Below are 57671 nucleotides of genomic sequence, written 5' to 3'. Positions count from 1 at the left end.
TCTGAAGTATTCATACTTGATTCTTTCCTGTGCAGCATGTTGGTCAACTATATAAAGACCATCCCGACCTTGGGCAAAAAGGTAGGTACCGTGCATCTGACCAAAGTAGTCAAGTTCAGGGAATGTAGATTCTTCTTCGTTAACTAGTTTATCTGAAATTGTACCAAACTCTTTTAATGATTTTTTATCTGAAAACTTAAAGTCTGGATGTTCGATATCATCTTCAGATTCATCAATCCTAGTAGCAAACTTAATTGCTGGTGAACTAATATCTTCCTTAACTTCTAGCTCTTCTTCAACAACGGACACTTCTTGAGTCTGAGGACTTGAAAAGTCTTTTTCTTTCTCAAAGGGTGTTCTTTCTTGACGATTACTTGTAAATGATTTTGGAACATCTTCCTTTACATCATCTTTTACAAAGAAATCATGGCGTTCCTTATCATAATAGAGGTTTGAACTAGTAAGTGGTAAGGTAGTTTGTTCTGGTTTAATCCTTTTTTCTCTTGATTTTTGGAGGTTATCAAGTGCATCTGGAATTAATACTTCTGGTTGTAGAGCTTCTGAAATTGCTTTTTTTACAAGGTCCATCAACTCTTTTTCTTTGGATAAGCGTACCTCTTGCTTGGTTGGATGGACGTTTACATCGGCTAAAAATGGGTCAAGTCTAATATCAAGGACAGACACTGGAAAACGACCGACCATCAGTTTACTTCCGTATCCGTCAACGATGGCGCGATTTATAAGGAAATTTTTGATATATCGTCCATTTATTAGAACGGTAATATAGTTTCGATTAGCGCGTGTAAGTTCTGGTAATGAAACGTATCCTTTGAGCTCAAAGTCTAAATCACTAGCAGAAATTTCCACCATCTTTTTAGCAGTAGCAACTCCGTAAACCCCAGCTATCGCAGTCTTTAAGTCGCCATTACCTGCTGTCTTCATCATTTGCTTACCATCATTTATTAAAGTAAATGATATTTCAGGATGGGCTAAGCTTTGTCGATTTATAACATCAGTAATGTGAGAAAGCTCTGCCTGCATACTCTTCATGTACTTCAAACGAGCTGGAGTATTAAAGAAGAGATTCTCAACAGTAATCTTTGTACCAGCCCTTTTAACAGCAGGTTTAAAGGTTTCGATATTACCACCTTTTGAATATAAATAGCTCCCTGCTTCTTCTGTTCCTACGCTTGTTTCGATAGTCATCTCACTTACACTGGCAATAGATGGCATGGCTTCACCTCGGAATCCAAGTGTTCTAATCCTGAAAAGATCGTCTGCTGTTTTTATTTTACTAGTTGCATGACGTTTAAGGGCAAGTTTAACATCATCAGCACTAATTCCCTCACCATTATCTGTCACACTAATAGATTTGAGACCACTCTCTTCAACGGCAACAGTAATCTGACTACTACCTGCATCTATGGCATTTTCTACTAATTCTTTTACTACGCTCGCTGGTCGTTCAACAACCTCACCAGCAGCAATTTTATCGGCTAAATTTGCATCTAATTCTATAATTTTTGCCATAATTCACTTCCTTGTCTAAATACTTACTTCATTATATCAAAATTCAGCAATTACCACTTTAATTTCATTTTAAATAAAAAGTATTAGCTATCTTACTTAAGAAACTAATACTTGTAAATATTATCAATTTGTATTTATCACTAGACAAAGCCCATAAATAAAATCATAAACATAATTATCCAAATCCACCATAAAATGAATGCTAAAAATATACAGAGGATTGAAGTTAATATCTTAAATTTGTATTTACCTTTAAAGACTATAACAGCAAGATTGATGAAAGAAATGAGAATTGGTAAATATAAGATTAATGACATGATATAAACTAATCTATTAAAACTTTCTACATTGTAGCCAATTTGATTTCCTAAATATTTATAATTATAAATAAGTAAAAAAGCTACCAGCATAATGGCGAAGGAATAAAAGAAATAATTTCCTTTTGGCAAACTTCGACATATAGAATATAGTGTTATAAGGTAAATTATTCCAAAAACTATACTGACCCCAATTGATGATAGAGCTAACGGCATCGTACATCCCCCATGATATAAATTATACTAATCCCAAAAATACACCAGTGAAAACAACCATCCACAATAAAAATAACAAGATATTGAAAGCTATAAATATAAGAGTAGTTAAAATTTTATATTCAGCTCCTAATTTAAATATTTTAATTAACCAATTAATGCCAGATGTTGCAAAAGGTATAAAAAGAATTATCCCTACAATTTCCGTAGGAGTTTTGATTTTATTGTAGTTTTCATTTGAAACCTGGCTTAAGTAACTACTATAATAATAAATATTAAACAAAATAATTATAAATACAAAAACCAATAAAAAATATTTTTCATAAGGCACTTTACGGTTAGTAAAGTATATCATTAGAATATAGAGAAGCGAAAAAACAATCGCTACCACTGAAAGTGAATTAAGTGTAAAAGTCATATTTTTCCCCCAAAAAAATAAATCCTTTAATTATACAAACCCAATAAATATACCATCGAACATCACTATCCATAACCACCACAATAAAACAAGAAGCAGTAGAGATACAATAATAATTGGTATTTTCTGAGTAGCATCCCCTTTTAATAATTTAAAAATTGAATAAGCATAAGCCGCTACATAAGGAATGAAAGTGATATTACCTATTATATAGGTCAACATACTTAAAGTATCATAGTTATTAGGAGTAATCTTGCCTAAATATACATAGTTGTAGATTCCTACAAAAATAATTATTAGAGAAATGAAAATAAAAAGATAGTACTGCGCATTCGGTACCTTACGATTAGTGAAATAAATTGTAACTATGTAAATAACTGTAAAAATAATACTAATCCATATAGATGATTGAGCAATTGCCATAATAGACTCCTTATCGTACATTTTTATATCCAGAAATCCTTTTCTTGTTAAATTTATTATAAAACAAAACATAGCAATAAACAACTTATATTAGAACACTCTAAAAACGAAATTAAAAAAGCGGTTTCCCACTTTTTTAATTTACATATTTATTATTTAGCATCTGACTCTTTTGCTTCATTTGCCTCAGCTACTGCATTATTTAAGTCATCTTCTGTCCAGTTTTTAGCTTTCAATGCACGCTTCTTACAAGCTGAACAAAGAGCATCTTCGCCTGTACCGATCTTATGATTTTTTGCATGAAGGTCTTCAACACTTCCTTCAAATAATTCTTTTACATTATCACTCTTTAAGTATTGGCAATCTGCATATAAATGATATTTTTCACCAGATTTTGTACCATATACTAAATCTTGATCAGTTAAAGTTTTTACTACTTGTGCTTGTGCTGCATATTTTTCTTGTGAAGGTGGATTAAAATCTGCACCTGCCACTCCAACTAAAATCATAGCAATAACAGCTACACCACCAATAATACCCTTTTGTTTGCCATCCATATCTTTATTAAAGAATACAAATACTACTAAAGGTAGAAATGCAACGATAGCAACAATCATACCAAGTTGACTTTGCATGAAGAACAGGAATTTATTTTTTTCACTTGGTGGATCCATCTGGTTAGAACGTTTCCATAAGAAACCTCCAAGAACCGCAAATGCTGCATCAACTGCAATGATTAATAATGGGATCCAAAGCTTGATATCGCCACCATTTTGTCTTATGTAAACAATATTTGCTACTTGCGCTCCAATAGCTGCAAGCCATGATAGAGCTGCAAAAATTCTATACTGAGTAGCTTTTCCTTTATTCTCTTTAGAAGGTTTCCATACAGGTTCTTCTTTTTCTTTACCTGCTTTTTTAACTTCTTCTTTTGGTGCTTCTGTTTTTTCAATAGTTTCTTGACTATCTGATTTAGCTGTACCAGACTTTGCTCTTACAGGTTTATCTTCTGAAGCTGTAGGTTTTACTACCTTATCTTTATCAGCTTCACCTTTAACGCTAGTGATTTTCTTCTCAGCCATTATACTCCCCTTTTTCTCCTAATTTTTGTTTCATAATAGCATAAATTCGAACTACTCACAAGGCACTCACACCTAATGGTAGGCTAAATTTCATATCATTTTTTTAAGCTCCCATATTATATTCATGGCATCCATTGGAGTTAGGTTCATAACATCAATAGCACTGAGCTTTTTGACCAATTTCGAATCTGCTCCAAAGTCTCCAAATAAATCCAATTGAGCACTTTCTTCTTTAACAACTTCTGCAACTTCTATATTTCTTTGAGATAAATCTTCTAGACCATCCTTATTTTGTAGACTAGGTGCTTGATTTTCAAGCTTATCAAGAATTTCTTGTGAACGAGCTAATAACTCTTTAGGGAGTCCTGCGATTTTAGCTACATGAATCCCATATGATTTATCAGCAGGACCATTTTCAATTTTATGGAGAAAAGTCACGTCACCATCTTGTTCAAGCGTTGCTACATGGACATTTTCTAAACTATTTAATTCATCGTCAAGTTCTGTCAACTCATGGTAATGGGTTGCAAATAGTGTTTTAGCATGGATATTATTGTGGATATATTCAATAATTCCTTGAGCAAGAGCCATACCATCATATGTAGCCGTTCCACGTCCAAGCTCATCAAAGAGAATAAGACTATTTTTAGAAGCTAGTCGAAGGGCATTATTGGCTTCCATCATTTCCACCATAAATGTTGATTGTCCTGACGTTAAGTCATCACTTGCTCCAATACGTGTAAATATGGCATCAAATATTGGCAAGGTTGCTGACTCAGCTGGAACATAAGATCCTAATTGAGCCATAATTGCAGTTAAAGCCAGTTGACGCATATAAGTTGATTTACCACTCATATTGGGACCTGTAATTAATTGAATCTCGACATCTTTAGATAGATTAATATTATTAGGAACGTATTCCTGACGACCAAGAACCTTCTCAACAACAGCATGACGGCCATCAACAATGTTTATAGTAGCCCCATTCACTTGGAGATTTGGTCGCACATATTGGTAAGTTTCAGCCACGACTGCTAGAGCTTGTAAACAGTCAAGACCTGCAATAGTCTTAGCCAAAGCTTGAACCTGTGATATATATGCTTCTACTCTATCACGAATGGCCATAAAAAGATCATATTCATAAATTGAAGATTTTTCTCTAGCTTCAATCATCTTGCCTTCAATCTTTGCAAGTTCCTCTGTACCATAGCGCTCAGAATTTTTCAAAGTAGCTTTACGGAAAAAGTAATCTGGGACTTGATCTAGATTCGAATTAGTCACATGGAAGTAGTATCCATCCTTTCGATTATAATCAATTCTTAGCCCATTGATACCTGAGTTTTGACGTTCACGCGCCTCAAGTTCAGCAATCCAAGCTGTCCCTTCACGAAGTGTTTGTCTATATTCGTCAAGTTTCTCATCATAGCCATCCTTGATTACCCCACCTTCTGTCAAAAGTCTTGGAGCATCTTCAGCAATACTTTCTTCTAAAAGACTTCTAAGTTCTGGAATATCATTTAAATGTTGGATTATATTATCCAAAGCTGGATCTGCAATAGCCTCTAAGATTGCTTTAATTTGTGGAACTTGAGACAAGGTATTTCTTAGCTGTAAAAAGTCAGGTGCTGTAGCCTTACCAAATGAAATACGACTTGATAAACGCTCAATATCATACACACCTTTAAGTGATTCAACTAAGTCAACTCGTTCAAAAAAGTTATCCAGAAATACCTGAACTACCTTTTGACGATTTTCAATTCTTTCTTTTTTAATCAGAGGTCGATCAATCCACGATTTCATCATTCTTGTTCCCATGGCCGTTTTAGTTTCATCTAAAAGCCACAGTAAAGTACCTTGTTTTTTACCAGTTTTAAAGTTACTAGTAAGTTCCAATGATTTTTTTGTCGCATAATCCATCTTTAAGAAGTCGGTTACTTCATAAACTTTTACTTCCTGAATATGGCTGAGATTTCTCTTTTGTGTTTCTTTAATATAAGTTAAAAGTTTAAGAGAAACATTTTTTTCCACTAATGGTAGGATGCTGGGAATTAATCTAGCTTCCTCCATATTGTCCATAATTGTTTTCTGGTTGCTAACTAAGACATTAAGTCTTGCAGTTAGTTCAGCAAGTTGTCCTTCGGTTGCTTCATAACCAAATAATATTTCCTTAGTCTGAAGGCTTGCTGCCTCACTTATAACATCAGCAAACTCAGTTAATTGCGTTACATAAAACTCACCAGTCGTTAAATCAATATACGAGAATCCATAGACAGAACCATCAAAATCAACTGCCGTAAGGTAGTTGTTTTCTTTATCTGCATCAAGGGCATCTACTGCTGTACCTGGAGTTATTACTTGAACTACTTCACGTTTTACGACCCCTTTAGCTTGCTTGGGATCTTCCATCTGCTCAGCAATTGCTACCTTATGACCGAGGTCAACCAAGTTATCAATATATTGCTGTACACTGTGATAAGGAACCCCTGCCATTGGAATTGGATTATCAGCGTTTTTATTACGGCTCGTTAATGTAAGCTCAAGAATTTGAGCAGCATTCACTGCATCATCATAGAATAATTCATAGAAATCACCCATTCTAAATAGAAGAAAAGCATCGGGGTAGTCAGCCTTAATTTCTAAATATTGCTGCATCCCTGGTGATAATTTTTCAGTTGCCATTACCTTCTTCCTCCTCATCTATAAACTGTAAGCTACTGTTAATTCTGTCTTCTAGCTCACCAGTAATATATTGCAAAAGGTCGCTTACGTCTTCAAGCTTAGAACGGTATTGTCTTATTAATGGATTAGCATTAAGTTCTTCTTCTATCGCACGTGCCTCTCCTATTGTTGCTTCATATGCTTGGTGCTTATCAATTTTTTGAAAAAGAATTCCCTCTTTTTGCAAATCTTTCATCTTTTCTTCCTGAGCCCAAATTTCCTTATCAGACTTAATCATTTCTTCTAACCTTTGAAACTCTTGGACATAGTCAATATCACTAACCTTATTACGTAATTGTTCTAAAGCTAGCTCATAATCTTCCTTACTCATTATCAATTGCCTTACTTATTTCATTATGTAGTTTTTGAGCTTCTTCAATGCTTGCACAGGTTATCAAAAGAGTATCTGCTCCTGCGAGAGTACCTAAAATACCTGGGTTTTCACTGTCATCTAAAATATTAGCAAGAATATCTGCTTCTGATAAACGTGTGTGTACAACTACCATAAACATCACACTTGATACTGTGAGGACATGGTTACGATACGATTGTGCTATGTCCTCAACATTATTAGACTGCTCATCTAATAATACGTAAAAAGAACCTTCAGCTGTTCTGCTTTTTATAATACCCAGCTCTCTAATGTCCCTAGATAGAGTAGCTTGAGTTGTTACAGCCCCATTTTCAGCTAATTGACGGCTCAATCCTTCTTGAGTTTCAATTCTATTTTCTCTTATTAATTGCTTAATAAGTTCATGTCTTTCAATTTTTTTCATACTTATAATTATACTAAATTTTATACATTTTATAAACATCATAAAAAGTCCAATATCAATTTTGGACTTTTTTTATATATCTTCTCGAAAAAGTGGCATACTCATACAACGAGGTCCTCCACGCCCTCGCACCAGCTCACTACCAGGTATATAATTTAGTTTTATGCCAGCTTTTTTCAAATGTTCATTTGTTACAGGATTTCGATCGTATACAATAACTTCACCAGGAGCAATTGCTAAAGTATTAGATGCATCATTCCATTGTTCCCTTGCGGCAGTAACATCACATCCTGCTCCACAACGCAGTAAAATCACCTCTTCTAAATTAAGAAATTTACATAATATATTTTCAAGACTATCTAACTCTTCACTGGTTTCAAGCACTCCATCATTATCTATAATTGAATAAACCTTTAGCTCATCTTCAATTTCAGGATGGACAGTAAATTTATTGTAGTCTACCATAGTAAAGACAGTATCTAAATGCATAAATTTGCGATGTTCTCCGATATCAAATGCCAATATTTTCTTAAATCCCATATCTTCTCTAAAAATATTTTGTGCAAAATCCTTAACCGACTGAAGCATTGTCCTTTCAGAGACTCCAACAGCAATTACTTCTTTAGAAAGAATTAATTGATCTCCTCCTTCAATACTTGTTTTTGCTCTCCTATCATATAATCTAGGGATGTCTTTCTTGGAGAAACGTGGATGAAAATCAAATATATATTGCCCATAAATTGTTTCCCGATTCCTAGTCTCGGAATTCATTTTATTCAAGGAAATCCCTTTACCTATCGAAGAAAAATTATCTCTTGTAAAGTATAGGTTTGGCATGGGAGCGACAAAAAATAAATTGTCTCTTTCTTTTTTGTCAGAGAAAGAATCTTCCTCAAAATCCAAATCACTCTTTGAAATCCCAGCCATTGTTAAGTCAATTAGCTTTTGCATATCAGAAATATTAAGAAAAAAATCTTTTAAAAGTTTCCTATTATGATCATCTTTAATTTTTGCTTCATACAAGAATTGATCAATAAACTGTTCCTTTACTTCCTCATTAATAAGAGACTCTGCTGCTAAATTTTCTAAATATAGGACTTCTATACCTTTTGATCTTAAAAGATTTGCAAAATTATCATGCTCTACTTGTGCTTGTTTTAAGTATGGAATATCATCAAATAACAGCTCATCCAAATAATCAGGTGTTAAATTTTCAAGTTCTCTACCAGGTCGATGAAGTAAGACCGTTTTTAGCTTACCGATTTCCGAATATACATTTATCTCATTCATATAATTCCAAATCCTCTCCTTACAATTGAACACATTAACATCTTTGTTAAAAAGTATTATATATTATTGTTCCAAATATTTAAAATATTTTATAAATTATTTAATATCTTTGGAGTATGTATTTTATAAGAACTTTTCGAATAATTAAACATAAGTGAAGGTAAAGAATCTTAAAATCAAAAGTCTTTTGTGCTATAATGTTTCTAGCTAAGCAAAAATTAGGAGATATATAATGAACGACAAAAAATTAATTGCTGAGAAAATTTATACAGCTCTTGATGGCGAACTTTCGCTTGATGATATATTAAATTTACTAGAAAAACCAAAAAATTCAGATATGGGTGATATTGCTTTTCCTGCTTTTACCCTAGCAAAAACGAGGCATATGGCTCCACAGGCTATAGCCAGTGATCTTGCTGAAAAGATTAATACTGATGGTTTGGAAAAAGTTGTTGCTACTGGACCATATGTTAACTTCTTCTTAGATAAGAATAGTGTGTCTACTAAGGTTGTTGACCAAGTAGTTGGGGAAAAAGAACACTACGGTGACCAAAATATTGGCCACGGAGCTAAAGTGACTATTGATATGTCTAGCCCTAACATTGCTAAACCATTCTCTATTGGGCACTTACGTTCAACTGTTATTGGTGACGCTCTTGCTAACATTTACCAAAAAATTGGTTATACTCCTGTCCGTATCAACCATTTAGGTGACTGGGGTAAACAATTTGGTATGCTGATTGTAGCCTACAAAAAATATGGTAATGAAGAAGCTGTACGCGAAAATCCAATTGATGAGCTTTTGAAATTATATGTTCGTATCAATGAAGAAGCTGAGACTAATCCTGAGATTGATGAAGAAGCGCGTGCTTGGTTCAGAAAACTTGAAGATGGTGATGAAGAAGCTTTATCTCTATGGAAATGGTTCCGTGATGAATCATTAGAAGAATTCAATCGCCTATATAATAAGATGGACGTTGATTTTGATTCATACAATGGTGAAGCATTTTACAATGATAAAATGGATGCCGTTGTGCAAATTTTAGAAGATAAAGGATTACTTGAAGAATCTCAAGGTGCTACTATTGTAGATCTTGACGACGAGGGACTGAATCCTGCTCTTATCAAAAAATCAGATGGTGCAACTTTATACATTACTCGTGATATAGCAGCTGCCAAATATCGTAAAGATAACTACGACTTTGCTAAGTCTTTATATGTTGTAGGTGGTGAACAAACTGGTCACTTCAAACAACTTAAAGCAGTACTTAAGAAAATGGGCTATGATTGGGCCGATGACATCGAACATGTATCATTTGGTCTAGTAACTCGTGATGGTAAAAAACTTTCAACTCGTAAAGGTAACATCATCCGCTTAGAACCTACAATGGACGAAGCAATTGAACGTGCTCTTGCTCAAATCAATGCTAAAAATCCTGATCTACCTAATAAAGAACGTGTAGCTCACCAGGTTGGTGTAGGAGCTATTAAGTTCTATGATCTTAAAAATGAGCGTACAAATGGTTATGACTTCAACCTTGAAGAAATGTTAAGCTTTGAAGGCGAAACAGGACCATATGTACAATATACTTATGCCCGTATTCAATCAATCTTAAGAAAAGCAGATTACAAGGCTCAATCAGATGTTGAGATTGATTTTAACGACTCAGACTCTTGGGAAATTGTTAAATTACTCCAAGACTTCCCTAATGTCATTAAACGTGCTGCTGACAAGTACGAACCTTCTGTAATTTCTAAATATGTAATTAACCTGGCTCAAGCATTTAATAAATACTATGCCCACGTTAGAATATTAGAAGAAAACGAAGGATTGCAAGCACGTCTTGCCTTAGCAGACTCAACAGCAACAGTAATAAAAGAATCACTAAGACTCCTTGGAGTAGAAGCACCAGAAGAGATGTAAAAAGAAGTGACGAAACGACTGGTCAGATTTTGAAAACAAGCTAGCTTGCAGTTTATTTACTTAAAACGAAGTTTTAAGCTGTGAGCGTACTTGTGAGAAAAATCTAGGAGTTAAGGCACGACAATTAAGAAGTGATTGAGCCTACCGGTTAAATTTTGAAATAGAGTCAAGCAAATGGTTCATTCACTTTGACGAAAGTCAAAGCCGTTTGCGAAGCTCTATGGAAAATTTGGTAGCAAAATCACGACAATAAGAAGTGACGAGACGACTGGTCAGGTCTTGAAACAGCTCGCATAATATTATATAGAAAGGCAGTTGGGAAAATTTCCCAACTACCTTATTTTTTTCCTGTAATTTGTTTTAATTTGCCTTTTGTTGCTTCTATAGTCTCTTTAAATTCTTTTTGATTTTTACTTATATATTGTTCAGCTTCTTTTTTCTTAGATGAAGATATGTCTTTTTCTATTATCTTTAAGTCATTATCAACTATTACTGAGTAGGAATTATTTCCATCTGAAGGATTAATAATAACCTCGGTACAATTATCCCTAACGTCAACAACCTGTTCTCTATTATTTCTGTGTGTAATGATAGACACCTTCATTTCTTCCAGCGGAACACCTATAATCCCTACTGGGAGTATATAAGTCCAATATTCATATTGGCCATCTCTTAAAATATATGCGTTATCGTCTGTATACAAATCTGTCTTCACTAATTGCCAATGGTTTTCAACCAAATTAGTTCTATATCGCTGCTCATCACTTCTTAGCTTATAATTCATACCTATGTACGACACTATAATTAGCAATAATATAATTGTCGTCCACTTGAAAAATTTTCTGAGTTTAGTCTTCTTCCTTGCATCTTTAACCACTTCGGTGTCCTCCTTGATTAATTTATCAAGAGAAATATCAAAATAATTGCTAATTTCTACAAGAGTATCAAGATCAGGATAATTACGACCCACCTCCCAGTTTGAAACAGCTGTCCTTGATACATTCAATATTTTTGACAGCTCTTCTTGGGTTAAATTACTTTTTAATCTTTCCTCTTTTATCTTATTACCAATTGCCATGATGTTTCCTCTCCAAAATGATTATATGTTTAGTATATCCTATTAGCTAGACAAGTAAACTAACATTATAAAAATTAGCCATCCACAATATGTGGCACCTTATAAATAGAGGATTTATGTGGTGTAAACTTGTTGTAAATATAAAATAAAAAAGGCATCCAATGGATACCTTTTAAAATCATCAAGAAATTTCAATGATTAGAATTTTTTACGTTTACGAGCTGCTTCTGATTTACGTTTACGTTTAACAGAAGGTTTTTCGTAGTGCTCACGTTTGCGAGCTTCTTGAAGTGTTCCAGCTTTTGTTACAGAACGTTTGAAACGACGAAGAGCATCATCAAGAGATTCATTTTTACGAACTACAGTTTTTGACATATTTTTCACCCCATTCCCGTTTCTAATTTCTGCGTCTGAAACGCACAAACATTATATTAACAGAATTAATAGTGGCTGTCAATCTCCAAAGCTCTTTAAATTAACTTTTTTACCTTCTTCCTGTAAATGAATTACATGATTTTCACCCCACGAGCACAACTGATCAAGTATATGCGATAAAGTTAGACCATATTCACTTAAAGAATACTCAACTTTTGGCGGAACTACATTATAGATTTTCCTCTCTATCATATGATCTTGTTCCAACTCCCTTAACTGTTGGGTTAACATTTTTTGGCTAATATTTGGTATTTGTCTCATCAAATCACTTGGTCGCATAGCTCCGTGTCTCAAATTACATAAAATAATTGGCTTCCATTTACCACCAATTACATCCATAGTAGCTTCTACACCTATATTATAAAATTTATTTTCCATATAGCTCCTTTGTTCATACAAAACTTACTTTTTAGTACCTACATTACTTTAAAGTCGGTACTTCCATAATATATAGTCAGAGTATATAATAAATTTTCTTGAATTACTACTATTTTTTGGAGGTCTTATGGATAAGAAAATTTCATCTAATTTAACGCTCTTAGCACTTGCTATCAATGCTTTTGCTATTGGCTCTACGGAATTTATAAGTGTCGGTTTATTACCAATGATTGTTGATAGCTTTAAAGTTTCTCTTGATCAAGCTGGTCTGACTGTTTCTCTCTATGCTTTGGGTGTAACTATTGGTGCCCCACTTTTAACAATTTTAACAGGTAAGTGGAATCGTAAAGTTCTCATGCTTGCTATTATGATTACCTTCATTTTAGGTAATCTAATTGCAGCATTTGCACCAACATTCTCAATTCTTTTAATAGGAAGAATAGTTTCATCACTTGCTCATGGCATTTTTATGTCAGTATCTACCGTAATTGCCGCTGACGTTGTTGACGAATCAAGACGTGCTAGCGCCATTGCAATAATGTTTACTGGTTTGACTGTTGCCACTGTAACTGGTGTGCCACTAGGAACATATATTGGTCAACAAACTAGTTGGAATATGTCATTTATTTTTATTGCTGTCATTGGATTTATCGGACTTTTAGCAAGCTTGTTTTTAGTACCGACTAATCTTCCAATTCCAGGAAAGGTTGATTTACTGGGAATTAAGCGTATTTTCACTAATAAACCTTTAGTAATTTCATTTTTAATTACTGCACTTGGATATGGTGGTACTTTTGCGGTTTACACTTACATCTCTCCAATACTTGAAAGATATTTTGGTTATTCGGACTCTGCAATCGTCATAATTCTAGTTGTCTACGGAATCATGGTAGCCATTGGCAATACAATAGGTGGCAAACTTGCCAACAAAAACACCCTAAATGTTCTTTTCAAAATGTTTATTGCCCTTGCTATCAGCCTTTGCTTTATGTATTTTGCCATATTATCAACCAATATGATAATTGGAACAGTTTCAGTTCTCTTATTAGGACTTTTCGCTTTCATGAATGTACCTGGTTTACAACTTTACGTAGTTCAACTGGCTGAACAATTTGTTCCTAAAGATATTACACTTGCTTCAGCTTTCAATATAGCAGCCTTTAATATAGGGATTAGTCTTGGTTCGACAGTTGGAGCTAAGACTACATCAACTTTTGGACTTCAGTTCACTCCATTGATGGGAATGGTTTTAGTGATTATTGCTATAATTCTTGTATCATTTGCGAAAAAGAAAAATCATTAAATAAATATCAAAGTATAAAAAATTTTTCTTGAAATTTATACTCTAAAGTATGGAGTATCTTTTAATTTTCAAGTAACTGCAATCATCTATAAATAACAGGCCAAATATTTGAAAACGATTGCACCAAGTGCTAAAGTATACCTGTAAGGTTTATCGGACCTATAAATTAAAATATAGTATAAAACTATAAAAGGAGCTCATTAGTATGACTAACACAGATACTGAAATTTCAAAAACTGTCCCAGCTAGCGTTGCTATGCTTAGAGTTATCGAATCATGGGGTGTAAACCACATTTATGGATACCCAGGTGGTTCATTCAACTCAACTATGCATGCCTTAGATTTGGAAAAAGATAATATAGATTATATCCAAATTCGTCATGAACAAGTTGGAGCATTAGCTGCCGCTGCAGATGCTAAACTTACTGGCAAAATTGCTGTATGTTTTGGTTCAGCTGGACCTGGAGCTACTAACCTTTTAACAGGACTATACGATGCTAAAGAAGATCATGCACCAGTACTAGCTTTAATCGGTCAAGTTCCAAGTACAAATATGAATTACAATTATTTCCAAGAATTCGTTGAAAATCCAATGTTCGCAGACGTTGCAGTCTATAATCGTTTGGTAATGACACCAGAAAGTCTTCCATATGTAATTGATAAAGCAATTCGTGAAGCTTATAAGCACAATGGCGTTGCTGTTGTTGTCATCCCTAACGACTTTGGTTATGTCCAAATTCCTGATGTACCTTATACTTCTCATTCAAATACTGATAATAAAGTTGTTGCTGGTCCTCTAGCTACTGATGAAGAAGTAGATCAATTTTTAGCAATGGTTAAAGAAGCAAAACGACCTGTATTCCACGTAGGACGTGGTATTAAAAATGGTGGTGACAAACTTGTCGAACTTTCTAAGAAATTACAAATTCCGATTGTTATGACAGGTCTTGCTAAAGGATTAATTCCAGATAGCTATGAAGGTAATCTTGGAACTGCTAACCGTGCAGCTTCTAAAGCTGCTGATGAAATTATGGCTGTCAGCGATTTAATAATCACAATCGGCGCAGACTTCCCATTTGCAAACCTTGTATATCGTACTCATGAATTCAAATTTATTCAAATTGATAACAATCGTGCTCAATTTGGACGTCATCACTTCTTAGATTTAGGTATTTGGTCTGATGCTACAGCTTTTGTAGAAAAAGCAATTGAACGCAGCGAAAAAGTTGAAGAAAGTCCTTATTTCAAGGCTGCTGCTGCTGATATGGCAAACTGGAAAGAATATCTTGATTACTTGACAAATCGTAATGCTGAACCATTAGAATTTGAAGCTGTTTATAAAGAAATCAATCGTATTGCTGAACCGAATGCAGTATTCTCAATTGACGTTGGTGATAACATCATTAACAGTTTCCGTCATTTAAATATAACACCTAAAAATAAGTGGGTTATTTCAGCTTTATTTGCTTCTATGGGATCAGGAGTTCCAGGAGCTATTGCTGGACAATTAAGCTATCCAGATCGTCAAGTGTTCAATATTTCAGGTGATGGTGCATTCTCAATGGTTATGCAAGACTTAATCACTGAAAAGAAATACAAACTTCCAATTATCAATGTTGTAACATCTAATGCTTCTCTTAACTTTATTAAGAGTGAACAAGATGATATTCCAATGGATTACTCAGGTATCTATATTGAAGATCAAGACTTCGCCATGATTGCTCAAGCAATGGGTGTTGAATCAGTCACTGTTCGTTCTCCAAAAGAACTTCCAGCAGCTTTCGATAAAGCACTTGAAGTCACAAAAGCAGGTCGTCCATTCTTGATTGATGCTAAAATCACTGATAAACGTAGTATCCCGGTAGAAGATTTACTTCTTAAGATTGAAGATGGTAAGTTAGTTGAAACAGTCAGCAAAAACTACGATGCTTCTCCTTCTACTCAAACAGCAGCTGGGTATAAAGAATATACAGTAAGAGAATTCTTAGATAGATATGATGGTCAAAATTTAAAACCACTTCCAGAATTATTTGAAGAATATGGTGTTGAATTATAATAAGAAATAAATAATTACATTGTAAAAGCATAATAGTTGGAAGACTATTATGCTTTTTCGTTGTTAATTACTCTAATAAATATTAAATTATATAAAAATCTTGCTTAAATTTTAGGCAAGATTTCTTTATTATTAATTGTAAATTGCTTTAATTGGATCCATCCTTGAAGCACTAATGGCAGGTATGATACCAAATATTATACCTGTTAATATTGAAACAGATGTTGAAATCAAGAAAATCTTAGGTGTAATTACTGGCACAATACTCAATGCTGGTCCAATCATACGAGCAATTCCGTAACCAAGACCAACACCAATTAATCCACCAAGTAGAGTAATAAATGCTGCTTCAAGTAAAAATTGGAGTAATATTACTCTTGGTTTTGCACCGATAGCACGGCGAATACCAATTTCTCGTTTTCTTTCAGTGACTGACACGTACATAATATTCATAACTCCAATACCACCAACTAAAAGTGATATGGCAGTTACTGCAAGTAAGAACATTGTTATACTACCTATACTATCTTCCATTTGCTTTTGTGCTTGACGATCTTGATCATCTTCTCTAAACACACCCTTAACATCTGGATGATTCGTGGTCATAATCTCAATTGCCTTACTAATCACAGCATCTCTATCTGCACCTTCTTTTAGTTTAAAATTAATTCCAGAGATTGATTTAGTCTCAGCTAATTTATTATAGTCACTTCTTGAAACAAAGGAGCTCATCATAGTTGTCCAATCCATTGACATTGCATCTGAAGCACTCATATTCTCATAATTTACTTTTTCTAAAATACCAATTATCTTAAACATATAGCCATTGATAGAAACAGCCTTATTAATCATATCAGCAGGATTATCAACCTTTAATTGATATTCAAAAATTTCAGGATTCAGTACAATCACATTTTTCCCACTATCGGCATCCGAAAAATCACGTCCATATTGAATTTTATTATTACCTCGGTTTGAAGTAACCATAATACTTGTTTGATCTCCAAAGTAATCCATGGAAAGACTCAAATTATCTCCCATACCTCCATCACCATATTGCGGATATACTGTTTTAACTCCTGGTATTGATTGCACCTTTTTCATATCAATTCGTGAAAATGAAAAATCAGATTCTCCAGAGTCCCCTTTACTTTTTCCATCATCACTTGAGGTGTATTTGAGTTTCACAACATCAGCATTCATAGCACTGGTAGCGGATAAAACTTGTTTTTTCATACCTTCACCAAGTGAAGAAATCGTAACAACCGAAGTAATACCAATAATTATTCCAATCATTGTGAGTAAAACTCTTAACTTATGAGCACGTAAACTTAGAAAAGTACTAACTAATAGATTCCAAATCATTCAGTTACCTCCTCTTTATAAAAGCGACCATCTTTCATATGAATTACCCTGCTAGCATATTTAGTCATATCAGCATCATGAGTAACCATGACGATAGTTTTTCCTTGCTTATTAAGTTCCGTCAAAAGGTTCATTATCTCAGTACCTGTTTCACTATCAAGTGCTCCTGTTGGTTCATCAGCCATAATCAATACGGGATCATTAACTAGTGCACGTGCAATTGCAACACGTTGTTGTTGACCTCCAGAAAGTTCTGTAACCTTTGATTTTGCCTTACTTTCAAGTCCAACTAGTCCGAGATACTTTTCAGCAATCTCTTTTTTTTCTGATCCGGATTTTTTTCCTTCATAGACACAGGGTAATTGAACATTTTGACTTACATTTAAAGAACCAATTAAGAAAAACTGTTGAAATATGAATCCTAAAAATTCATTTCTAAATTCAGATTTTTTATTTTCAGATAGTTTCGAAACATCAGTACCATTAAAATAATACTCCCCTTCGGTTAGTCTATCCAAAAATCCAATAATATTCATCAAAGTAGTTTTACCACTACCTGACTTACCCATTATCATTATAAACTCACCAGGATAGATATCTAAATCCAAATCTTTGAGAACAAGTAATTGCTCTTTACCAACAGGAAACCTTTTTTCTATATGCCGTAACTTAATAAGAGGTTGTTTTTCAACTTGTTCCATTTATACCTCCTTATTTACTTTCAGTTTTTTCTTCAGATGCCTTCTCTTGTTTCTCCGAGTCTGATGTTTCACCTTCTACAGCAGCGTTTGCAGGACCTTGGCCAGCGTCGCCTCCACCAATAATATCACCTTCTTTTACTGGCTTTTCTGATGAAACAATTACTCGATCAGCGGACTCTAAACCTGATTTTATTGTTACTTTCCCATCTTTTTCTTCACCAACTTGAACATCACGTCGAACAACATTACCAAAGTCATTAACTAGTACGTACTTCTTATCCCCACTATCACGAACAGCTTCTTTAGGAAGTTGCACAGCTTCTTTTTTACCTACATCAACTGTGGCTTGAATATGATAGCCATTCTTTATACCTTCTAAAGTATCAAGAGTTATCTTAACATCATAACTTGAAAGTGAAGAGTTATTACCATATTGATTTTGTTCCGTTTTATTTTCTGGTGGATTATCATCTATATATGAAATCTTGCCTGTTACTACCGTCCCATTTGATATCGATGTAAGGGTTGCTTGTTGTCCAACTTTAATTTTTGGTAAATCTTTTTCACTAACTTTACCTGCAACATACAATTCCTCTGATGTAAGTCTAAGAATTGGTGAGTTTGCATCCTTAACTTCAGGAATTGATACACGCCCTTTAAATTTAGCACTTGTAGATATATATTGTTTAGTTTGTAGGTCTGCCTCAGCATCATTTGCAAAACCAATTTCTTCATCAATACCATCAATTTCTGATTGATACTGTTCGTTTATACCAGTTGATGTTTGAGCCCCACTAATACCTTCTTTATCCTCAGTTTTAGAGGAAGCATTTGCACCGTTAGCATTTGCTAAAGCTCTATTCCATTTTGCAATCGTATTCTCACGCTTTGTTTGCAATTTATTAACGGTATTTTTTTGATTTTCTATTTCCTTAGTAATATCTTTATCTTCATAAGTAAAAAGAACTGTTCCTTCGTCAACAACTTGACCATTAGTTACCTTTATATCTGGTTCACTTGTATTTTTATCATTTTTTGGGAATGATTGCATTTGATTCGGTTGAACTATACCATTTATGAATACTTGATCAACGTCTGGTACTTCAAAATACTTAATTCCATAACTATCACCCGTATTAGCTATCTGTGCAGCCTTATTATTTTTCTGACCAAATGTTTTTACACCGATAAAGGCAACTACAATCAAAGCCAATATACTTCCTAAAATGATCATTAGCTTTTTATTTTGCCAAATTTTCATATTATCCTCCATTCTTTTCACTAAACTTCCAAAGAAACATTTTTCTATAATAACCATTATATACTAAAATATAATGTAAAAGCTTACAAATTTGTAAGATTTATAAAAAAATATTTTAATTCAATTTTTAACTTTTCTTTCTTACATTTCTATTATTGTACAAACTATATATTTTATGAAAATTATTTTAAAGCAATGATGGCAAACATATAAAAAATACTCGCAACAAGATGTTGCGAGTACATAGCCAAACGTTTTTTCAGCATAATATCAATAACTTTCAAATGATATTTATTCATCATATTTCTACAATATATATTTTAACCACAATTTTCAATTGAGCCAACATACTCTCTTAAGACCATCAACATATTCAATGTTTTTTTAATATTTATTTTTTTTAGACAAATAATTAGTTTAAATTTTACCAATGCTATTTATTATAATAAAATATTAGTATCTAATAAAAATCAATGAGCTATCTATACAATCTCATTTTCGTATATCCTCCCCCCCAAGGAACTAACTCTATTGATTTAGGTAATTTATTTATAAGAATCTTCTTGATTCCGTTTTATTCCATCATAACGTTACAATTGTCACTTGTCTCTAAATTTATTTTACATTACTTATTGTTTAGTGAATTTCATAGATTACTTGTGATTTAAACTAGTTACACTTATACTTTTAGATTCTCTTTTTAATAAATTTTCATATACAAAAATATGAATGTTATCTTATTATCAATTTATTTGAATCTAAAAATTTAATAATAATTTTATTACTCGTCTATTCGTGTCATACTAGTATCAACAAATTACATACGTAACGTCCAAGAATACTAACTATAAAATAATAATTTAACTAATTTAAGTTTGATATTTTATAGATTTTTCGCAATCGCTTGCAATGAATTGGTTGTAATTTCAAAAGCTTGTGGGCAATGGTTTTATATCGCTTACATAAAAACACATAAAAACACTTGACTTTCAGTGAAAACGATTGCATAATAAGTCTTAGAAAGACATGTCAAAAATGATGTGTCAAAAAAAACTAACTTTAATACACATTAGGAGGGTATTATTAAATGAAAAATTGGAAAAAGCTTGCTCTTGCAGGGGCTACTGCGCTAGCTGCTACTACTCTATTAGTAGGTTGTGGTGGGAAATCAGAAAAAAAATCTGAGTCATCTGGTAGTTCAGATAAAAAAGTCTCATTAAAAGTTTGGGTTCCAACAGACTCAAAAAAATTCTATGAGGCAAATGTTAAGGACTTCGAATCTGAAAATCCAAATGTTAAACTAGAAATCATTGAGAGTGATGCTTCAAAAGCTCAAGAAAATATCAAAAAAGATCCAAGCAAAGCTGCTGATGTTTTCGCCGCTCCTCATGATCATATTGGTCAACTAGTTGAATCAGGTGTACTTCAAAAAATTCCTGAACAGTTTTCAAAAAAAATCAATGATGAACAAATTGACAGTGCTGTTCAAGCCGTAACTTATAAGGGTGAAGAATATGCCTTTCCATTTGGTGTAGAATCGTTAGTTTACTACTACAATAAAACAAAATTATCAGCTGACGATGTTAAAACATATGAAGGTATTATAAGCAAAGCTAAATTTGGTGGATCATCACTTGAAGAAGTGAATGCTTACTACTGGGCTCCTTTATTTATGTCAATGGGACTTGACTTATTTGGACCAAATGGTGAAGATCCAAACGGAACTAACTGGAACAATGATAAAGGTGTATCAGTCCTTCAATGGGTTGCTGACCAAAAGAACAATAAAAACTTTGTAAACGTTAAAGAAGATGGGCTAGCTAAATTTAAATCTGGTGACATTGCAGCATTCCAATCAGGTCCATGGGATTTAAGCAAAGCTGAAGAAGCTGTTGGTAAAGAAAATCTTGGTATAGCAGTATATCCGAAAATTAATATTGGTGGGCAAGAAGTTCAACAAAAAGCATTCTTAGGTGTACAAGTATTTGCAGTTAACCAAGCACCAGCAAACGGGGATACAGAAAGAATTTCTAAAGCTTATAAATTAGCTGAATACTTCTCTTCTGAAAAATTCCAAGATGCTCAATTTAAAGAACCTACTCGTAGTACTGTTCCTACAAATAAAAAACTTCAAGAGTCTGACGCAGTTAAAAACAGTGAAATTGCTAGTGCTGTTGCAACAATGTCTGGTAAAGAATACTCTGTAATCATGCCTAAGATTCCTGAAATGACTAATTTCTGGTCTTCTACTGGAGCTACTATGTCTGGTGCATATACTGGTAAAATCAAACCTGATCAATACAAATCTTCACTTGATCAACTTATGAAAGATATCTCTGGTCAAAAATAATCATACAATTTTTAGGGGGCGCAAGGCAAATACGTGCCTGCCCCTTATTTTTATAGAAAGGATTTATTATGGATACATCTACTAACCATAGTTTAGTACCTATGAAAACCGTATTCAAAGAAGGTGATTTGATCACTAAGTTATCTTTCATTATTTCTGGTTTAAACAACCTTCGTAATAAACAAATAATCAAAGGACTTGCATATTTATTAGCAGAAATTTTTTTCCTAATCTCATTCGTACTACAAGTAATCCCCGCTTTATATGGATTAATTACACTAGGTACCCATACTCAAGGTGTTGAAACAAAAGTTGTTGACGGTATTGAGATGCAGGTTACTGTTGACGGTGATAACTCAATGTTGCTCATGATTTTTGGGTTAGCTGCAATTATATTCTGCTTGGTCTATGCATATATCTTCTGGTGCGGTCTTAAAAGTAATCGAAAACTATTCGTTCTTCATAAAGCTGGTATCAAAGCTCCATCATTTAAAGAAGATTTTGAAACACTTGCTAATGGACGATTCCACATGACGTTAATGGCAATTCCTCTAATCGGAATTGTAATTTTCACAGTTTTACCATTAGTGTATATGATTTTAATAGCCTTTACTAGCTATGATCATTTGCATCTACCTCCAAAACATTTATTCTCATGGGTTGGATTATCTAACTTTGCTAATGTATTTACTGGACGTATGGCAAACACATTCTTACCATTGTTATCTTGGACTTTAATTTGGGCAGTATTTGCTACGGCTACTACTTTCTTCTTCGGTATTTTACTTGCATTAGTAATAAATACTAAAGGTTTGAAAGGTAAAAAGGTTTGGAGAACATTATTCGTTATTACAATGGCAGTTCCTCAATTCGTATCTCTATTAACAATGAAAAATCTTTTAAGTTCATGGGGACCAGTTAATACATTGTTACAAAAATGGGGATTAATCAGTGCACCGATTCCTTTCCTCACTAACGGTTTAATGGCAAAAATTACTATTATATTTGTTAATATGTGGGTTGGTATCCCAGTAACAATGCTTGTAGCAACAGGTATTATTATGAATCTACCTTCTGAACAATTAGAAGCCGCTGAAATTGATGGGGCTAACAAATTCCAAATATTTAGATCTATTACTTTCCCACAGATTTTATTGATTATGACACCAACTTTGATTCAACAATTTATTGGAAACATAAACAACTTCAATGTTATCTATCTGCTTACAGGTGGTACACCATCTAATCCAAAATACTATCAAGCTGGTGAAACTGACCTCTTGGTTACTTGGTTGTACAAACTTACTGTTGAGGCCGCCGACTACAATCTAGCTTCAGTTGTCGGAATATTTATCTTTACACTAAGTGCTGTATTTAGCTTACTAGCTTATACTAGAACCAATTCATATAAGGAGGGGCTATAACATGAATAAAACTAAAACTAAAAATTTAGCATTTACTTATATATTACTATTTGTTTTGGCTATTGTCTGGTTATTCCCTATCTTCTGGATAGTTATGACTAGCTTCCGTGGCGAAGGAGGAATGGCTGTTCAGTACATAATTCCTAAGACATTTACACTTAAAAATTACTCAAATCTATTTACAAATCCATCATTTCCTTTTGGAAAATGGTTTATAAATACATTAATAGTTGCTATCTTCACTTGTATAATATCAACATTCATAATAGTAGCAATGTCATATTCTTTAAGTCGTATTCGTTTCAAATATCGTAATCGCTTTTTGAAACTTGCACTTGTACTTAACATGTTCCCTGGTTTTATGAGTATGATTGCAATTTACTACATATTGAAGGCAATGGGGCTTGACCAAACTCTTACTGCTTTGGTTATTGTATATTCAGCAGGAGCTGGACTTGGATTTTATATAGCAAAAGGTTTCTTTGATACGATCCCATATTCACTCGATGAATCAGCAATGATTGACGGTGCTACAAGGGCTGATATTTTCTTCAAGATAACTCTTCCACTATCTAAACCAATTATCGTTTATACTGCCCTCATGAGCTTTATGGCTCCTTGGATGGACTTTATCTTTGCTAAAGTAATTTTAGGAGACAAAGTTGAAAAATATACCGTTGCTATTGGTCTATTTTCTATGGTAACTCAAGATAAAATTAATAATTGGTTTACAACCTTTACTGCTGGATGTGTAATCATAGCAGTGCCAATTACCCTCCTATTTATATTCATGCAAAAATATTACGTTGAAGGTATCACATCAGGTGGTGTTAAAGGTTAAAATATCTTACAAAAAAAGAAAATCGAAGCTTCGATTTTCTTTTTTTAATTCCTTTATGATAAATCATTAAAAATGTAAAACTAGAGAAAGATTCCTCTCATTTTTTTTACTATTTTATTAATATCTCTCGTTTTTCACCATTAATAGTTAACGTAAACTTCAAAGACTTAATTTCTTTGGGCAAATTATTATGTGTTATCACTTCACCATTATTAATATTTAATCCAGCAAAACCATATAGTAATCCTAGCCACGAGCCTCCCATATTAGCTGCATGTATTCCATGACTTGAATTGCCTTGTTGATCTTCTAAATCCATTGTCGCAGCCTCTTTGAAGAATTTATAAGCAACATCACTGCGACCAATTTTACTCGCAACCACACCATAGATTGCCTTTGACAAAGAACTGTCATGAGTAGTCAATGGTTCATAAAAATCAAAATCTCGTTCCATCTGTTCATTTGAAACATCATAGAGCATATGAGCTAAGATGGTATCAGCTTGTTTAAGAACTTGATATTTATAAATAGTCATTGGATGGTAATGTAAAAGTAAAGGATAGTTTTCCTTAGGTGTATTTTCAAAATCCCAAACTTGCTTATCAAGGAACGAGTCATCTTGCTTTGTAATACCTCTTTCAATATCATAACCCAAATACATTTCATTTGAAGCCTCTTCCCATTTCGCAGCTTCCTCTATATTAACATTCATCCTTTTAGCCAATTTACATGCATAATTAAGATTATTTTGTGCCATTTTATTTGTATAGTAGTTATTATTTACTAAAGCTGTGTACTCATCAGGACCTGTAACTTCATGTATTTCGAAACCACGCTCAGACATAAAGCCATAACTATACCAAAATCTTGCAGTTTCAAATATGACATCTGATGATTTTTCAATAAAGTCAGAATCACCTGTTACCTTTTCATAAAGTTCAAATGCGTAAGCAATATCAGCATTAATATGCAGTTGTGCAGTTCCCGCTGGGTAGTAAGCTGATGTTTCATGTCCATCAATGGTCCTCCATGCAAACAGAGCTCCCTTAAAGCTCAACTCTTCAGCACGATCACGTGCTTTATCCAAGATGTTAGTTCTGTAAGTTAAAAGCGACTTGGCAATTTCAGGTTGAGTGTAGACAAAGAATGGTAACAAATACATTTCTGTATCCCAAAAGTAATGTCCCTCATACCCTTCACCAGTTAATCCCTTAGCACCAAAACTACTGTGTCCATCTCTCCCAGCTGAATTAAATAAATGGTATAAATTGAAGCGAATACCTTTTTGTAGCCTTTCATCTCCTTCAATTTCAATATCGGAACTTTCCCAGAAGCGGTTAAAAATTTCTATTTGTTTTTCTTTAAGATGATCATAAGTAGGACTGGTAAATTTATTTTCACGAGAAATTTGATATATCTGTTTAAAAGTTACAGACTCACCTTCATTAATTTCTAGATTCTCATTAATTTCATCAAAATTAACGAAAAAACTTAAATTACTATTCGGAGTCGTATACTTATTTTCCTCTACTATTAAGTTAACACTAGCTTCTTTTACCCTTGGATCAAAATCTTCATCTTTTTTTGCTAGGATATGCTTTACACTCTTATTAATAGATAATTGTCCTGAAAAATTCAAGGCAGTTATTATTATTTTTTGAGCATAAACATTTCGATCAAAATGACTTGCAAAAGATTCTAATTCAATTTTTATCCTTTTACCATCAATTGTAGTATAAATATATTCTTCATTTAAGATACCTTTTGCCATATCTAAACTAATATCTTCTTTTTGAAGCTTTAAATTATTATCGCCTAGTATTTCAATGTCTATACTCCTCATATCGAAAAGTTTTACCATTGTCTCATGCTTTTTAGCATAACCATAGGCATTTTCACCATAAATGATGTCATGACTTTCATAATATGCATTTAGAAACGATCCAGGGTTACTGTCAGAATCTAAAATTGGAAGACTAGATCTAACCCCAAGAGCACCATTTGCCTGAGCAAAGAGGGTCTCAACATTTTGTATCGAAGTGTTTCCCAAATCGCCTAATCCTACTGTAAATCCATTCATTATTTCAACTTCCTAACTATAGTATTGTATCTGTTATCACACATTAATTATATCACAGTTATGAATCTATTATTATATACATTTTTAAATTAATGTAGCACTGAAAATCATCAAATATCATTCAATATGTTTATTTGTTTCAACTGTTTTAAATACTTCGCCTTTTGAATTTATAATTTCAACATATTTCACTTTTTTCGATAAATTATTTTGAAGTTCAATATTCATTTTTTCTTGATGTTTAAGAGAAAAGTCCATAGAGCTTGTCAATTCAATTTGAATTGTATCTTCATGATACCTGTTATTATTTATAAAATATCCTGTCAAGCTTCTGTAAAGAGGCAAATTTGTATTAATTTGTAAATTATCTCCATCAATCTCTACTTGTTTTATTTGATTTGAGTTACTGAGTTCAATATTCTTATACCTATCAAAAGTTATAATCAGTAATATAAAAAATAAAACAAAAGTTAAAATGAAAAATATTAATCTTTCCTTTCTTATTTTCTTGTTGTCCTTTACAATCTTGTCAACCATTTCTGTATCGCCTTTCAACAATTTATCTAAAGAGATTGAAAGAATATCCGATATATCAACAATTGTTTTTATATCAGGATAATTTCTACCAGCTTCCCAGTTAGATACAGCAGCTCTTGTAACATTTAGCTTTCTGCCTAACTCTTCTTGAGTCCATCCTTTTTCTTTTCTTTTCTCTTTTATCTGATTACCTATATCCAAAAATATATTTCTCTCCTTTCTAAATTTACTTTAAAATGTTTTATACATATGATAAAGATAGCATAACTTAATTTACAAAATATTGCACGATAGGATTGCTTTACAAAGCTAAAACGACCTATTTTTTCAAATTTTACACAAAAAAAACCAGATTTCTCTGGTTTAATTATTATTCAGCTACATTGTGATAAACTTTTTGAACGTCATCATCTTCTTCAAGAATATCAACTAATCTTTCAAAAGTTTCTAAATCTTCTCCAGACAATTCAACTTCAGATTGAGGAATCATTTCAAGTTCACTTACAGTAAATTCTGAAATTCCATGTGCTCTTAAAGCTTCCATTGTTTTATGGAAATCTTCTGGTTCAGAATAAACAATGATTTGATCATCTTGAGCTTCTACGTCACGTACTTCTATGTCTTGCTCAATCAAATATTCGAATATTTCATCTGTATCATCGCCTTTAAAACCAACAACACCTGTATTATCAAACATATAAGACACAGCACCACTTGCACCCATATTACCACCATTTTTACCAAATGCTGTACGGATATTTGCTGCTGTACGATTTACATTGTTTGTCAACGTGTCAACAATAATCATTGAACCGTTAGGACCAAATCCTTCATAACGACCTTCTGTAAAGGTTTCATCAGCTCCACCTTTTGCTTTGTCAATTGCGCGGTCAATAATATGTTTTGGAACCTGTGCTTGTTTAGCACGCTCTAATACTAAGCGAAGTGCTGCATTTGATTCAGGATCTGGATCCCCTTGCTTAGCTGCTACATATATTTCTACACCAAATTTTGCATAAACTTTACTAGTAGCTCCATCTTTTGCTGTTTTTTTAGCGACAATATTTGCCCATTTACGTCCCATTTTGGAACCTCCATATCTTAATTTCTTACATATTTTATCATATTTTAGGCAAAGGTTAAAATAATTTTTTCTTTATATCATTTACATAATTATAAAGTGGCGTTGTTGAAACTAAAAATTATGTTAAAATATATGTAAACGATAACAACTTTAAAGGAGTTTTTATGAAGAAGATATTTACTATCATTTTGCTAGGTTGCCTATCTCTACCATTTTTAACTGGATGTTGGAATAATAAACCAGTAGAAGCCAAAAAAGAAATCAAATCTGGGAAAAATGAGAAAACTGAAAAAAACAGTCAATCTAAAGAAGAGAACAAACCAACTAACAAAGTGGAAACTTTTAAAAATCCGGATGATGCAAAAGAATTTCAAATCACACTTCCTAAAGGCTGGGAAAACACAACGCAAGAAGATAAAAAAGATAACCCTGATACAGATGCAGTATTTTATGCAAGCAACTTTAAAACAAGTGTAAGCTTGGCAATTTTAATTGAAAATAAATCAGATTTTACAGATATCAATGCTTTTACTACCCTGGGAGAAAATACATTTGCTGAAGATCCAACAATAAAAAATAAACCGGTTAAGTTTAACGATATTGAACCAATAAATGGTCAAAACTCAAAACTTGCAACATATGATACTGAAAAATCTGGAATGAATCTTGTTTGTAGTGAGTATGTAATAGAAGGTATTGACTCTTATATTCGTGTAAGTTTTTGGTCTCTTAAATCAAATTATGAAAAAAACAAGACAGGTTACAATGAAATTCTTAGTTCAATTAAAGAAGTAGAAAAATAGAATTTATAATTTTAACACCCATCGATTATTTATCGACGGGTGCCTTTTTATATCTATAAGGAATTCTTCCAAAATTTTGTTCTTGGATATTTGTATCAGCAAGCATATAAATTTCATCTGCTTTTTGACTTTCTACATCCCAAGGAATACTACCAATTTTTGCAACTAATTCTACATCTTTTTTTATAGACTTCAAATGCTTTTGTCCAGCCTCTGTAAAACCAAGCACTCGAATTTTATTAGATGAAACAATACCTGCTCCCTCTTTTATGTCAAGTAGAATGTAAACTAGCAACCTCTTTATTCTCGCCTTAGTATAACGTTTAGTGTAAACCTCTTCGACGAGCTCGTCAATTGAATTCACCTTATCGATAGTTCTCTTTATTCGAACTTCTAATTCTGTATTCATTTGTAAAATATTAGATATGTCAGATGAAATGATTTTATATTTAAGTAAAGGAAAGAAATTTGTCCAAGAAACTTTAGGTGAATCTTTCAAAGTATCAGCTACTAAAGAAGGGACGAAGTTAAAATATCTTTCTGGTTGATCAATACTATTACGAATGGCTGTAGCACTTGCAAAATCACCTGTCAGTTCCTTAGAATGAAAACCTTGTCCCAATCTCCTAACTGGCGATAAAGTCGCTTCATAGCCCCCAAGAGCCTTTATATAAGCAAGAGCTAAAATATGATTGGGAGTATTGCCATCAAAGCTCAGATCTGTATACTTTTGCCACATAAGTTGTGTCTTTTCTGGATAAGATAAATCTTCCGATAGTGTTTGTAAAAAATCTTCCATCTCTTCCGATTTTGTTTTGTAGATGTCAGAAACCCTTTGGTAATCTAAATCAGACTCAGTTCCAAAAACCAAATTATTAATTTTTAGTGATTTAAGAATATCAATTGCACCTTTAGCAAAAAAATCTGCTGCCTGAACACTAGCAAGCACTGGCATCTCAATCACTAAATCTGCACCATTTTCAAGCGCCATATTAGCTCGTGCCCATTTATCAACTATTGCAGGTTCTCCACGCTGTAGCCAGTTACCACTCATGACGATAATTTTAATACCCTCTGCTTGCGACAGAAGGTATTTGTGGCCATTATGAAAAGGATTGAATTCAGCTACAATACCCGTTACTTTTTGCCCTTCTTCCATATGGTCCCTTTCATTATTTGAAAAAATTTATTGATTTATCGGAAACATATTCCCATATTTAGTGACACAGTCGTTCAACGAATGTTAGGATCACTTCTTTGTCGTGATTCTTCAACCAGATTTTTCTTACAAGTTGTTTACAGATTGCGATTTATACTAGTAAGCTCCGCTTACTTTAGTATAATCGACAGCGTTGCTTTCAGCATTAGCTAAACCACGTTTAAAGTTAATGAACTGCAAACTTCCTTGCGAGTTTTACTTACAAATTTATTTGTTTAGTAAAATCGACAGCGTTAACCTAGGTTATTAGTGATGTTCAAAATCTAAACGGTTGAATCGCGACTAAGTCTTGTAACTAGATTTATTTATAAAGATAGTTACTTTAGACTTATCGACACCGTCGTTCGAAGAACGTTAGGATCACTTCTTAGCTACAAAGAACCAGCGTGCGCTTTCTTCTGTCGGTTCTTTATCTTCAAAGTCTGCATAGACCTTAACATCATCGAAACCAGCATTCTCAAGCATGATTTGATAGTTGTAGATTGAGTAGGTTCTTTCATCATGTACCTCATCACGACGATTAAATTTACCATCAGTTTCATCTTGTACAAAGAAAGTTAGCTCATGAGTAATTGAATGCTCTTCTTCTCCAGGATATGAATCCCAAACGAAGGCAAAGTCTTCATCATTTTCATGATAAGAATAACCAGGAAAAACATCATCAATTTGATGAATCGAATGAACATCAAATATGAATGTTCCACCCTCATTTAGACTTCCATATACTTCATCAAAAACTTTTTGAACCTCTTCTTGATTCGGCATGTAGCATATTGAGTCTGAGTAACAAGTAACCAAGTCGTAGGTATCTATTTGACCAAGGTCACGCATGTCACCCTCAATCCAAGCAACATCAACATCTGCGTCAACCGCACGATTATAGGCAATCGTCAGCATTTCTTCTGAAAAATCTAGTCCGTAAACCTTATATCCTTCGCTTGCAAACTTAAGCGAAAGCTTGCCTGTTCCACAAGCAAGCTCTAATATTTTTTTAGTGTCCTTTGACATATGGCGAACTGTAAAGTCATACCATGCGTCGTAAAGACTTTGGTCCATAATATCATCATAGACACGCGCAAAATCTTCGTAAATCGCCATTTTTCTTCCTTAATCTATTCCAATCATGTTAGACACATCGATAAATGGTGCATCAGACCAAAGTTTTTCAAGATTGTAAAATCCACGTTCATCATGTGAAAATACACTTACAACCACATCAAGTAAATCAATTAAGACCCAACCGCTATTTGGATTACCCTCAATGTGATGAACCTCAATACCTTCTTCCTCAACCTTGTCCACGATGTTATCCACAATAGCACCGATTTGACGTGTATTCATAGCCTCCATAATAATAAAAGCATCCGATACTCCGCTAACCTCTTTCATATCCATAACAACGATATCAAGAGCCTTTTTGTCGTCAGCTGCCTTAACAACTGTTTCAATAATTTTGTTTGTATTCATATTTTTCCTCATTAATTTTTTATTTTTTTACATTTCCTTCTTGGTCAAAATTCCAAGTTGATATTCCGTGATTTACAGCAGGATCTGCCCCACTGTTTTTGTCAATTACGACCCCCACATCACATTTATCTCCTCCAAAATTTCCAATCAAATCAAGGTTATTACGATAATTTTTTAAAAATTTACTATTCTCTTTCATCCAAGAACGAGCCTCATCACTTATAATTCGACTTGGATCTGGTGCATTGAAAACTGTGGCAGGTCTCTCATATGTTGCTCCTATTGCAAGAGCTAGATAACCTCCAAGAGAATGACCAGTTAAACTTATTTCCATATCAGGAAATTTTTCTACTACTTGTTCATAAAATTTCTTGGCTGTAAACCATTGACTGTCCTTAGTTTCATCAGGAATCTTTTCATCAAATATTATTGTTCTTGCATCAGCAATCACATCTAAATTATCGTCAATATTTGTCCCAGCATAAGAAATAACAATATCATTATTTCGTTTGCAAGCAATAACTTGCATACCATTTTCTTGATTATCTTCAGCCAAAACCACCTCAAATGGCTCACTTTGATATTGAGTAGATGTAAGAATTATATCCCCTACATCAACCTTTGGTATACCATCTTTAATTGCCTTTTTACCATCTGCATAATAAACCATATCAGATAGTACATTATAATCTCTATCAGTTATTTTAGAGTTTTCTTTAAAAGAAAGATTCAAATCTGGAAATTCATTTTTCATCCAACGAATAGAAAAATCTTTTTCCTCTATATCTCGACTAGATAGATTGATTAATTGATAACCATCCAAGTGTGTATTTATATGCTGATAGCCAACTACGGATGAACTCTTAAATTCACCAAATTCAATATCATTAACTTGGGGAAAATTAGTAAAAATATATTTTTTAAAATTCCTTTTCGCCCTCTTGTCTATTCTCTTCTTACTTTCAAGATAGTTAAGATAGGCGAATACTAATCCACTGGCTACTAAGGTAGTTCCTACCGCTATTATATTAGTTTTACTTTGTTTTTTCATTCATCTTCACTTTAAATAATCAATATAGTAATTGTAGGTTTCAAGTGTCTGCGGATAAATTTTAATTTCTCGATCAATTAAATGTTTAACTGTTCCTCTGGTTTCATAAGCAACAGCTTCATCCAAATCTTCCTTGGCTAATTTTCTTGCTTTATTTACACCTGGAAAGTCTCTATGTGGTTCAATATAATCAGCAACATACACAACTTTATCCAAGTCAGACATTTCGGGGCATCCTACTGTATGAACTTTTATTGCATGAAGAATCTCCTCATCTTTCAGACCTATATCTTCTTGGATTTTATAAATACCAACCATACCGTGTAAAACATTGTTTCCCCAAGATAACAGGTCTCTATCTAATTCATATTCAATAATAAGTCTTTTGAAATCTTCTGTTGGTAATTCTTTAGCATAATCATGCAATAAACCTGCTAGTCCTGCCTTATATTCATCAACACCATGAATTTTTGCTAACTTAATAGCTTGCTCCTCTACTGCAAGAACATGTTCATAGCGCTTTTTACTCATTTGTGATTTAACTTTTTTTAATAATTTTTCTCTTGTTAATCCAAGTTCTGGGTAATATTTAGACATAAAGATTTTCCTTTAAAATATAATTTAAGACACAATTCGGTAGTAAATAGTTAGGTTTCAAACCTTGTTTGACTTGTTCTCGTATCCAAGTTGATGAGATATCAAGAACTGGCACATCAATCCAAATTAGTGGGTAGCTTGTCCCAACCCTATATTTTGGTCTTTGAACACCGACAAGTTGAACTATTTTTACCAATTCATCAATCATGTAAAAAGTCGGAAGCTCCCCAACCCTATCTCCACCTAAGATATAATAAAAATCAACATCAGGATTTCTCTCTGTCAAAATTTTCATTAAATTATAGGGTGAAGTCACTGGGTTTTCATAGGCTACAAGTTCAATTCCTAAATTGCTTTGCTCAAAATCCAAAAGTGCAAGTTCCAACATCTTAACAACATGTTGAGTATCTGAAAAATCAGGCATTAGGAGAACTTTTTCAAGATTTAATGATTGGCGAACCTGATCAGCAATTATCAAATGGGCATTATGAACAGGATTAAAAGTTCCTTCTAAAATTCCAATCTGTCTACGATTGCTATTTTTTTCTTTCTCAAGTTCAACCTTGGTAAAAGGGGTTAAAAGCTCAATTGCCATCTAAATTACACCTATCCTATTCTTAGATTGCTTTAACTTTAGCTGAAATCTTACGATTTTCTTTTCTATCAGATACTTTAAATACTACAACAATACGTCCGATTTTTTGAACTACATTGAATCCCATTTCTTCTAACGCATCTGCAACATCTTCCACAGTTTCGTCAGTATTTTGTAGTAGGCTAATCTTGATTAGTTCACGTGCATCAAGTACATTACGAATGCTAGTCTTAACCTCGTTATTCATACCATTTTTACCAATTTGAACAATCGGACTTAAATGATGAGCTTCCGATTTCAAAAAACTTTTTTGTTTACTTGTTAATTCCATTATAACCTCTTATTAATTTACTTTATTTTAGTAAACCCTTTAAAATTTTAATTTGTTTTTCCACAATATTATTATTTTCTCAATTCAATACATATATGCACATAACTTTTTTCTCTAAGCCAAAAAGTTAATTTTATAAAGTTCCGCAAGTAATAAAATTTTTTTAATTTATTACTATTTATTTTTTACATTTTCTTCAATTCAAGGGTTTCATTATAAAGTATAGCATAAATTGTCAATATTATACGTATTCCAAAACTATTAAGATGGAAAAATACTGATTTTTTTCATTTTATCAATGATGTTGATTACTATCTTAAAATGAAAAAATATTTTAAGCAAAAAAGCATACCAATTAGTATGCTCTCAATGAAATATTTTTTAAATTATACTTTTTCTAACTAAAACATCAACACCTTCTGGTACCCAACAAGCTACAACTCCGGGTTGCGCCATACGAATCCATCCAAGACCAGAAAATACTAAATCTGTTTTTTCTTTGATTGAAAACTCAACACGGCGAAGTTTAGGAAAGTTAGCAACTTCATCAGCCTGTGGGGGAGTTAAGATACCACCTACATGTTTTTGATAAAATTCGCTAGCACCCTCTAACTTAGTTCTATGAAGTTTAAGGTCACGTGCAAAATAAGCTGTGAAGCCTTGCTTCTCACCCTTAATATAATCAAAACGTGCTAAACCACCTAGGAAAAGGGTTTGATCAGGATTAAGTTGATAAGTTACTGGCTTAATTTCCTTACTAGGACTGATTAATTTTAAGTCTTTTTTACCTAGATAGTGTGCCATTTGGTGACGGTGGATAATACCTGGCGTGTCAATCAAGAAAGAATCTTCATCAAGTGGAATTTCAATCTTATCAAGAGTCGTACCAGGAAAACGACTAGTTGTTATAACTTCTTCTTCACCTGTAGCAATTTTGATGATTGAGTTGATAAGACTTGATTTACCTACGTTTGTAACACCTACAACATAGACATCTCGTCCCTTACGATATTCATCAATTTTATTCATCAGGTTACGAACATCATTTTGATTAAAGGCACTTGTCAACACCACATCAACTGGACGTAATCCTTCCTCATGTGCTCTCTCCTTAAGCCACTGAGTTAATTTGCCAGTCCCAACTGAATGAGGTAAAACATCCTTTTTATTCCCAACCAATAAGACATCATTTGATTGCACAAAACGGTGTAACCCAGGAATAACTGAACCGTTAAAATCAAAAATATCAATTACATTAACAACTAAAGCGTCTGTTGTTCCAAGCTCATTTAAGAGACGTAAGAAATCTTCATCAGTCATCTCAACATCTGCAATTTCATTATAGTGACGCAAGCGGAAACAACGTTGACAGTAAAGTTCGCCAGTCTCTAAACCTTTTTCAAGGGCTGATTTTGGAGTATAACCTGATAACTCCTTATTTTCAGTTTGCAGTATAGCACCGCAACCAATACAGCGTAAATCTTTCAAATCTAATTCTTCATTATTCATACTTTCATTATAGCAAAAAGACTAATGTATAACCACTTGAAGATTTCCTAAATAAAACCACCAAAAATTTTGGTGGTTTTATTATTTTTCATCAATTAAAGTTTGGATTTGTTTTATCTTCCTACGCGAAACATAGCATTGTTCTCCATTAAAGAATTTAATTGTTAAATTACTTTTATCTAGTTCTACAGCATTATCAATATTTGCTACAAAGGATTTATGAGTTCGGATAAGCTTAGGATTTTTTCCTTCAATATCACTAAGTTTTGCGTAGAATTCAATCCTTTTTTTACTAGTTATTAAAATAAGCTTATGTGGCTGTGAAGATGTTTCAAAATAAAGTACCTCATCTAAAGGGACACGTATGTCCTTAAACTTAGTATTTATCACAAGCATTTCTCGCTCATCTTTCTTATTTTTTTGTTCAACAAACTGAATGACTTCTTTAATTTGCTTATCAAAATTAACGTTATCTAAGTCCTTTGCGATGAAGTCTAAGGCAGAAACCTTATAAGAAAATGTAAGAGCAGCAAATTCTGAATGAGTGGTTACAAAAACAATGGTTCCCTTCTCATCTATTCCCCTAATAATTTGCGCAACTTCCAACCCTTTCTTATCCTCATCCTTAATCTGAATATCAAGAAAGTAAAGATTTTCTTCAGAAGAATTTTTAATTAAATCTATTAATTGCCTTGGATTCTCCGTGGAAGCTACAATATGTAGATTATATCCCTTCTCTATCTTTAAGTATTCAAGTAGGTTTTCTAATCTATTACGCTGAAAAACGTCATCTTCAAGTATAAAAATATTCATTAAATTTCATCTCCAATTGAAATTATTTGCGTAAAGTAGTGGTTATCAATTTCGGTATCAATTGAAGTGTTATCATATAAATTGATAATTTGACGTACATTGAAAAGACCAGTTCCTCGCCCTTCACCCTTTGAAGAATACCCTTCTTCAAAAATTCTACTAATAGCAATGTTTTTAACATTCCAAGAATTTTGCACTACCATGACTATCTCATGTTCTTCTTCTATTAGAGCAAAATTCAGCTTGGGATTTACAGTCGTCACAGCCTCCTCAATTGCATTATCTAGAATAATGGATGTCAGACGAACAAAATCTAAAATATCCATATCAATTTTTTCAATATACTTTTTAATCTCTATTGAAACCTCTATATGCTTTTGCCTGGCTTCAGTTAGCTTCCAAAACAAAATACTCTTAACAGCCGGATCTCCTACATTAGCCAGCTCAGCAATATTTATAGTCCTACCCGTCAGTTTTAGATTGGCTGAATTCAAAATTTCTTCATAAGTCTCTTGAACCTGACAGATATCACCTGAATCAACACTCTGCTTAAGACTGATAAGCATATTACTATAGTCATGCTTAAAACCACGAATAGTCTGATACATCCCTTCAACCTCATTTATATAAAGATTGAGGTTATGATATTGTGTTTCTCTAGTCTCATCAATCTGCATCCTCCAGTAATCTTTAATCCTATTTCCTATAAATGCTAAAATCGCAAAGAAACCAAAGATTTCTAAGAACAAAATATACTTGGTATATTCCGACGCAGTACTTGACTTTCTCAAAATAATTTCATAATAAGAAAGAAAAATAATCAGTAAATAAAAGATTGAAAGAATTATATTAACTGGAAGAAGTAAATTCTTCTTAATAAAAGGACAGTTAGTATCCACTTGATCAAAGTCAATACGAGAGATTTTAAGTATTACGTAGTGGATAAATATCGGGACTAATGAAGTAACCGAGTCCATTAACATAAAATGCTTGTCATAGAAATTCCCCATACCAAATTCATAGAGGATTGCATCTGAAAAGTTGGTTAACAACACTGAGGCAAAAGCTGTATAAATTGCATAAAAGTAAGCTAAAGATTTTTGTTTAACTCCTTCCATACAGTAAGCATACATACCAAAAAAAGGAATTATATCAAAAATACTAAAAGCATCTAAAAAATAAGTAGTAGCCAAAAAATAAGCAACCGAAATTACCACAAATAGTGGTTTAATCTTTATTTTCGAAATCTGATAAAAAATTGACCAATATAAGATAACTTGAGTAACTACGGATAAAACAAACATAGGCAATCCTTTCTTTCCTAACATTATAACATGTAGAAGAGATTTTAACCCATGAATATCTTATTTAATATTTAAACAAATATTTGATATCCATCAATTTAGCTTTATGACAACAAAAAAGACATACTCCCCAGCATGCCTCTACCCAAATTCTATCCCTATGATTACAATAGACTTTGACTATGCAACTCATATGCATCAGGCCATGATACACACGAGAATTTATTAAAATATCCAGTAATATTTCCCCTTATCACCTTGTGATTATTTTACATCTTATTCTTTTATAAGTACATAGAAATTTCATGAATGGTAAGAAAAACGTCATAAACGGTCAAAATCTATGTAAATTTAATAACAGTTGGATATTTAATTGTAGTTTCATAATAAATAATTGAAAAGTCAATTACTTGGAATAAAGATATTTCCCAGAGTAGCTGCCATTATCGCTTTTATGGAATGCATTCTATTTTCTGCTTGTTCAAACTGTCTGGCATATGAACTTCTAAACACTTCATCAGTAACCTCCATTTCACCAATACCAAACTGCTCAAATATTTTTTTGCCATAGCTAGTTTCAGTGTCATGAAATGCAGGTAAGCAATGAAGAAAGACTAAATTTTTATTTTGTGCTTTTTGAATCATATCCATATTTACTTGATAAGGCAAAAGTTTTTTCACCCTATCCTCAAACTCACCTTCTTCTCCCATAGAAACCCAAACATCTGTATAAATAACATCAGCACCCTCAACCCCTTGATCAATATCTGATGTAATTAATATTTTTGCCCCCGAACCCTTAGCAAACTCTCTTGCTATATTTACAATATCTGTATCAGGCTGTAACTCTTCAGGAGCAACAATATTAATATTTACTCCTAAAATACTAGCCGTTACTAACAGCGAATTTGCCATGTTGTTACGTCCATCACCAATATATGAAAGATTAACACCCTCTAAATGACCGAAGTTTTCCTGAATGGTCATGAAATCAGCAATCATCTGTGTAGGATGCCACTCGTTAGTTAAGCCGTTCCAAACAGGAACACCTGAATACTTGGCTAAGTCCTCTACTGCCTGCTGGCTAGACCCACGGTACTCAATACCGTCAAACATACTACCAAGCACGATAGCAGTATCCTCAACCGATTCTTTCTTTCCTAACTGTATATCGTTAGCTCCCAAAAACTCTGGATGGGCACCCAAATCAAGAGCAGCCACCGTAAAAGCCGAACGAGTTCTAGTTGATGTCTTTTCAAAAAGAAGAGCAATATTTTTACCCTCTAAATAACGATGAGGAACGCCTAACTTTTTTAATTTTTTCAAATGAATAGCAAAATTTATCAAGAACTCTAATTCTTGCTTACTAAAATCCTTCTCCGCTAAAAAACTCTTACCTTGAAATTCCATATATCATCTCCTCACTCTAAAAGGCGCCAATTTCAGTACCCTTACTGCTAATACAATTATTAATAAATACTGCCCCTACTCCGGCCTTAAGCGCCTTCTTGGCACTCTCAATCTTAGGAAGCATACCACCTGTAACTATCTTTTTGTCTTTAAGTTCATCAATCTCTTCAGTAGGAATTTTTTTCATCCATATATTTTCCTTCTTAATTCCTGGGACATCGGTCAAAAGATAAAGCTCGTCTGCCTGAAGTTGGCTTGCAACTTGTGCAGCCACATCATCAGCATTGATATTAAGCCATTGACCATCTTCTGTCATACCCAAAGGAGCAATAATTGGGACTTGCCCAATCTCCATTAAATTTTCTAGAAGATAAATATTAATTTTATCCACTTGACCAACATAACCGAACTTATGAAAATCTATAATATGACCTTCAATTAATCTATCAGAGGCAGCATTTAATCCTAGGGCAGAAATATGTTCTGCCTGAAAACGACCTGTCAACATGGGTTGAACTTGTCCAAGCAAAGCCAAGCGTGCAATATCAAGAGCCACTTGATTGGTTACGCGTAGACCATTTTTCTTTTCTACTGGAACATTCATTTTTTCCATCATCTGCGAAATATAGTTACCTCCGCCATGAACAATGGCAATATTATGACCTTGAGCTTGCCAAAATTTAATTTGTTGGAAAAACTCAAAATCTAAATTATCTGAAGCAACTCCACCCATCTTTACAACTATCGTTTTCATTTTTCTTCTCCTTTAAACTCTAACTAGGTATGATAAAGAGCATTTATCTTTACATAGTCATAGGTCAAATCACAGCCCCATGCTTTGCCGGTGTGTCTTCCACTTCCTACTTGAACGGCTATTTTAATCTCATCAACAACTAAAGCTTTTTTCATTTTTTTATGATCAAAATCTATTGGTTGTCCATTTTTAAAAACTGGAATTCCTGCCAATTCTATATTTACATCTTCTGGGTTAAAACTTATTCCACTATAACCGAGACTACATAATATCCTTCCCCAGTTAGGATCATGACCAAAGATTGCTGATTTCACGAGCATAGAACCAACAACGGATTTAGCTAACATTCTTGCATCTTGACTACTATTTGCTCCTTCAACTGCAACCTCAATTAGTTTAGTTGCACCTTCACCATCACGCGCAATTTCTTTGGCTAAAAAAGTTAATACAAATTTAAAAAGATCTTTGACCAATTGATAATCTGTACTTTCTTTAACTATCGGATTATTTTTTGCTAGTCCATTTGCCATAATCAAGACCGTATCGTTAGTAGATGTATCCCCATCAACTGTAATTTGATTGAAGGTAACCTCAGTTAATTCTGATAAGATTTCCTGTAAAAGAGCTGAATCTATATTAATATCAGTTGTCACAAATCCAAGCATAGTCGCCATATTAGGATGTATCATCCCAGATCCCTTACTACAAGCCGAGATAACTACCTCCTTCCCTCCGATAGTATCAGCTATAGTAATCATCTTTTCTTTAGTATCGGTTGTCAAAATAGCCTTCTCAAAGCCGTGAACATTTTCTGGATTCTTAGATAAATCACATATTCCTTGTTCAATTTTATCCATGGGTAAGGCTTGACCAATGATTCCTGTTGAAGCAACAGCTACCAGACTAGAATCAATTTCAAGTTTTTCTGCAACTAATTTTTGCATTGAAAGTGCATCCTCAAAGCCCTGTTTACCAGTACAAGCATTAGCATTTCCAGAGTTTGCAATTATAGCCTGTATCTTTCCATTTTTTATAACTTCCTTATCAAGAATTACTGGTGCTGCCTTTACTTGATTTGTTGTAAAAACTCCCGCAACACTCGCTGGAACTTCTGAGTAAATCCAGGCAATATCCAATTTCTTTTTCTTGATTCCACAATGTAAACCCAAGGCATGAAATCCTTTTGGACTTGCCATGCTACCATCTATTATTTCCATATATAATTCCTCTTATAACTTTTAAGGGAAACTAGGAATATCCTCCAATCCTAGTTTCTCATCAATTCCAGCCCACAAATTATAGTTTTGTATAGCTTGTCCTGCTGCTCCTTTAACTAGGTTATCAATTACGGCAACAACCGTAACCACTCCCGTATCATTATTGAGAGATAGTCCAATATCACAATAATTACTAGCAGTAACCTGTCTAAGTTCTGGAAGTTTACCTTTTTCTTGTAAACGTACAAAATATTTTTCAGCATAAATATTTTCAAAAGCTTGCTGTAAATCTGACTCTGCAACACCTTTTTTTACCTTGGCGTAGGCTGTAATGAAAATTCCTCGTTTTACAGGAATTAAACTCGTTGTAAAGTGTAAAGCCTGTAAATCATTATCCCAATTTTTTAAGTACTGAATAATTTCAGGAATATGCTGATGCTCATGAACCTTATAAAGGGTCATATTTTCACTAGCCGTTACATAATGACTGGTATCTGTTAGTTTCTTACCAGCCCCTGAAAGACCCGACTTACCATCAACAATGATTGAACTTAAATCAATTAACTTTTCCTTTACCAAAGGTATTAGAGCTAAAATTGTTGCAGTCGCATAGCAACCAGGATTACTAATATAAGAACTATTCTTTATACTTTTCTTCTCCAAATGAGCCAAGTCAGCTACTTGGTAGTTAACCTTACCCAAATAATCTTTATGACTTGCAGAAGACTTATACCATTTTTCATATTCAGATGCGTCTTTCAATCGATAATCACCAGATAAATCTATTACAGGAAAATTTGCATCTAAGAAAATCTGAGCCTGATCCTTTGAAACCCCTGAAGGTGTAGCAAAGAAAACTAAATCATTGTCAGCCATTATTTCTTTGGCATCAAATTCCTTTATTAATTGATTATCCTTAACCAATTTTTTTAAATAAGGATAAACATCGTCCAAATTTTGTTCAGCATAAGAGTGGCTATATAAGCCACCAATTTCAAGAAATGGATGTTTATTCATCAGTCGCAAAAGCTCAAGTCCCGTATATCCTGTTATTCCAATAATTGCTGCCCTCATAACTACCTCCATTTCATTTATTATTTAAAATATATATTCTTAGCTTCTGCCAAGATTATTCTAAAACTTCCTTTAATGAACTAAGACCTTCTTCAAGTTCTTTCTGAATTATTGTTAAAGGAGGAAGTAAGCGCAAAGTATTTTGACCAGCTCGAAGAGCTAAAATCCCTTTTCCTTCTAAATCACTAAGTATTTTTTCTACAGGAAATTCTTTCTTCAGTTCGATTCCAATCATTAAACCTAATCCCCTGATTTGACTGATTTTAGCTGAATCTAGATTTTTTACCTCTTCAAATATAAAATTACTTTTTTCTTTAACCTGATCTAAAATCGATGTATTTTCAAAGATATCTAAAACCTGACTGGCCACTGCCATCGCAAGCTTATTACCACCAAAAGTTGAACCATGGGTCCCAGGAGTAAATGCACTTCCTAACTCTTTTTTACCTAGCATTGCACCTGCTGGGATTCCATTAGCAAGCCCCTTAGCAACTGTATAAATGTCTGGTTCAATATCATACTGTTCAAAGACAAAAGTTGAACCAGTCCGTCCAATACCTGTCTGTACCTCGTCTATAACTAACAGAACTCCGTTGTCTTTACAAACCTTGCTAAGATTTTGAATCCATTTATAGTCAGCAAGTATAACTCCACCTTCACCCTGAACGAGCTCTAACATAACGGCTGCAGTATCACTAGTAATAGCTTCTATAGACTTTGGATCGTTATAAGTCATATAGGTAAAGCCTTCTAGTAAGGGGCCGAATCCATCGTGTATTGAAGACTGACCTGTTGCTGTCATACTTGCGTAAGTTCTACCATGAAAGGAATTATTAAATGTTATAATTTCAGTTTTTCCTGTATATTTACGCACTAATTTTATGGCAGCTTCATTTGCTTCTGTTCCACTGTTACAAAAGAAAGCTAGATATTTCTGTTTGTATGATAGCTTCTGTGCAACTTCTTCTTGAAGACTACTTACATATAAATTAGGCATATGCCATATTAAGTCAGATTGTTCAATCAAGGCATTCTCAAGTTTAGGATTACGATATCCAAGATTGCATACGCCAATACCACTAGTTAAATCTAAATATTTTTCACCTAAACTATCTACTACATAAGAACCTTTTGCTGACATAATTTCAAAAGGTTTCTTTGAGTAATTAGAAAACAAATAAGTTCCCATATATTCACCTCATATTTTATTTTATGTATAAATATACAATATTTATGTATTTTTATCAAGTTATTTTTGAATATTTATTAATTTTTTGCATAAATAAAAGAACCTTATCAAAAATAAGGTTCTTTTTAAATAATATATGTGTTAATTAACTAGAAACAACTTGTGGTACAACCTTCTCAAGAGCATTTCTCAGTGGGAAGTATAAAACTGCCACAACTAATATAGTTACACTAACATTTATTAAAGTTGCTGGCAGTTTAGCGACAGCTAAGCCAGCTGCAGCACCTGTGCCTTGACCAAGATAAAGTTGAGTAACAAAGTTTTTCAAAAATGTCATCCCGACCTTTGCAATACCTGTCACAATACCTATAATTACTAATTGACCAACGTTTGTTGGATTCTTTTTGAAATATAAGAAAGCTAAGTATGCAGCTCCACCAACAATAAATGCTTCTAAAATAAAATATGGTGCTTCACTTGCGTACCCATTTAAAATATCAAATATGGCAAAACCTAATCCTCCTGCAAGCGACCCTTTGACATATCCTAAAAGTAATACTGACAATAGTAATACTGAATTTCCCAAATGTACAAAAGCTCCTGTAGGCATTGGAATCTTAATTGTTGTCGCTACTGCAGTCAAGGCTGCAAAAAGTGCCACTAAAACTATATCTTGAATCCTTCTATCTCTCATTAAATTTTTCTCCTATAATCTATCTTCTGCCTTATTGTATGCACCATGCCATACGTGTCCGACATACTTGTTAATTCTTACGCCATTTTTAATTCCTGCAGCCACAAAATCTTTTGCTAGTTTAGCAGATTCAAGTGGACTTAAATCTTTTGCAACTCCAGCGGTGATTGCTGCAGCGAAGGTACAACCTGCCCCATGGTTAAAGTCTGTCTTGTAAAGTTCATTTTCTAGCTCAAAGAAATCTTGACCATCATAGAAAACATCAAGTGCCTTATCAATTCCTAAACGATGTCCACCCTTAACAACAACATTTTTAGCACCTAAATCTGAAATTATTTTCGCAGCCTCTTTCATACCTTCAACACTTGTAATATCTCCTAGACCAGACAAGATTCCTGCCTCTATAAGGTTAGGAGTAGTTACATAAGCATTGAGAATCAAGAACTTTTTCAATCCTTCTACACTCTTAGGTTGTAAAATCTGAGCCGTACCCTTACATGCAATAACTGGGTCAATGACGGCTTTTTCAATATCGTATTCTTTAATAAACTGACTAGCAAGCTCAATATTATCTTCACTTGCCATCATACCCGTTTTAAGGGCATCAATTCCTTCTCCTGCAAAAACTGAAACTAATTGTTTCCTTAATAAATCAACACCAAGGTCTGTAACTTCATGACTCCAACCTTGTTCAGGATCCATTGTAACAACGGAAGTAATTGAAGAAAATCCAAATACTCCATATTCTTCAAATGTCTTTAAATCAGCCTGTAGACCAGCTCCACCAGTTGAATCAGAACCAGCGATTGTTAACACTTTTTTCATATAATCATCTCCTAGACTTTTTTCTAAAGTATATAGAAAGTTTAGCTTGACTAAAAGAGCCAATTGGCTTATATTTATACCATCCAATTTTCGAAAGGAAAAATAATGTGGCAAGTTGATAAAAATAAAAATGAACCCTTTTACAGGCAAGTAATTAATCATATTATCCAAGAGATTGAAAGTGGTAACCTTCTTGCAGGCGATAAGCTGTCACCAGAGCGTAAACTGGCAGAGGAGTACAATGTCAATCGCTCAACAATTGTCCACGCGCTTGATGAACTTGTAAGCCTTGGTTGGATTACAAGACGACAAGGAAGCGGCACAGAAGTAGCAAGCGGCCCTCTACTTAATCGTCAAACACCAAAAGCCAATTGGCAACAGCTATGGACTAGCCCCTTTCTCAAGGAAGATCCCTACATCCAAAAACTAAAAGAGATTCAGTCTAATTCAGATTGTATTGACCTCTATACAGGAGAGCTACCCAAAGAAATAATACCTGATTTTCAGTTTCCTGCAATATCATGGGATAAAGTCATGCAAGAAAAAGAAAAAAGAGATATTACAGGCTATATCCCCTTAAAAAACGTAATTAGTAAAAATTTAGAAAACACACTTCATATCAATATGTCGACCCAAGATTTACTAATCACATCTGGTTCAACCCAAGGAATTTCCCTCCTCATGCGTACACTTCTTGAAAGCGGAGATATGCTTGCTACCGAAGATCCGTCATTTCTAGCCAACCTTCCATTATTTGCTTCACTTGGCATTCGCCTAATAGAAATTCCTCAAGATAATGAAGGAATAATACCTAAAGAACTTGAATGGGTTCTCATCAATCGAAAGATTAAACTCCTTTATCTCAACCCAAGCTATCAAAACCCAACAGGACTCACTATGCCCCTAAGTCGTCGCAAGGAAATAATTGAAATCTGTAGCAAATATCAAGTTCCCATTATCGAAGACGATGTTTTCTCAGAGCTCGCCTTCCATAAAAGTCCAACAACACTCAAGGAACTCTCCCCACAAACTGTTATCTATCTTGGTTCCCTTTCAAAAATATTTGGTTCAACCATCAAAATTGGCTGGCTCTTAGCACCAAAAAACATTATCCACAACCTCGCTAGTGCCAAAAAAAGAATGGATAGCCAGACAGAAATCTTCCCCCAACTTTTAGCCACTACAGCCTTAACCCAGCCAGACTATCAAAGTAAACAGAAGAAACTCTTATCCCAACTTACCAAAAAAAGTACCGCCTTTGAAAAAGAAGCTAGTATGTTCAGCAATGATTGGAAATTCCAGTCCATTGAAGGTGGGCTCTACTATTGGATGACATACCTTGGCAAACCACTCAAAATTAAAGATTGGGACCTCTTTCTTCAAGAAAAAGTATTAATTGCCCCCTCATTCTTATTCAGTTCCAACTGCCAGTCTTTCAGACTGAATTATACCCGACTGACAGAAAATAATATCCAAGAATTCTTTAAAGTATTGGAAAAAATTACAGAAGAATTAAAAAAAAGACATTGATTGAGTCATAATCAGTGTCTTTTTATAGTTGATTAAAATAGAAATAAGACAAGGCGACGAATTGATGATAGAACTAGCGTTCATCGAGATGAGTCAACGATGTATTAATCTATTTTTAAGTGACTATAGTTGATTAAAATATAGTATATAGGTTGCAACTCTGTATACTGACCTCTTTTTAAGTAATCATAAAATGCAAAGTTACTTTTGCTCCTTGTATCTTACCTTCTTTATAAGCATTCCCTAAAATCAAATTCCCATTACCTGTCTTCACAATATCATTTACAATATATAAGCCAAGTCCATGTTCTGTACCATCATTTGATTTACTTGTAAAATATTTATCAGTATAATATTGAAGTTTTTCTTTGTCAAATCCTTCTCCTTGGTCAATTACCTCTATTTTATATCCCAATTCATCGGAAACATATGAGATGAAAATATCACTACTTTTTTGTGAATTCTCGATGGAATTCATAATAATATTTTCAAGGGCACGTTCAATACCTTCCTTATCAATCAAAAGCTTATAATTGGTATCTTTATTCAAGACTTTTAGATTTCTATTATTAGTTTGGCATATGCTCACTAGATTATTATTCCAGTAGTCAATTACATCCTTAGAGATAAATTCCTTTTTCCCAACTGAATTAATCTCTTTTGAGAGGTTTGAAAGTTTACTTACATATGCTTCAAGCCTCTCAACACCATTTTGTACATCTTCTATGAGTTCGTTATCACAATTTTTCGCCTCTTCTTCTAATAGCTCCAAATTTCCTTTAATTAAAGTTATAGGAGTCCTTATATCATGGGTTACAGATTGTATTAGCTCCTTTTCCTTATCCTGCATAGACCATTGTAATTCTAACGACTTCTTCAATTCCTCACTCATTGAATCAAGAGAGAATAATAGTTCGCTCACTTCTTTATACTTACTATTTTCTCTTGGATAATCTAACCTCATTTGCTTAATATATGAATTTGTCTTTGATACTTTAATGAGCTCCCTACTAATGATTACAGAAGTACGTCTTACTAATAATAAAAAACCTATAATCCAAGTTACTAAAAATATTAAACAGTATGCTCCTTCAAAGTTAGGAATAAATTGATATAGTTTTTTGGAAGTAAAAATCGGACTAAAACGAAAACTAACCGTTAACTCTTTATCACCATTTTTGAGATAAACAAATTTTCTGTTGGCAAACAAGGCAGAATTCATCGCACTGCCATCTTTTTTAGCCTCTTTAATATAAGAATCATATTTACTATCAATGGTTTGTATAATTTTGTTACCATCAACTAATCTATAGTCATAGAAATAGGGAATATCTTCTATATTCCAATCTTTATTATTAAAATTTTTTTCGACTGTAGGAAGTTGCTCTGACAAATACGATGCTGGATAAATAATATTTTTAATAACTAAAAAATTTAAAAGAAAAGCAAACAAAATAAGACTAAAGACTGTGTAAAGTAATTCAATAATCGAATACCTTAATATCAAACGACCTATACTTTTTTGGTTCCCCATTTATAACCTACTCCCCAAACCGTTTCAATAGGACTAATTCCATAGTCTTCAAACTTGTTCCTTATCTTTTTAATCCTCTCCGTTATAGATGTTTTACTATCTCCCAAAGCAGCATATCCATATACTGAGGTATAAATCTTCTCCTTTGAGAAAACTTGCCCCTTATTCTTTAAAAGTAATTCACAAATTTTATACTCAGACGAAGTAAGATTAACTGGAACATTATCAAAATAGAAAATCTTAGAAAGTAAATCACAAGAAATCTTTTGATCGACTAAACATCTATGTTTTTCACGTTTTTCTCTTCTAATATGAGCAGCAACCCTTGCTCTTAATTCACCAATAGAAAATGGTTTTGTTATATAGTCGTCTGCACCTATTGCAAATCCCTCAATTTTATCTTCCTCAAAATCCCTCGCTGTTAAAAGCAAAATCGGAACATCAATTAACCCTCTATTTTGCCGTAAAAAGTCAAAACCAGAAATCTGAGGCATCATCACATCAAGTAAAATTAGATCATAATCTTTAATCTTATTAATATCAATTTTTTCTGCATCTATTTCGGTGGTTACCTCATAATCCTTTTTTAAGCTATTGGAAATTAATTTCAATAAATCTATATCATCATCTATAACTAGAATTTTCATCTTATTCCTCCAATTGCGTCTGTCCACTCCATCTATTATACCAAAAGATGAAAATTATCATCAAGAATGCTGTGAAAACAAGGCTTAATAAAAGATAAAAATAAATATTTACATCACTAATACTATTTCCATAAATAGAATTTATTTTTATCCCCCACACGAAAGGAAGCCATTTCCAAAATAATTCTCCCAAATTTGTAGTACCCAAAAGGATTGATGATAGGCTAATAAATGAACCTAATAAAATACTACCAACATAGTTAAACCTGAGTGTCATAAATTGATAAATTATTATCATCGGAAAACTTGTTAAATAAAAAATAAAGAAATAATTTACTAATTGAATAGAATTAAAATCTATATCTAAAAATAAATTTCCACCCATAATAAATATGATAACTGCAAAAATTTCTATGATAGCTAATAGAATGATTATCAGTATAAAGCGACCAATGAATAAATTAGAGCGACTTCTACCTATTCTTAGTTCATTGGCATAAGAGCAAGCCTCCCTATCAGGTTCATAAATCATTGGAATAAAGAAACTAAGAGAAAAAGTTGCAACTATTGTGAATAGTAGAAAGAATACATTAAGCTCAATACCTTTAGCATAAGTACTTTCCTTACAATATAACAGTAATAAAAGGGAAAAAAGTAAAGGACATACTAATAAGATAATACTAACAGGTGTCCTAAGAGTTTTATACCATTGTGCCTTAATTATTTTATACATTATCTCTCCTTGAATCAATCAAATACTGAAAAATAAGGCAAGCAAGCCAAACCATTAAACTAACTACTGTACCCAGATAAAGAACACTTGAATTAAAAAGGTAAGAATCATTTTCTAAAAAAAGACCATTCGGATAAATACCAAGAATTGGACACAGCATCCTCAGGCTATAGCTCCAAGGATATAACCACCAATAATTTTCAGTAGCTATAGGAGCACCCAAAATAGTTAGAATAAAATTCAAAATAATAATTATCGGACCCTTTAGATAATTAGTGGATAAAAATGATATACCAATAATTGGTAAACTTCCAATAAATAAGTAAAAGCTTGCTAAAATAATTTGCTTTGTAGGTATAGTTTCTCCTAAAAGAAAAGTACCTAAACAATATACAATTATCGAAGTAATAATAATCATAATCGCCAGTTCAAAAACAACCACGAGATTTTTAGAAACTGTTTGCTTGTTATAATCTAAACCCAGACTTTTAAATTTAATCTTATTAGTTTCTTTTTCTTTTTTTGTAATATTCACCACTAGTAACGAAATCACCGTCGGTAAAATAATTAGTGGATACCAATTGAAGGCTGTCGCCATAATATAACTTTGTCCCACCGGATTTATTCCCATAATCCTAACCATTAGTAAATTAAAAATTGTAAAAATAATAGGTACCAATAAAAGAAGCTTTGCATTCGCTGAACGTTTTTCTTTTAACCACTCGGATTTTAAAATCTTTAACATCAAATCCTTCCTCCACCAACTATATCCATAAATAGTGATTCCAAATCAGTACTATCCTTATCATTTAAGCCCTCGTAACATAAGTATCCATTATGAATAATTCCAATCTTATCTGCTACATGTTGAACCTCGCTCAGAATATGACTAGATAAAATAATTGTAATTCCTTTCTGTGCTAATGAAATCATCAACTCACGCAATTCTAAAATCCCCACTGGGTCAAGCCCATTAGTTGGCTCATCTAAAATAAGTAACTTAGGATTATTTATCAAAGCCATAGCTATACCGAGCCTCTGCTTCATACCAAGTGAAAACTGTTTAGCTAACTTATCTCCCGTATCCTCTAAGGAAACAATTTTAAGAATATCATCAATACGACTTTTATTAATATCAAGCAACAGGGTCATAACCAATAAATTCTCACGCGCAGTTAGGTTTGGATAAATTGCAGGACTCTCTATAATAGCTCCCATATCTGTCAAATCCGACTTCGACCACTTCTTCCCACCATAAAACATTTGACCACCATTTGAACGAATCACCCCAGTAATAATCTTCAAAAGAGTTGACTTTCCTGCACCGTTCGGCCCCAACAATCCATAAATTTGCCCCTCCTCAACAGTCAAAGACACATCTCTCAACACAACTTGATTCTTATATTCCTTACTGATATTCTCTAATCTTAATAATTCCATATCCTTACCCTCCATTCTTTATAAACGAATTATATAAAGGAAAAATAACTAAATTATAATCAAAAGAAAATATTTTTAAAAATCTTAATTCCATAAGAACAAAAGTCAAAAATACTTTTATATTCATAAAATAAAAGAGACAATGTCTTAAACATCATCTCTTATTTATAATTTAATTTTGAAACTCTACACTTTCAAAGGATTCAACTGCATCTTTCCCAACATTATAAACCAACTTAAAAACATGAGGTTGTTGCATTTCTTTCCACTCATCATAACCAAATTCACCATTTGTTAATTGGTTAAAAAGAATTTCTAAGGAAGTGCCGTGTCCAGAAAGTATATAATTACCTTCTGACTTGGAATTTATTCCCTTAAATGCTTCATACATACGTTTTTGGACTTCTTCCAGGGATTCACCATTATCTAATTTATAGGAAAAATCTGCCCATTGTTTGCTGGCATATTCTGAAAAGTTATCAATCCAAGCTCCAATTTCACGCTCTCTTAATTGATTGTCCTCAACCGAGATAATAGAAAGTAAATTAGCAGCTGGTGTGATTGTTTGAACTGTGCGTAGATATGGGCTAGTATAGATTTCTTTGATGTCTTTACCTATAAAATAGAGCTTCAGTTTTTCAGCTAGGTCTAATCCTTCTTCTGTTAAGCTCGCTCCAGCGTCCTCTTGCATTGAAGTATCTCTTATTGAATGTCTAACAAAATAGATTGCTTTTAAATTCTGTTCTTCCATTCTGGTTCCTCATACTTTTCGATGATTCTCTTCCAAACTCGTCTTTCACGTGCTCGATTAAATTTAGTCTGCCAAGAATCACTTTCAACTAGTTGTTTAACTAAGATGCTACGAACTCCTGCGCGGTGAGCTGCACGGATATCTGTCATTAACTGGTCACCAACCATTACTGCATTCTCAGGTTTTTCATTAAGTTGTTTTAATGCCATGTTAATTCCACGCGTAAAAGGTTTTAGAGCACGACTTACAAATGGTACATCAAATTTAGATACTGCTCGCTCCACACGACTATGAGTATTATTAGAAACAACAATAACTGTAATTCCTTCTCTCTTCATCTCTTCAAGCCATGCTCGAAGTTCTGGTGTTCCATCAGGATTATTCCAAGCTATTAGCGTATTATCTAAATCTACCATAACTGTAGAAATGTTATGTTTCTTCAAGCTCTCTGCATCTAGCTGGTAAACAGCTTCCAGTAAAAAGTCTGGCCTATAATTTTCAATATTCATATGCGTATTATACTATCAATTGAAATATCAGTAAATATATGGGCTCAAATATCCAATAAAAAACGATTTGTATTTATCAGTTTTACCTGATTAATACAAATCGCTTAATCTAAAGTTAATCAAATCTTATAGATCTTCGAAACCCTTTTTTATTTTATCAAAGAATCCTTCTTTCTGTGGATTTACATCTTCTCCACTTGCTTTCGCAAATTCTTCAAGAGCTTTTCTTTGTTCATCATTAAGTTTCTTAGGAGTTACGATATTAACAGTAACAGTTTGATCACCATTACTATTTCCATTCAACCTTGGAGCTCCTTTTCCTCTCAAACGGAATTTAGTACCTGTTTGAGTACCTGCAGGTATCTTCAATTTAACATTACCATGAACAGTTGGAACTTCTACTTCAGCACCCAATGTTGCTTGTATAAAACTTATTGGTAAGTCATAATAAACTTCACTGCCTTCCCTATGGAATTTCTTACTTTTCTTAACATTAAAGATTACATATAAGTCTCCATAAGGACCACCGTTAACTCCGGCATCACCTTGACCTGCTAAACGCATTTGTTGACCAGTTTCAACTCCAGCTGGAACTTTTACTTTAACAGTATGAACAACTTTTTCGCGTCCTTCTCCGTGACATGTTGGACATGGATCTTTAATTTCTTTACCAGTACCATGACAAACATCACATATTTGTGTTGACATAACTCGTCCAATTGGAGTTTCGCGTGCAACTTGAACTTGACCACTTCCTCCACATTTTGGACATGTAACTGCTTCGGTTCCTGGTTTTGCACCACTTCCATCACATGTGTGACAAATTTCTTCACGATTATATTTAATTTCTTTTTCTGCACCGAAAACAGCTTCTTCAAACGTTAAATTGATACGGTACTGCAGATCATCTCCTTGTCTTGGTGCTGTTGCACTCGCTTGAGAAGCGCCTCCTCCACCGAAGAAACTAGAGAAAATATCTTCAAATCCTCCGAAACCTCCACTAAAACCTCCACTAGAGAATCCATCAAAACCGTCAAAACCAGAGAATCCTCCAGCTCCGCCACCGCCGAAACCTCCATTAGCTCCGGCAAACCCATATTGATCGTATGCAGCACGTTTTTGAGGATCACTTAGGTTTTCGTAAGCCTCTTGAATTTCTTTATATTTATCTTCTGCATTATCATCCTTGTTAATGTCAGGATGATATTTTTTTGAAAGTTTACGGTATGCTTTTTTTAATTCATCATCACTAGCAGTTTTAGAAACTCCTAGTACATCATAATAATCTCGTTTTTCAGCCATATATATTACCTCTTTATACTATCACTTTATTATATTTATTCTTAATACATATATTTTACCATTTTTGACCATTAAAAGCAAAAAATTTAGCACTCAAACATATCAAGTGCTAATCATTTTTTTTATTTTTTTATTGGTATGTACTTATAGTTAGGATCTAAATCGTAATCTAAACTCTTAAATGCTTCATCAATTCTCTTAGTCACAATATCAATTCCCTCAGCATTAGCCCGTTTAATATCACTCATATCAATTGGATCACCAAAGTTCATCTTAACTTTTTTCCTCTTGAATAAATCTTTAAATGTCAGGGGACCTTGATAAACAGCAGGGATTATCCTAGCTTTAGATAGCTTAGCAATGGCTACAACTCCTCCCTTTAGCTCGTCAGAATGGCGTGTACCTGAAGGAAACATAATTAATGATTTATTGCCTTCCTTAAGTTCTTTGATCGGAATTTTGAGAGCACTTGGACCAGGATTTTCACGGTCTACAGGAAATGCTCCACATTTTTTTATCCACCAAGCAAAAATCTTATTTTTGAATAGTTCTTTCTTAGCCATAAAGATAAATTGTTTTGGTCTAGCAAGGAAAGCCAAATAAATTGGGTCCCAAAGAGTTCTATGCGGAGCAACTAAAATATAATTTTCTTCTTTATTTGGTAATTTATCTAAATTATGAACTTCTGGGCGTCCATTCACCACATAAAGTAAAAATGCTACTAAATTTCTTAAAAATGCGTAAAACATATGATATCTCCATCTTTCTAGTCAGCCTATTTTATAATATTTTTTATGTAAAAACAACGAATATGAAATTATTCAAGAAAATATTTTTTAGAAGTATTAATTTTTTGATCTGTACCCTTTAGAGATAGAATTTGATATAATAACTTCATGCCAAATCAAATTTTAAAAGAAGGTGAACGTATTGATCAGCTTCATTCTTCAGATGTAAAAATAATTCAAAATAAAGATGTGTTTAGTTACTCAGTAGATTCGGTTCTTCTAAGCAGATTTCCAAGAATCCCTAAAAAGAATGCTACTATTGTTGATATGTGTGCAGGAAATGGAGCAGTTGGACTATTTGCTAGTAAAAACACCCAAGCCAAAATTTATGAAATTGAGATACAGGACAGACTTGCTGATATGGCAAGCCGATCAGTTCAATTAAATAAATTAGAAGAGCAAGTTACGGTAATCAATGATGATTTAAAAAATTCACTAGAGTACCTAAAACCATCAAGTGTCGATTTACTCTTTTGTAACCCACCTTATTTCAAAGTAGATCTTGATTCAAATATCAATGAAAATGAACACTACACATTAGCTCGTCATGAAATTTCAACAAATCTAGATGAAATATTAACTGTTTCACAGAAATTATTAAAAAGTAATGGGCATCTTGCTATGGTCCACCGTCCAGATAGATTTTTTGAAATCATTGATAAGATGAGGGAGAGAAGATTAATACCTAAAAAAATTCAGTTCGTCTATCCTAAAGCTGGTGCGAACGCAAATATCCTACTAATTGATGCAATCAAAGATGGTAGACCTAGTGGTGAACAAATACTAGCGCCTCTGATATTACATGAATCAGATGGTAGTTATACGAAAGAAGTTTTCGAAATTTATTATGGAAAACAATAAATTAACAAATATAAAAGCTTATTTTTATGTGCTATTATGCAATGATGGGACTTTTTATGGAGGATATACTACAAATCTTAATAAACGTATAGAAACTCATAATAAAGGCCAAGGTGCTAAATATACCAAAGCAAGACTCCCAGTAAAGCTTTTATATTCGGAAGGATTTGAAGATAAAAATTCTGCATTAAAAAGAGAATACTGGTTTAAGAATAAACTCACTCGTAAGCAAAAGGAAGATTTCCTACTTGAACATGGAATAAATAAAAAAAACTTTACAAGACAGAGGTGATCACTGTTTAGTAAAGTTTTTATTTTTAGTAAAGTAATTCAAAAAGTTCAATCGCTACTAAGTCAATGCTATCAAAAGTTGCAAGTTCTTTAGTTTCAACATACTTAAGGGTAAATGTTTCAGTTTCTTTTTCAAAAGTTACTTCGGCAACAACTACACCTTCACGTTCAAAATTACGTGTTTCTTTTTCGCCTTCGCTTTCAGCCATAGCTGTTAGACGGCTAATAATTGCCACTAAATGTGATTTCATATCTTAAACCTCTTATTTATTAATTCTTATCTTTAGTAATTTTACCATAATAATTAAACAATATCAGCAAGATAGGTAAAAAATTGCTTATTTTTATGGCTTTTACGACTTTTTTATTAAAAAACTCTGAATTTTTACAATTCAGAGCTATCAATATCATCATTTTCTTCATCACCATATATTTTAAGTGACTTTCCAGCTTTCTTTGCCATTTTACTAAGTTGCTTTGGCGCTTTTGCAACTTCTTTTGCCATAGAAATTGGTGTCTTCAAAACTAATTCTGAAAATGATTCTTCCTTCGAGTTACGGCTATCATTATAATCATAAGATATAATAGTATCAATATAAAGTTGATATACTTGCTTCCCAAAATATTCAGATGAAATTTTGTATAACTTATCGTCAAGCAAGTCTTTTGTCATCTTTGGTGTGTCATTGACAGCAATAATAACTGCATCAGACAATTTCTCATCACTTTTGTATAGATATCCAAAAGCTGGATCACTCACTATACTCTCTAAATATGGATTATCAGTAGCTATTATTGGGGTTCCAGAGGCAATACTCTCAGTATAGGTCAAACCTTGTGTTTCACTCACAGACGCACTAATTGAAAAATCTGCGGCTCGATAGTATATTGGTGTCTCTGCAGCATCAATCATACCAGTAAACTGGACATAATCTTCCATTGATAAATCATTTACTAGCTCTTCTAGGCTTTGACGGTACGGACCATCGCCAGCAATTACTAACTTAGCTGGAATAGTTTTAACAATTTCTGGCATTGCAGAGATAACTTCTTGGATATTCTTCTCAGATGATATTCTAGATAAACTAAGAAGCATTTTTTCGTCATCACCGATACCAAGTTTACTTCTTAAATCAAAAACCATTTCGTCAGTAATATCTGGGCGATCATACTTAGTAACATCAATCCCGGTAGAAATTATTCTTTTTGGAATTTTGACACCATAACTATTTACAGTATCATAGACCATCTGACTAGGGCAAATAATATAATTAAGATTATGAAGAAACATTCTCATCATATATTTAATCATCCCAGGATGAATCAGATGCCCTTTGGCAATATAGTGGACATAATCTTCATACTTTGTATGCAAAGTATGAACAATAGGAATTTCAAGCTGAGAAGCAACAAATTTTCCTAAAAAACCAACACCAAACTCAGTCTGGATGTGTACAATTTCAATACCATATTTCTTCGCGATATTGTATGTACTAAAAAGTCCGCGCATAACGACTCTACGATCAGTAAATGAAATAAATGGAACACTCGGTAACCTTATAATTGTTGGATCATCATCATCTGTAGAGTGTGGGTCTGTAGTTGTGAACAGATAAACTTCATTGCCCATTTCTTCAAGCTGTTCTTTCAAAGTACAAATACTTGTTGCAACTCCACTAACTTGAGGAAAATATGTATCAGAAAAAATACCAATTTTCATAAATTAATTACCTGTTTATAAGCGTCTGCAAGTTCTTGTGCCACAATGTCAATTGACTTACTTTCAGCAACTTTATAACCTTCATCTTTTTTATTGATTTCCCCATCTAAAATACCTTGAATTCTCTCAGCGAACTCTTCATTATTCTTACCCTTAGAAACCTGAGTATCATCTAACCAATCTTCGAATACGGGAATATCACGTAGCACAACATTTTGACGCGAAGCAAGAGCTTCTAAAACAACAATACCTTCTGTCTCCTCATAACTTGGGAAAAAGAACACATCACTTCCAGTCATTGCTCCTTGGTAGATATCACCTTTTATATACCCAGGAAACTCTACATTTTTTGGATGATCACCATTAACAATTCGTCTCATTTCTTTAGGAATTGTATAGGGATCTGAATATCCAAACCAAATAAAACGAACATCAGGAAATTTCTCAGCGACTTTTACAAAATCATCAAGACCTTTTCGATGAAAGTATAAACCAGCACAAATAACAACTTTTTCATTGTCATTTATATTAAAATGTTGACGAAACTTTTCTTCCTTTGATTCATCTTTTACATATTTACTTAAATCAATTCCATTTGATATTGGTAAAATGGGACACTTAACACCATAACCTGATATTAGTGATTTAGAGTATTCAGTTGGAGTAACTACTAAATCTGCTTGTTTATATAAATAAGTTAAATATCTTCCAACCAAAGGTGCTAACGTATTCGAACCAATAAAAGAATTACGAAAGTCTTCTTTTGTTGAATGACCATGATAAATTAGTTTTTTTCCTTGTTTTTTTACTTTCTTCATTAAAAAAAAGCTTTTTGGCCCATAGGTATTAATATGAGCAATATCATAATTATCATTTGGATTAGTGGTATATTCAATTCCAATTAAATCTAATGCTCTCTCTTGATGTAATATTGCATTACCAATACCAGACTTATTTAAAAGTTTTTCTCCTTCGAGGTATAATAGAATTTTCATAATTACCCTTTCATTATATATAATTTTACAATAAATATGATAAAATACAAGTTTATAGAAACAAAAAAGAGCCCTCTCAGACTCCTAATAATTATCGGGAAGACAGGATTCGAACCTGCGACACCTTGGTC

General features: G+C 33.2%; 56 protein-coding genes (1 of these 56 running past the window's edge). 10 read left to right on the top strand and 46 right to left on the bottom strand.

All coding sequences use genetic code 11. From position 1 onward, the window contains the following. The 8 genes from mutL to arcA form a co-directional block, all read right to left on the bottom strand. On the bottom strand, positions 1–1530 hold the 5' portion of the coding sequence (gene mutL / locus BG262_RS03580) for a DNA mismatch repair endonuclease MutL (protein ID WP_070787513.1). Its footprint begins 489 nt before the window's first position; only the first 1530 of its 2019 coding nucleotides appear in the window; the start codon lies at positions 1528–1530; the stop codon falls past the left edge of the window. A gap of 555 nt (positions 1531–2085) precedes the next feature. Beyond that, positions 2086–2481: a hypothetical protein gene (locus BG262_RS03570; protein ID WP_070787511.1), complete on the bottom strand. Its 396-nt coding sequence runs from the start codon at positions 2479–2481 to the stop codon at positions 2086–2088. Positions 2482–2511: 30 nt separating this feature from the next. Further along, positions 2512–2904, bottom strand: a complete 393-nt coding sequence (locus tag BG262_RS03565; RefSeq protein WP_070787510.1) for a hypothetical protein — start codon at positions 2902–2904, stop codon at positions 2512–2514. Between the two features lie 152 nt (positions 2905–3056). Then, positions 3057–3986: a hypothetical protein gene (locus tag BG262_RS03560; protein ID WP_070787509.1), complete on the bottom strand. Its 930-nt coding sequence runs from the start codon at positions 3984–3986 to the stop codon at positions 3057–3059. Positions 3987–4076: 90 nt separating this feature from the next. Beyond that, entirely contained in the window at positions 4077–6665 is a 2589-nt protein-coding gene (gene mutS / locus BG262_RS03555; RefSeq protein ID WP_070787508.1) for a DNA mismatch repair protein MutS, read from the bottom strand. Further along, positions 6655–7035, bottom strand: a complete 381-nt coding sequence (locus tag BG262_RS03550) for a YlbF family regulator (RefSeq protein WP_070787507.1) — start codon at positions 7033–7035, stop codon at positions 6655–6657. The genes mutS and BG262_RS03550 overlap by 11 nt, the downstream gene beginning before the upstream one ends. Then, the gene (argR, locus tag BG262_RS03545; protein ID WP_070787506.1) at positions 7028–7480 is read right to left on the bottom strand and encodes an arginine repressor; all 453 of its coding nucleotides are present in this window, start codon (positions 7478–7480) and stop codon (positions 7028–7030) included. The genes BG262_RS03550 and argR overlap by 8 nt, the downstream gene beginning before the upstream one ends. 72 nt (positions 7481–7552) lie before the next feature. Then, complete coding sequence (arcA, locus tag BG262_RS03540) at positions 7553–8770, bottom strand: arginine deiminase (RefSeq protein WP_070787505.1); 1218 nt, start codon at positions 8768–8770, stop codon at positions 7553–7555. A 232-nt stretch (positions 8771–9002) separates the two neighbouring features. Here arcA and argS point away from each other — a divergent pair, with 232 nt between their 5' ends. Next, positions 9003–10694 carry an arginine--tRNA ligase gene (argS, locus tag BG262_RS03535; protein WP_070787504.1) on the top strand — a complete coding sequence of 564 codons (1692 nt, stop codon included), beginning with the start codon at positions 9003–9005 and terminating at the stop codon, positions 10692–10694. Positions 10695–11031: 337 nt separating this feature from the next. On the opposite strand, the gene BG262_RS03530 is transcribed toward argS, so the two are convergent. The 3 genes from BG262_RS03530 to BG262_RS03520 form a co-directional block, all read right to left on the bottom strand. After that, positions 11032–11772, bottom strand: a complete 741-nt coding sequence (locus BG262_RS03530) for a helix-turn-helix domain-containing protein (protein ID WP_070787503.1) — start codon at positions 11770–11772, stop codon at positions 11032–11034. Between the two features lie 198 nt (positions 11773–11970). Further along, complete coding sequence (gene rpsU, locus BG262_RS03525) at positions 11971–12147, bottom strand: 30S ribosomal protein S21 (RefSeq protein ID WP_002884573.1); 177 nt, start codon at positions 12145–12147, stop codon at positions 11971–11973. Positions 12148–12225: 78 nt separating this feature from the next. Beyond that, entirely contained in the window at positions 12226–12585 is a 360-nt protein-coding gene (locus BG262_RS03520; protein WP_070787502.1) for a winged helix-turn-helix transcriptional regulator, read from the bottom strand. A gap of 127 nt (positions 12586–12712) precedes the next feature. Here BG262_RS03520 and BG262_RS03515 point away from each other — a divergent pair, with 127 nt between their 5' ends. Beyond that, the gene (locus BG262_RS03515) at positions 12713–13888 is read left to right on the top strand and encodes an MFS transporter (RefSeq protein ID WP_070787501.1); all 1176 of its coding nucleotides are present in this window, start codon (positions 12713–12715) and stop codon (positions 13886–13888) included. A 205-nt stretch (positions 13889–14093) separates the two neighbouring features. After that, positions 14094–15944: a pyruvate oxidase gene (gene spxB, locus BG262_RS03510; protein ID WP_070787500.1), complete on the top strand. Its 1851-nt coding sequence runs from the start codon at positions 14094–14096 to the stop codon at positions 15942–15944. Positions 15945–16076: 132 nt separating this feature from the next. Here the strand turns inward: spxB and BG262_RS03505 are convergent, their stop codons facing one another. From BG262_RS03505 to BG262_RS03495, 3 genes are read right to left on the bottom strand one after another with little or no spacing between them, the layout of a single operon-like run. After that, positions 16077–17309: an ABC transporter permease gene (locus tag BG262_RS03505; protein WP_070787499.1), complete on the bottom strand. Its 1233-nt coding sequence runs from the start codon at positions 17307–17309 to the stop codon at positions 16077–16079. Continuing rightward, positions 17306–18010, bottom strand: a complete 705-nt coding sequence (locus tag BG262_RS03500; protein WP_070787498.1) for an ABC transporter ATP-binding protein — start codon at positions 18008–18010, stop codon at positions 17306–17308. Before BG262_RS03500 ends, BG262_RS03505 begins: the two co-directional genes overlap by 4 nt. 10 nt (positions 18011–18020) lie before the next feature. Beyond that, positions 18021–19271, bottom strand: coding sequence for an efflux RND transporter periplasmic adaptor subunit (locus tag BG262_RS03495; RefSeq protein WP_070787497.1), 1251 nt, complete (start codon positions 19269–19271; stop codon positions 18021–18023). 1087 nt (positions 19272–20358) lie between these two features. Here BG262_RS03495 and BG262_RS03490 point away from each other — a divergent pair. From BG262_RS03490 to BG262_RS03480, 3 genes are all read left to right on the top strand, one after another. Further along, positions 20359–21621 carry an extracellular solute-binding protein gene (locus BG262_RS03490; protein WP_070787496.1) on the top strand — a complete coding sequence of 421 codons (1263 nt, stop codon included), beginning with the start codon at positions 20359–20361 and terminating at the stop codon, positions 21619–21621. A 68-nt stretch (positions 21622–21689) separates the two neighbouring features. Then, positions 21690–23045: a carbohydrate ABC transporter permease gene (locus BG262_RS03485; RefSeq protein ID WP_070787495.1), complete on the top strand. Its 1356-nt coding sequence runs from the start codon at positions 21690–21692 to the stop codon at positions 23043–23045. Position 23046: 1 nt separating this feature from the next. Continuing rightward, on the top strand, positions 23047–23886 hold the full coding sequence (locus BG262_RS03480; RefSeq protein ID WP_070787494.1) for a sugar ABC transporter permease: 840 nt from the start codon (positions 23047–23049) through the stop codon (positions 23884–23886). A 109-nt stretch (positions 23887–23995) separates the two neighbouring features. Here BG262_RS03480 and BG262_RS03475 read toward each other — a convergent pair whose 3' ends face one another. From BG262_RS03475 to BG262_RS03465, 3 genes are all read right to left on the bottom strand, one after another. Beyond that, complete coding sequence (locus BG262_RS03475; protein ID WP_070787493.1) at positions 23996–25966, bottom strand: glycoside hydrolase family 65 protein; 1971 nt, start codon at positions 25964–25966, stop codon at positions 23996–23998. Positions 25967–26083: 117 nt separating this feature from the next. Beyond that, positions 26084–26704 (bottom strand): helix-turn-helix domain-containing protein, encoded by a 621-nt coding sequence (locus BG262_RS03470; RefSeq protein WP_070787492.1) that lies wholly within the window; start codon positions 26702–26704, stop codon positions 26084–26086. A gap of 169 nt (positions 26705–26873) precedes the next feature. After that, the gene (locus tag BG262_RS03465) at positions 26874–27587 is read right to left on the bottom strand and encodes a YebC/PmpR family DNA-binding transcriptional regulator (RefSeq protein ID WP_070787491.1); all 714 of its coding nucleotides are present in this window, start codon (positions 27585–27587) and stop codon (positions 26874–26876) included. A 164-nt stretch (positions 27588–27751) separates the two neighbouring features. Here BG262_RS03465 and BG262_RS03460 point away from each other — a divergent pair, with 164 nt between their 5' ends. Then, positions 27752–28390 carry a hypothetical protein gene (locus tag BG262_RS03460; RefSeq protein WP_070787490.1) on the top strand — a complete coding sequence of 213 codons (639 nt, stop codon included), beginning with the start codon at positions 27752–27754 and terminating at the stop codon, positions 28388–28390. Positions 28391–28415: 25 nt separating this feature from the next. Here the strand turns inward: BG262_RS03460 and BG262_RS03455 are convergent, their stop codons facing one another. The 17 genes from BG262_RS03455 to thiD form a co-directional block, all read right to left on the bottom strand. Beyond that, positions 28416–29549 carry a nucleotidyltransferase gene (locus tag BG262_RS03455; protein ID WP_070787489.1) on the bottom strand — a complete coding sequence of 378 codons (1134 nt, stop codon included), beginning with the start codon at positions 29547–29549 and terminating at the stop codon, positions 28416–28418. A gap of 420 nt (positions 29550–29969) precedes the next feature. Continuing rightward, the gene (locus BG262_RS03450) at positions 29970–30707 is read right to left on the bottom strand and encodes a class I SAM-dependent DNA methyltransferase (protein ID WP_070787488.1); all 738 of its coding nucleotides are present in this window, start codon (positions 30705–30707) and stop codon (positions 29970–29972) included. Positions 30708–30716: 9 nt separating this feature from the next. Next, positions 30717–31076: a ribosome silencing factor gene (gene rsfS / locus BG262_RS03445; RefSeq protein ID WP_070787487.1), complete on the bottom strand. Its 360-nt coding sequence runs from the start codon at positions 31074–31076 to the stop codon at positions 30717–30719. 19 nt (positions 31077–31095) lie between these two features. Next, positions 31096–32127, bottom strand: a complete 1032-nt coding sequence (locus BG262_RS03440) for an alpha/beta hydrolase family protein (protein WP_070787486.1) — start codon at positions 32125–32127, stop codon at positions 31096–31098. 6 nt (positions 32128–32133) lie between these two features. Continuing rightward, a complete protein-coding gene (gene yqeK / locus BG262_RS03435; protein ID WP_070787485.1) occupies positions 32134–32724 on the bottom strand; it encodes a bis(5'-nucleosyl)-tetraphosphatase (symmetrical) YqeK in 591 nt (196 codons plus the stop codon). Then, a complete protein-coding gene (locus BG262_RS03430; protein ID WP_070787484.1) occupies positions 32717–33319 on the bottom strand; it encodes a nicotinate-nucleotide adenylyltransferase in 603 nt (200 codons plus the stop codon). The genes yqeK and BG262_RS03430 overlap by 8 nt, the downstream gene beginning before the upstream one ends. Before the next feature lie 22 nt (positions 33320–33341). Further along, entirely contained in the window at positions 33342–33650 is a 309-nt protein-coding gene (gene yhbY, locus BG262_RS03425) for a ribosome assembly RNA-binding protein YhbY (protein ID WP_070787483.1), read from the bottom strand. A 381-nt stretch (positions 33651–34031) separates the two neighbouring features. Then, positions 34032–35138, bottom strand: coding sequence for a ribosome biogenesis GTPase YqeH (yqeH, locus tag BG262_RS03420; protein ID WP_070787583.1), 1107 nt, complete (start codon positions 35136–35138; stop codon positions 34032–34034). A 102-nt stretch (positions 35139–35240) separates the two neighbouring features. Next, a complete protein-coding gene (locus BG262_RS03415; protein ID WP_070787482.1) occupies positions 35241–35972 on the bottom strand; it encodes a LytR/AlgR family response regulator transcription factor in 732 nt (243 codons plus the stop codon). Next, positions 35972–37300, bottom strand: a complete 1329-nt coding sequence (locus BG262_RS03410) for a sensor histidine kinase (RefSeq protein ID WP_083312884.1) — start codon at positions 37298–37300, stop codon at positions 35972–35974. Before BG262_RS03410 ends, BG262_RS03415 begins: the two co-directional genes overlap by 1 nt. Before the next feature lie 378 nt (positions 37301–37678). Next, positions 37679–38686 (bottom strand): ornithine carbamoyltransferase, encoded by a 1008-nt coding sequence (gene argF, locus BG262_RS03405; RefSeq protein ID WP_070787480.1) that lies wholly within the window; start codon positions 38684–38686, stop codon positions 37679–37681. A 16-nt stretch (positions 38687–38702) separates the two neighbouring features. Then, a complete protein-coding gene (argB, locus tag BG262_RS03400) occupies positions 38703–39440 on the bottom strand; it encodes an acetylglutamate kinase (protein WP_070787479.1) in 738 nt (245 codons plus the stop codon). A 23-nt stretch (positions 39441–39463) separates the two neighbouring features. Continuing rightward, a complete protein-coding gene (gene argJ / locus BG262_RS03395) occupies positions 39464–40657 on the bottom strand; it encodes a bifunctional ornithine acetyltransferase/N-acetylglutamate synthase (protein WP_070787478.1) in 1194 nt (397 codons plus the stop codon). A gap of 21 nt (positions 40658–40678) precedes the next feature. Further along, positions 40679–41731: an N-acetyl-gamma-glutamyl-phosphate reductase gene (gene argC, locus BG262_RS03390; RefSeq protein WP_070787477.1), complete on the bottom strand. Its 1053-nt coding sequence runs from the start codon at positions 41729–41731 to the stop codon at positions 40679–40681. A gap of 55 nt (positions 41732–41786) precedes the next feature. Continuing rightward, positions 41787–42920 carry an acetylornithine transaminase gene (gene argD, locus BG262_RS03385; protein WP_070787476.1) on the bottom strand — a complete coding sequence of 378 codons (1134 nt, stop codon included), beginning with the start codon at positions 42918–42920 and terminating at the stop codon, positions 41787–41789. A 145-nt stretch (positions 42921–43065) separates the two neighbouring features. Further along, the gene (locus tag BG262_RS03380) at positions 43066–43614 is read right to left on the bottom strand and encodes an ECF transporter S component (RefSeq protein WP_070787475.1); all 549 of its coding nucleotides are present in this window, start codon (positions 43612–43614) and stop codon (positions 43066–43068) included. Positions 43615–43626: 12 nt separating this feature from the next. Then, the gene (gene thiD, locus BG262_RS03375; RefSeq protein ID WP_070787474.1) at positions 43627–44439 is read right to left on the bottom strand and encodes a bifunctional hydroxymethylpyrimidine kinase/phosphomethylpyrimidine kinase; all 813 of its coding nucleotides are present in this window, start codon (positions 44437–44439) and stop codon (positions 43627–43629) included. 105 nt (positions 44440–44544) lie between these two features. On the opposite strand from thiD, the gene BG262_RS03370 reads away from it, so the two are divergent. Beyond that, the gene (locus BG262_RS03370; RefSeq protein ID WP_070787473.1) at positions 44545–45969 is read left to right on the top strand and encodes an aminotransferase-like domain-containing protein; all 1425 of its coding nucleotides are present in this window, start codon (positions 44545–44547) and stop codon (positions 45967–45969) included. 178 nt (positions 45970–46147) lie between these two features. Here BG262_RS03370 and BG262_RS03365 read toward each other — a convergent pair whose 3' ends face one another. The 9 genes from BG262_RS03365 to BG262_RS03325 all read right to left on the bottom strand — a co-directional run bounded on the left by BG262_RS03365 (position 46148) and on the right by BG262_RS03325 (position 53634). After that, positions 46148–47503 carry a sensor histidine kinase gene (locus tag BG262_RS03365; protein WP_070787472.1) on the bottom strand — a complete coding sequence of 452 codons (1356 nt, stop codon included), beginning with the start codon at positions 47501–47503 and terminating at the stop codon, positions 46148–46150. After that, positions 47482–48150 (bottom strand): response regulator transcription factor, encoded by a 669-nt coding sequence (locus BG262_RS03360; protein ID WP_070787471.1) that lies wholly within the window; start codon positions 48148–48150, stop codon positions 47482–47484. The genes BG262_RS03365 and BG262_RS03360 overlap by 22 nt, the downstream gene beginning before the upstream one ends. Before the next feature lies 1 nt (position 48151). Continuing rightward, complete coding sequence (locus BG262_RS03355; RefSeq protein ID WP_070787470.1) at positions 48152–48883, bottom strand: ABC-2 family transporter permease; 732 nt, start codon at positions 48881–48883, stop codon at positions 48152–48154. Next, positions 48876–49628 carry a lantibiotic immunity ABC transporter MutE/EpiE family permease subunit gene (locus BG262_RS03350; RefSeq protein ID WP_070787469.1) on the bottom strand — a complete coding sequence of 251 codons (753 nt, stop codon included), beginning with the start codon at positions 49626–49628 and terminating at the stop codon, positions 48876–48878. The genes BG262_RS03355 and BG262_RS03350 overlap by 8 nt, the downstream gene beginning before the upstream one ends. After that, complete coding sequence (locus BG262_RS03345) at positions 49628–50323, bottom strand: lantibiotic protection ABC transporter ATP-binding subunit (protein WP_070787468.1); 696 nt, start codon at positions 50321–50323, stop codon at positions 49628–49630. The genes BG262_RS03350 and BG262_RS03345 overlap by 1 nt, the downstream gene beginning before the upstream one ends. 172 nt (positions 50324–50495) lie before the next feature. Continuing rightward, positions 50496–51074, bottom strand: a complete 579-nt coding sequence (locus BG262_RS03340; protein WP_070787467.1) for a histidine phosphatase family protein — start codon at positions 51072–51074, stop codon at positions 50496–50498. Next, positions 51056–51583 carry a YqeG family HAD IIIA-type phosphatase gene (locus tag BG262_RS03335; RefSeq protein WP_070787466.1) on the bottom strand — a complete coding sequence of 176 codons (528 nt, stop codon included), beginning with the start codon at positions 51581–51583 and terminating at the stop codon, positions 51056–51058. The genes BG262_RS03340 and BG262_RS03335 overlap by 19 nt, the downstream gene beginning before the upstream one ends. 126 nt (positions 51584–51709) lie before the next feature. Continuing rightward, entirely contained in the window at positions 51710–52885 is a 1176-nt protein-coding gene (gene dnaJ / locus BG262_RS03330; protein WP_070787465.1) for a molecular chaperone DnaJ, read from the bottom strand. 122 nt (positions 52886–53007) lie between these two features. Next, complete coding sequence (locus tag BG262_RS03325; RefSeq protein WP_070787464.1) at positions 53008–53634, bottom strand: lysophospholipid acyltransferase family protein; 627 nt, start codon at positions 53632–53634, stop codon at positions 53008–53010. A gap of 147 nt (positions 53635–53781) precedes the next feature. Here BG262_RS03325 and BG262_RS03320 point away from each other — a divergent pair, with 147 nt between their 5' ends. Together BG262_RS03320 and BG262_RS03315 are read left to right on the top strand one after the other, a co-directional pair. After that, positions 53782–54534 carry a tRNA1(Val) (adenine(37)-N6)-methyltransferase gene (locus tag BG262_RS03320; RefSeq protein WP_070787463.1) on the top strand — a complete coding sequence of 251 codons (753 nt, stop codon included), beginning with the start codon at positions 53782–53784 and terminating at the stop codon, positions 54532–54534. After that, positions 54521–54826: a GIY-YIG nuclease family protein gene (locus BG262_RS03315; RefSeq protein WP_070787462.1), complete on the top strand. Its 306-nt coding sequence runs from the start codon at positions 54521–54523 to the stop codon at positions 54824–54826. Before BG262_RS03320 ends, BG262_RS03315 begins: the two co-directional genes overlap by 14 nt. A 25-nt stretch (positions 54827–54851) precedes the next feature. Here the strand turns inward: BG262_RS03315 and BG262_RS03310 are convergent, their stop codons facing one another. From BG262_RS03310 to BG262_RS03300, 3 genes are all read right to left on the bottom strand, one after another. Further along, positions 54852–55076, bottom strand: a complete 225-nt coding sequence (locus tag BG262_RS03310) for a YkuJ family protein (RefSeq protein WP_070787461.1) — start codon at positions 55074–55076, stop codon at positions 54852–54854. Between the two features lie 134 nt (positions 55077–55210). Next, positions 55211–56545, bottom strand: coding sequence for a glycosyltransferase family 4 protein (locus BG262_RS03305; protein ID WP_070787460.1), 1335 nt, complete (start codon positions 56543–56545; stop codon positions 55211–55213). Next, the gene (locus tag BG262_RS03300) at positions 56542–57540 is read right to left on the bottom strand and encodes an LTA glycolipid anchor biosynthesis glycosyltransferase, IagA/BgsA family (RefSeq protein WP_070787459.1); all 999 of its coding nucleotides are present in this window, start codon (positions 57538–57540) and stop codon (positions 56542–56544) included. The genes BG262_RS03305 and BG262_RS03300 overlap by 4 nt, the downstream gene beginning before the upstream one ends. Positions 57541–57671: the final 131 nt, after the last annotated feature.

The sequence above is a fragment of the Floricoccus penangensis genome, from assembly GCF_001832885.1.
In the GTDB taxonomy this organism is placed as follows: domain Bacteria; phylum Bacillota; class Bacilli; order Lactobacillales; family Streptococcaceae; genus Floricoccus; species Floricoccus penangensis.
Note: the sequence above shows the minus strand (reverse complement) of the source record. Positions and strands in the feature narration are given on the sequence as shown.

What these genes read in the sequence shown, in the direction of transcription:
- BG262_RS03570 (WP_070787511.1), bottom strand. Translation starts at nt 2,481, where the DNA reads ATGACTTTTACACTTAATTCACTTTCAGTGGTAGCGATTGTTTTTTCG.
- BG262_RS03565 (WP_070787510.1), bottom strand. Translation starts at nt 2,904, where the DNA reads ATGGCAATTGCTCAATCATCTATATGGATTAGTATTATTTTTACAGTT.
- BG262_RS03560 (WP_070787509.1), bottom strand. Translation starts at nt 3,986, where the DNA reads ATGGCTGAGAAGAAAATCACTAGCGTTAAAGGTGAAGCTGATAAAGAT.
- mutS (WP_070787508.1), bottom strand. Translation starts at nt 6,665, where the DNA reads ATGGCAACTGAAAAATTATCACCAGGGATGCAGCAATATTTAGAAATT.
- BG262_RS03550 (WP_070787507.1), bottom strand. Translation starts at nt 7,035, where the DNA reads ATGAGTAAGGAAGATTATGAGCTAGCTTTAGAACAATTACGTAATAAG.
- argR (WP_070787506.1), bottom strand. Translation starts at nt 7,480, where the DNA reads ATGAAAAAAATTGAAAGACATGAACTTATTAAGCAATTAATAAGAGAA.
- arcA (WP_070787505.1), bottom strand. Translation starts at nt 8,770, where the DNA reads ATGAATGAGATAAATGTATATTCGGAAATCGGTAAGCTAAAAACGGTC.
- argS (WP_070787504.1), top strand. Translation starts at nt 9,003, where the DNA reads ATGAACGACAAAAAATTAATTGCTGAGAAAATTTATACAGCTCTTGAT.
- BG262_RS03530 (WP_070787503.1), bottom strand. Translation starts at nt 11,772, where the DNA reads ATGGCAATTGGTAATAAGATAAAAGAGGAAAGATTAAAAAGTAATTTA.
- rpsU (WP_002884573.1), bottom strand. Translation starts at nt 12,147, where the DNA reads ATGTCAAAAACTGTAGTTCGTAAAAATGAATCTCTTGATGATGCTCTT.
- BG262_RS03520 (WP_070787502.1), bottom strand. Translation starts at nt 12,585, where the DNA reads ATGGAAAATAAATTTTATAATATAGGTGTAGAAGCTACTATGGATGTA.
- BG262_RS03515 (WP_070787501.1), top strand. Translation starts at nt 12,713, where the DNA reads ATGGATAAGAAAATTTCATCTAATTTAACGCTCTTAGCACTTGCTATC.
- spxB (WP_070787500.1), top strand. Translation starts at nt 14,094, where the DNA reads ATGACTAACACAGATACTGAAATTTCAAAAACTGTCCCAGCTAGCGTT.
- BG262_RS03505 (WP_070787499.1), bottom strand. Translation starts at nt 17,309, where the DNA reads ATGATTTGGAATCTATTAGTTAGTACTTTTCTAAGTTTACGTGCTCAT.
- BG262_RS03500 (WP_070787498.1), bottom strand. Translation starts at nt 18,010, where the DNA reads ATGGAACAAGTTGAAAAACAACCTCTTATTAAGTTACGGCATATAGAA.
- BG262_RS03495 (WP_070787497.1), bottom strand. Translation starts at nt 19,271, where the DNA reads ATGAAAATTTGGCAAAATAAAAAGCTAATGATCATTTTAGGAAGTATA.
- BG262_RS03490 (WP_070787496.1), top strand. Translation starts at nt 20,359, where the DNA reads ATGAAAAATTGGAAAAAGCTTGCTCTTGCAGGGGCTACTGCGCTAGCT.
- BG262_RS03485 (WP_070787495.1), top strand. Translation starts at nt 21,690, where the DNA reads ATGGATACATCTACTAACCATAGTTTAGTACCTATGAAAACCGTATTC.
- BG262_RS03480 (WP_070787494.1), top strand. Translation starts at nt 23,047, where the DNA reads ATGAATAAAACTAAAACTAAAAATTTAGCATTTACTTATATATTACTA.
- BG262_RS03475 (WP_070787493.1), bottom strand. Translation starts at nt 25,966, where the DNA reads ATGAATGGATTTACAGTAGGATTAGGCGATTTGGGAAACACTTCGATA.
- BG262_RS03465 (WP_070787491.1), bottom strand. Translation starts at nt 27,587, where the DNA reads ATGGGACGTAAATGGGCAAATATTGTCGCTAAAAAAACAGCAAAAGAT.
- BG262_RS03460 (WP_070787490.1), top strand. Translation starts at nt 27,752, where the DNA reads ATGAAGAAGATATTTACTATCATTTTGCTAGGTTGCCTATCTCTACCA.
- BG262_RS03455 (WP_070787489.1), bottom strand. Translation starts at nt 29,549, where the DNA reads ATGGAAGAAGGGCAAAAAGTAACGGGTATTGTAGCTGAATTCAATCCT.
- BG262_RS03450 (WP_070787488.1), bottom strand. Translation starts at nt 30,707, where the DNA reads ATGGCGATTTACGAAGATTTTGCGCGTGTCTATGATGATATTATGGAC.
- rsfS (WP_070787487.1), bottom strand. Translation starts at nt 31,076, where the DNA reads ATGAATACAAACAAAATTATTGAAACAGTTGTTAAGGCAGCTGACGAC.
- BG262_RS03440 (WP_070787486.1), bottom strand. Translation starts at nt 32,127, where the DNA reads ATGAAAAAACAAAGTAAAACTAATATAATAGCGGTAGGAACTACCTTA.
- yqeK (WP_070787485.1), bottom strand. Translation starts at nt 32,724, where the DNA reads ATGTCTAAATATTACCCAGAACTTGGATTAACAAGAGAAAAATTATTA.
- BG262_RS03430 (WP_070787484.1), bottom strand. Translation starts at nt 33,319, where the DNA reads ATGGCAATTGAGCTTTTAACCCCTTTTACCAAGGTTGAACTTGAGAAA.
- yhbY (WP_070787483.1), bottom strand. Translation starts at nt 33,650, where the DNA reads ATGGAATTAACAAGTAAACAAAAAAGTTTTTTGAAATCGGAAGCTCAT.
- BG262_RS03415 (WP_070787482.1), bottom strand. Translation starts at nt 35,972, where the DNA reads ATGAATATTTTTATACTTGAAGATGACGTTTTTCAGCGTAATAGATTA.
- BG262_RS03410 (WP_083312884.1), bottom strand. Translation starts at nt 37,300, where the DNA reads ATGTTAGGAAAGAAAGGATTGCCTATGTTTGTTTTATCCGTAGTTACT.
- argF (WP_070787480.1), bottom strand. Translation starts at nt 38,686, where the DNA reads ATGGAATTTCAAGGTAAGAGTTTTTTAGCGGAGAAGGATTTTAGTAAG.
- argB (WP_070787479.1), bottom strand. Translation starts at nt 39,440, where the DNA reads ATGAAAACGATAGTTGTAAAGATGGGTGGAGTTGCTTCAGATAATTTA.
- argJ (WP_070787478.1), bottom strand. Translation starts at nt 40,657, where the DNA reads ATGGAAATAATAGATGGTAGCATGGCAAGTCCAAAAGGATTTCATGCC.
- argC (WP_070787477.1), bottom strand. Translation starts at nt 41,731, where the DNA reads ATGAGGGCAGCAATTATTGGAATAACAGGATATACGGGACTTGAGCTT.
- argD (WP_070787476.1), bottom strand. Translation starts at nt 42,920, where the DNA reads ATGGGAACTTATTTGTTTTCTAATTACTCAAAGAAACCTTTTGAAATT.
- BG262_RS03380 (WP_070787475.1), bottom strand. Translation starts at nt 43,614, where the DNA reads ATGAGAGATAGAAGGATTCAAGATATAGTTTTAGTGGCACTTTTTGCA.
- thiD (WP_070787474.1), bottom strand. Translation starts at nt 44,439, where the DNA reads ATGAAAAAAGTGTTAACAATCGCTGGTTCTGATTCAACTGGTGGAGCT.
- BG262_RS03370 (WP_070787473.1), top strand. Translation starts at nt 44,545, where the DNA reads ATGTGGCAAGTTGATAAAAATAAAAATGAACCCTTTTACAGGCAAGTA.
- BG262_RS03365 (WP_070787472.1), bottom strand. Translation starts at nt 47,503, where the DNA reads ATGGGGAACCAAAAAAGTATAGGTCGTTTGATATTAAGGTATTCGATT.
- BG262_RS03360 (WP_070787471.1), bottom strand. Translation starts at nt 48,150, where the DNA reads ATGAAAATTCTAGTTATAGATGATGATATAGATTTATTGAAATTAATT.
- BG262_RS03355 (WP_070787470.1), bottom strand. Translation starts at nt 48,883, where the DNA reads ATGTATAAAATAATTAAGGCACAATGGTATAAAACTCTTAGGACACCT.
- BG262_RS03350 (WP_070787469.1), bottom strand. Translation starts at nt 49,628, where the DNA reads ATGTTAAAGATTTTAAAATCCGAGTGGTTAAAAGAAAAACGTTCAGCG.
- BG262_RS03345 (WP_070787468.1), bottom strand. Translation starts at nt 50,323, where the DNA reads ATGGAATTATTAAGATTAGAGAATATCAGTAAGGAATATAAGAATCAA.
- BG262_RS03340 (WP_070787467.1), bottom strand. Translation starts at nt 51,074, where the DNA reads ATGGAAGAACAGAATTTAAAAGCAATCTATTTTGTTAGACATTCAATA.
- BG262_RS03335 (WP_070787466.1), bottom strand. Translation starts at nt 51,583, where the DNA reads ATGAATATTGAAAATTATAGGCCAGACTTTTTACTGGAAGCTGTTTAC.
- dnaJ (WP_070787465.1), bottom strand. Translation starts at nt 52,885, where the DNA reads ATGGCTGAAAAACGAGATTATTATGATGTACTAGGAGTTTCTAAAACT.
- BG262_RS03325 (WP_070787464.1), bottom strand. Translation starts at nt 53,634, where the DNA reads ATGTTTTACGCATTTTTAAGAAATTTAGTAGCATTTTTACTTTATGTG.
- BG262_RS03320 (WP_070787463.1), top strand. Translation starts at nt 53,782, where the DNA reads ATGCCAAATCAAATTTTAAAAGAAGGTGAACGTATTGATCAGCTTCAT.
- BG262_RS03315 (WP_070787462.1), top strand. Translation starts at nt 54,521, where the DNA reads ATGGAAAACAATAAATTAACAAATATAAAAGCTTATTTTTATGTGCTA.
- BG262_RS03310 (WP_070787461.1), bottom strand. Translation starts at nt 55,076, where the DNA reads ATGAAATCACATTTAGTGGCAATTATTAGCCGTCTAACAGCTATGGCT.
- BG262_RS03305 (WP_070787460.1), bottom strand. Translation starts at nt 56,545, where the DNA reads ATGAAAATTGGTATTTTTTCTGATACATATTTTCCTCAAGTTAGTGGA.
- BG262_RS03300 (WP_070787459.1), bottom strand. Translation starts at nt 57,540, where the DNA reads ATGAAAATTCTATTATACCTCGAAGGAGAAAAACTTTTAAATAAGTCT.